This window comes from Haliea alexandrii, from assembly GCF_003719295.1.
Taxonomy (GTDB): Bacteria; Pseudomonadota; Gammaproteobacteria; order Pseudomonadales; family Halieaceae; genus Haliea; species Haliea alexandrii.
Genome location: NZ_RFLW01000001.1, coordinates 1,093,711 through 1,150,749 on the forward strand (window position 1 = coordinate 1,093,711; position 57,039 = coordinate 1,150,749).

The window sequence follows — 57,039 nt, forward strand, 5'->3', positions numbered from 1 at the left end:
GTTGTTTGCGCTGCTGCCCTGGCTCGGCGGGCTGGGCACCGAGTGGCGGCTGGTCGGTCAGTTTTACAATAGCGGCAGCCTGGTGTTTGGCGGCGGCCACGTGGTTTTACCCTTGCTACAGCAACAGCTCGGCGATGTGTTGAGTGAGGACCGGTTTCTGCTCGGCTATGCCGCGGCACAGGCGGTGCCGGGGCCGATGTTTTCCCTGGGGGCGTATCTGGGTGCCGAGCTGCTGCCTGTCAGGCCCGTGCTGGGCGCGCTGCTGGCAACGGTGGCGATTTTTCTGCCGGGATTCCTGCTGGTGCTGGGCATACAAGCGGCGTGGGATGCGCTGGCGACGCGCCCCCACGTGCTGGGCGTGGTCGCCGGCGTCAATGCAGCGGTGGTTGGTCTGCTCGCTGCCGCCTGGGTAAACCCGATTGCCAGCAGTGCGTTCCATAGCTGGCTGGATGTGCTGCTGGTACTGCTGGGTTGGGCGTTGCTGGCACGCTGGCGACCGCCCATTCTGTTGCTGGTGGCGGGTTTTGCCGGCGTCGGCCTGGCTCTCGGTGGCACATGAGTGCGAGCCGCAGGCAATGCTTTGGCGCCGGTAGCATCACGCGCTACACTGATAACGCGCGGTGGTTTGCCGTATTTGTGCTGTTTTCTGAAACTACACAGGAAGTTCGACATGTCCAATGAAGGTTATCATGAACCCATTAGTGAATTGAGCGACGAGACCCGCGACATGCATCGCGCCATCGTGTCGTTGATGGAAGAACTGGAAGCAGTGGACTGGTACAACCAGCGCATGGATGCCTGCAAGGACCCTGAGCTGAAGGCCATCCTGCGCCACAACCGCGACGAGGAAAAAGAGCACGCGGCCATGGTGTTGGAGTGGATTCGCCGGCGCGACCCGGTAATGAATGATGAACTCAAGGATTATCTGTTCACAGACAAAACCATCGCCCACGAGTGAAATTCTCGCGCGCCTCACTGCTGATCCTGCTGCTGGTGTTGGGTGGTTGCACCGGTATGCCACCGGGGGTCGTGCCGGTGCAGAATTTTGAGCTGCAACGCTACCTCGGCACCTGGTATGAAATTGCTCGTCTGGACCACTCATTCGAGCGTGGGCTGGAGGCCGTCACGGCAAGTTATACCCGCAACGGGGACGGCAGTGTGGCGGTGGTGAACCGGGGCTATCGGCCTCAGGCATCAACCTGGGAGCAGGCCGAGGGCATTGCCCGCTTTGTGGACGAAGAAACCACAGCGCATCTGAAGGTCTCTTTTTTCGGCCCCTTCTACTCGTCCTATGTGGTATTTGAACTGGGCGAGGAGTACGAGTACGCCTTTGTCTCCGGCTATAACCGGGACTACCTCTGGTTGCTGTCGCGTACACCCGAAGTGGATGAAGCGGTGAAAGCGCGCTTTCTGGCGCGGGCTGCAGAGTTGGGCTTTGCGGTGGATGAGTTGTTGATGGTGGATCAATCCAGGCACGCCTCGCCGTAGCGACGCGGCCTGCACTCTACTCAGGCGTTGTACTCAGGGCATTGAAATACCCATCAACTGCCATTCGCCTGCCTGGTCGTCGCGCTCAGTGTAGCGGTATTTGACCTTGGCGCCATCGGGGGCGTTTTCAATCATGGCGTTCTTTGGCTCTTTGAACTGGATGCGGCTGCGACGCTCCAGCTGGCACTTGCTGCCGGACTCTGCCCGCTCGGATGAGTGAAACGCCACGTAGACGTCGCGGCCCATCTGCTCGGCTTTTTTCTTGTCCACTGTGCCTTCGAGGATGCAATCCTGAGTGACTTCCGCAAAAGCGGTGGCGGAAAACAGCGGCAGACTGGCGATAATCAGTGCTTTGGTCATGCGTTTCATGGTGTACCTCCTTGTGGCGTTTCCCAACGCCCTTGTTATAGCGGCAGGGCATCCCGGGGCACCTTGCCTGATGATGTGTCCAGCTTAGAGCGAATGTTGCCCCTTTCGCTATCGCTGTCACCTCAATGTCATAATAAATTCATATTGATAGTGTAGCGGGTTTTGCGGCGAGCGCTGCGCGGTCAGGCAAACAGCCCGTGCAGGTACCAGCGGCGCTCGCGACGTTCGTGAAACAGCCAGTAATACTGGCCGCCGTGACCCCGCGCAATGAAGTAGTCACGGCTGACCGGCTGCTGCCACCAGTGGTCTTCAATGCGCTCGGGCCCGCCTACCAGCTGCAAACGTCCACCCCAGTACAGCTCGCCACCATGTCGGTGTGGTAGGGGTAATGGCTCGGGTAGCAGCCAGAAGGGCCGGTGGGTACCGGTTGGCGCATGGGTGGGCGCTTCGCCGGGTTCGGTCCCCACATGCAGGGCGAGCTCTGGCAAGTGTTCATCGCGACAGCCAATGGTGGCTATGGCCTGCAGCCCCAGCCGGCTGCGCAGCCGGTCCAGCAATGCATGCAATGGTTCGCGCTGGTTACGCGGGCTGAACAGATCGATGCCAACGCTGTGACCGGTGAGCAGCTCACGACATTCAAGCACCAGTCCTTCTATACCGGTGTGCAGCTTGAGCTGGTCCAGTTGCAGGCGGGTGAGCTGATACCAGGTCGCCCAGTCACTGTGTCGGCTGCTGCTGCGCACCTGCAGGTTCTGCGTTTGCCGATCCACAGCCAGCAGCTGCCAGTCGATGCGGCTGCTTTGCAACTGTGTCTGGCGCAGAAAACCGCACAGCGATTGCAGCAACTGCTCAATGGCGGGCAGGAGTTCTGCCGTGGTTTTGACTTCATAACCAAACCAGTACTGGTCGCTGAACTGCTGTGGCGGTTGGTAGTCCGGCTCTAGGTCCGCTTCCCGGCCCGTTACCTGCCGCAGGTAGTGCACAAAAGCCTGGCCACAGCGGCGAGTGAGTGCCGCTTCAGGCAACGTGAGTATGTCGGCAAAGCGCCGCAGCCCGGCCCGCTCCAGCGCCGCCACGGCTTTGGGGAAGGTGTGCAGCAGCGCCAGAGGCAGGGTGCCAATGCGCTCCTGCCAGGCCTCCGGATGCTGTGTGTCGCAGCCATCGTCATGAAACGACAGCAGCCAGGCGGCTTTCGGCGTTGGGCCGAGGCCGGCGTCCACCCGGTAACCGCGGACCTGCAGGGTGCGCTGTATTCCACTGAGCAAGGTATTCAGCCCGCGGTGCAGGTTGAGGCAGCTGCCAATTTCCAGCTGCAGGCAATCTTCCTGCCAGGTGTAGAGGCGCGGGGTGATGCCGTAGGCCCAGCAGCACAGCTGCTGCAGACAATGCTGTTCGCTGTTGCGGTTGCGGGCCAGCAGTTGCAGCGGGAGGTCTTGCGCCAGCGCGCGTACGCTGGCAGTGGCCATTCCGGCGCGCACTCCCAGGCTGCTGGCGCAGTCGTTGGCGCACACGACCCGTTGCTGCTCCAGCACTGCGACGGGCTGTGTCTCATCGAGCGTCTGGCACTGCAGCGGCAGCAGGGGAAAACGCAGGCACAGCCAGAGGCTCACGGAGCCCCCGGGCAAAAATGCAGAAACGGGAGGGGCAAATACCCCATCATAATACTGTACATACATACAGTATCGCGCAGGCTGTCCGTCTCTGTCCAGCCTGCGGCGTATTTGGCCTTTACCGCCAATTACGGCATCATTGCGCCATTTCCTGCGCCCGGTGGGCAGCGGGGACCCTTTTTTACTGCTATTGAGGTTGCAATGATTTTACCGAATTACAAACTCGCCGTGTTACCCATGGCGCTTACCACGTTGCTGGTGGCCTGCTCGCGTGATGAAACGCCTGCGCCCACGCCTGCACCGGAAGCTGCCGAGGTTGTCGGCGCTGTTCAGGATGCCGTGCCTGAAGCGGCGGCAACAGCGGCGTTTCGCACCTATCTTGAGGAAAACTATGCGGTGGATATGGCACGCCTGCCTTATACCGCGAGCTATCGTGGCATAAAGACCAACCACGACCAGTGGGATCCGGTAGCCGAAGCCTTCCTCAATGAAACCCTGGCCATCAACAAGGCCCGCTTGCAGCAGCTGGATGAGTTTGACCGCGCAGCGCTGGCGCCGGCGGAGCAACTCTCCTACGACCTGTACAAACTGGACCTGGAGCGGCGCATCGATGCAGACCGCTTCCGTCATCACCAGTTTGTGATTGACCAATACCGAGGCCCCCACACCGAGGCGCCGAGCAGGCTGGTGAATATTCACCGCGTGACTGACCTCGCCGATGCCGAGGCCTATATCGGTCGCCTGAATAATATTGCCGGCTGGTTCGATGAAGTGATCGCGCAGATGGCCATCCGCACCGAGAAGAATCTGCTGCTCGCCGACTGGCAGTATCCACCGATTATTGAGGCGGCAGGCAACGTGATTCAGGGCGCGCCCTTCACGGAAGACGGCGGCGATTCCACGCTGTGGGCAGACTTCAACAGCAAAGTTGAGGCACTGGATATCACACCGGAAGAGCGCGAGCGCCTGCTGGCCGAAGCTCGCGAGGCCCTGCTGGGTTCTGTGCAGCCGGCTTACGAACGCCTGATTGAGGCAGTTGAAGCGCAAGCCGCGCTGGCCACCGGTGACGACGGCGTGTGGAAGTTCGCTGACGGTGAAGCCTTCTACGCCGAACGCTTGCGCTGGTTTACTACCACAGACCTGACTGCCGAGCAGGTACATGCTATTGGGTTGGAGGAAGTGGACCGCATCCACGACGCCATGCGCGAAGTGATGCAAGCGGTGGAGTTTGACGGTGACCTGCGCGAGTTCTTCGAGTTCATGCGCAATGATCCACAGTTCTACTACCCGAACACGGAGGCAGGCCGCGCGCAGTATCTGGCCGAGGCCGAAGCGGCGATCAATGCCATGTCCAAGCGCCTGCCCGAGCAGTTCGGTTTGCTGCCGCAGGCTGAGCTGGTGGTTAAACGGGTGGAGGCGTTCCGCGAGCGTTCGGCGGGCAAGGCTTTCTACAACGGCCCGCCGGCTGATGGTTCGCGCCCCGGCATTTATTACGCCAACCTGTACGATATGAACAGTATGCCGACCTATCAGCTGGAGGCTCTGGCCTATCACGAGGGGGTGCCGGGCCACCACATGCAACGAGCCCTGTCAGTGGAGCTGGAAAGCCTGCCGGAATTCCAGCGCTATGCCAGCTTCACGGCCTTCACGGAAGGCTGGGCGCTGTACACGGAAGAGCTGGCCAGCGACATGGGTATGTACTCGGATGCCTATGCCGAGTTTGGCCGTTTGGCGATGGAACTCTGGCGCGCCTGTCGCCTGGTGGTGGATACCGGCCTGCACAGCAAAGGCTGGACACGTGAAGAGGCGATTGAGTATCTCGTCGAGAATACGCCGAACTCACGTTACGACTCCACCAAGGCGATTGAACGCTACATTGCGATGCCGGGGCAGGCCACGGCCTACCTGATTGGCAAGCTGCGTATTATGGCACTGCGTGAGGAAGCCCGTACGGCACTGGGTGAGCAGTTTGATGTGCGTGCCTTCCATGACGAGGTGCTCAGGCATGGCCCGGTACCCCTGTCTATTCTGGAGCAGAACATAGACCGGCTGGTTGCCAATACCCTGGCGACCAACGGTTGATTTCAGGTCGATAATGCCGGCGTCGTTCAGACGCCGGCGTTTTCCAGCAGCCAGGTGATGATGACCTTGATCAGGAAGCCGAAAATCCCCATCGCCAGGCCCACATAGAGCATGATGGTGCCGAATTTGCCGGCATTACTGCGCTTCGCCAGGTCCCAGACGATAAAAACCATGAACGTGATCAACGCGCCCACGCCCAGGGTGACGCCGTAGTCGCTCAACCATTGGTCCACAGTACGCTACTCGCTATGCGTTACGTAAAAGCGGGCGCGATGTGTGTTCAAGCGGCGGTGTCGACGCTGGCGTGCAAATGCATGTTGCTGTTCAGTGAGTTGCTGACCAGGCAGTTCGCCTCCGCTTTTTCCAGCAATTGTTTCGCTCGCTCGGTATCGGTGCCTGCGGGCACGCTGAGCTTTGCCGTTACGGTAATGTCGGTAAAGCGTGTGACGCGGTCAATACGATCCAGCGTACCCTCGGCGCTGCACTGCAGCTCCACCCAGTCCAGCTTGGAGGCGCGGGCAATGGCGCGAAAGGTGAAGATGAAGCAGTCGGTCACGGCACCTACCAGCAGGGCTTCGGGTGACCAGTTGCCGCCCGGCCCACCAAACTCTTTGGGGGGTGCCGTTTCCAGCGCCGGAATATCTTCGCCGGACAGTGATACGGTGCCTTCAGCCGTCGCTGTGGCGGCAACCTGATAGTGGTGAGGGAATTCCTGCATCTGTGTTCTCCGTGGCAAGGCCGGCACGAATGATACCGGTATAGTGGCTCATGCACAGTGCCCTATGCTAGCCGCCAGCCTGCCGGGAAACAATTGACCTGACTCAACCGGCGCTCATTGCGCTGCTGCTCGCCACGGTGGCAGGCCAGACAGGCAGCTCCCACAACTGCGGCTGGTGGGGCAGCTCATCGCTGGGGGACAGGTTGACATCCACCTGCTGCTGACCACCGCGCTGTTTCAGAATATGAACCTTGCGGTATTCCCGCATTTGCAGGCGCAGGCCGACCGGTGAGCTCTCTGCGGCTGCCTGCTGTGAACGGAACAGTACGCACAGGCTGTCGCTGTCGGCCGCCGCCAGCTGCAGTTTGCGCAGTTCGCTGTAGCGATACTGGCCGTTTCCCAGCCAGCTGAAGACGGCGCTGCAGGTGCTGCTGCGCAAGGCCTGCTCAATGCTCCAGAGCAGGTCTTCGCGGCTGCGGGGGTGCACCAGCAATACCTGCTGTGTATCGATGCCCCGGGCAGCCAGCAGCGGTGCATAAGGCGTCCAGGGCGGTGCAATAAAGGCCTGCCAGCGACCCTGTGCGCTGAGCCGTTCCATGGCGGGAAGAAACAGACCCATGGCGCCCATGCCGGAGCTGTCGCTGAGCACTTCAACGGCAGTGGCGTCTGGCCAGCCACCTTGTTGCAGCGCGTCATCCAGCGCCCGGTAACCGCTTTTCAGGCCACCGCCGTGGGCATCGCTGTTGGCCGACAGCGGCAACCCGCCAAAGTGGCGGCTGCGTCCGCGCCAGGTGTCGCGGCGAAGAATAACCTGTTCCAGAGCTTCGTTCATGATGGCTTGCCTCCGAAGATTTTCAAACTGTATGGATATACAGTAGTTGCCCGCCAGAGGGAATGCAAGCGAATCTGTTGACCTGCTGCAGAGTGCCCAGTAAATCTGCCTGCCTGGGCGACAGGTTGCTGCGAGGTGCTATTGCCGACGCCAGGCGGAGGGCGACAGGCCAAACCAGCGACGGAAAGCGCGGCCGAAATTGGCCTGCTCCCGGTAGCCGAGAATCTCCGCCACATCGGCCACGGTGTAGCGTGCGTCGCGCAACAGTTCTGCGGCGTGGCGTTGGCGCAGCTGGTCCAGCGTACCGCGATAACTGCCACCGTCGTGTTGCAGGCGGCGTATCAGGGTTCGCGGTGTGAGGTGCAGCTGTGCGGCCAGTTGCTCCAGTGTGGGTGGCGGGGCCGGCGTCAGGCGGCTGGCATCGAAATGGCTGCGCAGCAGCATCTGTACCCGCTGCGGGATACTCATCTGGTCGGCCCTGCTGGCGAGAATGTCGCGACAGCGCGCCAGGTTGCTGCGGTACACCGCTTCGTCGTGCAGCGGTGAAGGCAGGGCCAGCCAGCTGGCCGGTATCGAGAGTGCCGCGATGGGCGCTGCAAACGCCACCCGCGCCGTATAGCAGGCCGCGAGCGCCTCTGCAGCCGGCGGGGCGGGGCCACTGAAGGCCAGCGTTATGTTTGCGCCCACTGGGTGGCCGAGAATGACCCCGAGCAGTGATTCCAGTACTTTGAACACTATCGCTTCAATCCAGTGGGCAAACAGTGCGTCACCGGTCGCATCCTGCATGGTGAGCAGAAAGCGATCGGCGCGCGTTTCGGTGGCCACTGTGACGGTGGTCAGGCGCACAGCGGTAAAGCCCGCCATGACCTCCAGTGCCGCCCCCAGGGTGGGAGCGCTCAGTGCGGCGAAGCCCAGCGGCCCGTGTGCCGCCATGTTGAACTGCGCGCCCAGTTCCGCAGGCCAGCTGGATTGGGCCTGCTCGCGGTCAAAGTTGCGAAACAGGCTCGCCAGAACCTGCCAGTCCAGGTAATCCTCGCGCGCCAGCTGAGCGGCGCTGAGGCCGGTACCGGCCAGCAACGCAGATGGCGAGCAGCGGTTGGAGTGCAGCAGCAGGCGGGCGTAAGTGGCTGAAACATTCAGGGCGGGGGTCATCGTGCACCACAAGATGTCATTAGATGACCAATAGTATGTCATTTAATGAAAGTGTGCCCGTCAGGTTCTCACTCTACACTGCGCCAAAATAACATGAGGACTGTGCAATGAGCGTTACCTACCGCCTGGATCACCCCGACCAGGGCCTGATCGAATACACCGACCACAAGCGTTACCTGTGGATGTCGTCCCTGTTTATGCCGCTGTTTCCCCTGCTCGGTATTGGCCTGTACTTCCACTGGGGATCGCAATGGCTGCTGTTGGTGCCGTTGCTGTTTTCCTATCTGGTGATCCCCGTGCTCGACTATGCATTGGGCTCCGACACCAACAATCCGCCGGAAGACATCGTGCCCCAGCTGGAAGCCGACCGTTACTACCGGCTGTTGACCTGGTTCACCGTTCCCATGCACTTTGTGGTGCTCATAGCTATCGCCGGGTTTGTGGGTACCCAGGATCTCAGCGTCTGGTCGATTATCGTCATGGCCATTACGGCGGGCAGCTACAGCGGCCTGGGGATCAACACCGCCCACGAGCTGGGCCACAAGAAGCCGGAGTTCGAACGCCTGCTGGCCAAGATCGTGTTGGCCGTGCCGGCCTACGGGCATTTCTGCATCGAGCACAACCGGGGCCACCATCGCGATGTGGCCACGCCCGAAGATCCCGCCAGCTCACGTATGGGTGAATCCATCTATCGCTTTGTCTGGCGCGAAATTCCTGGTGCCTTCCATCGTGGCTGGGCGGTAGAGAGCGAACGCCTGCAGCGCCTGGGCAAAAGCCCCTGGAGCCTGCACAACGCTATTCTGCAGTCCTTCGCTATCAGCCTCGTAGTGCAGGGTGGCCTGATTCTGGCGTTTGGCTGGGTGATGGTGCCCTTCCTGGCCCTGCACAACTTCTGGGCCTGGTTCCAGCTGACCAGCGCCAACTACATTGAGCATTACGGCCTGTTGCGGCAGCGTGAGGCCAACGGCCGCTATGAGCGCTGCCAGCCACACCACAGCTGGAACGCGAACTACATTTTCAGCAATATTGTGCTGTTTCACCTTGAGCGCCACTCCGATCACCACGCCAACCCCACCCGGCGCTACCAGAGCCTGCGCAATTTCGATGATATTCCGGAGCTGCCCAACGGCTACTACGGCATGTACCTGCTGGCCTATGTGCCGTGGCTCTGGTATCGAGTGATGGACCCGCGCCTGCTGGCTCTGCCACACATCCGCGGCGATCTGGGCAAAGTCAATATCGACCCCCGCAAACGGGCGGCCATCGAGGCGCGTTATGGCAGGGTGTCTGGCGCCACAGGTGACGTGCCCTCTGGCTGAGCTTCTTCCAGCACATTGACGGTGCGGTCGGCGAGGCCGATGCCCGCCTGGAACATGGTCAGGTAGGTATGGGTCGCGCCGGCTTCGGTAATGCGCTCAACGTGATCCTCGTGCAGGGCGTGGGAAATGATGGGGCCGGTGAAACCCTTGGCACGCAAACTGCGTGCCGCTACCACTTTCGAGCCGATGTCATCCATGGCCAGCACCGCCGCCTTGATCCGGCCGAGATCAACACCGCGCCAGAAGTTGCTGTCTTCGGCATCGGCGAACACAACATTGCGGCCGGCCTCGGCATGCGCTCGCGCCTTGTAGGTGTCACCGTCCAGCCCGGCTGGCTGCAGCCCCTGCTTGCGGAGCTGGTCGTAAGCGGCGGTGCCGGTACGGCCCATGCCGAAGATCAACACATTGGCATCCCCCAGGCTGGTGGGCTGCTCATCGGGGTGCATGGTGATGCGTTCGAAACGCTGCAGGCGCGGCTCCAGGCGGGTATACAGGCGGTGCGCCATGCGGTTCAGCGGCGCGGCAATCACGAAGGACACCGACACGGCAATGGCCAGCGGCACGATCCATTCAGGCAGCAGTATGCCGGCGACAATCAGGCCAAATTCACTGTAGGCGGTGAGGCTGATTGCGGCGAGGAACGAGGTGCGCGCACGCAGGCGGAACGCGGTGAGCAGCAGGAAGAACAGAAGCCCCTTGAGCGGCAGCAATACGCCAACCCCCAGTGCAAACAGCAGTGCATCGAGGTCGGGCAGGCCGGACATGCCGATTTGCAGGAAAAAGCCCACCAGAAACACTTCCCGCAAGCCCCAGAGTGATTCGGCGAGTTCCTGCGCGCGGCGATGATTGGAGAGCAGTATGCCCATGACCAGGGCGCCAATCTCGGAACTGAGCCCCATGGCCGTGAAGCCCATGCCGCCGATCACCAGCGCGAGCAGCATGCCCATGAGCACCAGCAGCTCATCGTGCCCGGCAAAATCCAGCAGCCAGTAGAGGAAGGGGCGCATGAATGGCAGCAGGAGGACCGCCAGTGCCCAGATATTCGGGCTCTGGCCACTGAACACCGCCAGCACCATAAGTGCGATGATGTCCTGCACGATGAGAATGCCGATGGCCGTACGGCCGTGGAATACGGCCAGCTCCCTCCGCGATTCCAGCAGTTTTGCCGCCAGAACCGTGGAGGAAAAGGACAGCGCGATGGCCAGTAGCAGTGCGGTCTGCCAGTCAATGTCCAGCAGGTAGCGCAGGCCCGGTGCGAACACCGCCACGCTGATACTGAAATGCAGCAGCGCCCCGCCCAGAACCTGTGGCTGGGCAATCTGGCGCAGTTTGAGCTTCAGGCCCACGGTGAACAGCAGAATCAGCACGCCCAGGTGGGCGACGTGATTGAGAATTTCGCCGCTCTTCATGGGCATGCCCAGGCTGGGCCCGAGCAGGTTGATGGCAAAGCCTGCCGCGAGGAAGCCCACGAGCGGCGGCAACCCTACCTGACGCACTGCCAGGCCAAAAAAGAAGGCAAAGGAGATACAGACAACTTCGAACACGTAACGGCTCCGCCAGCGCTTCTTACGAGGGTTTGGCGTTGATACTACCGCACTTTCAGCAGGCCGTGTTCCTCCAGCTCCAGCATCAGCAGCTGTTGGACGATGAAGTCGCGACTGCTGTCGGGATGCATGAGATGGATGCGCTCCAGCCACGGGCGCGCAGCTTCCTTGTCACCACGGTGCAGCAGGGCGCGCAGGACTTCGCGCAGGAAGCTCGCCGGCTCGTCACTGAGTGCCTTGATGCGGCGCAGGCTGGCGCTCAGGGTGAGTTCCTCGGGCGTCAGGTCGGTGCCAAAGGGGTAAGCGGGCAGGCGGCCATCGGCGATATGTGAGCTGAGCGCCTTGGCAACGCGATAGGGCGTGTTGTTGCGTGCCGCGGCGGGGATTTCGTAGTCGGCGGGCAATTTGCCGTGCTCGATTGCCCAGTTCGCCAGTTCCTGCTGGAAGCGACTGTCGGCAATGGCGATCAGGCGCCGTATCACTTCGGCGTCAGTCTGGCCGCGCAGGTCGGCGATACCGTACTCGGTGACGATGATGTCGCGCAGGTGGCGCGGTATGGTGGTGTGGCCATAGTGTGTCACAACGTTTGAGCGCAATGCCTTGCCCTTGCCGCGGGTGCTGCGAATGCAAAGCACCGAGCGAGCGCCAGGCAGGTCGTGTGCCATGGCCACGAAGTTGTATTGTCCACCCACGCCGCTGATCACGGTGCCGTCTTCCAGGGCGTCAGACGTTACCGCCCCACTCAGGCTGACCATCATCCCGGTGTTGATAAAGCGCGCGTGCTGCCGCTGGGCACAGTACAGCGGGTAGTCGAGTAGCAGCTGGTTGGTGCGCAGCACGCTGGTCATGCAGATGCGCTCCTGCCCATCGTCGTCCAGGTCGCGCAGTTTCTGGTAGAAATCGCGCGGCCCAAGGAAGAAGCCGCCGTGCAGCACGCGGCCGTGGCGCAATTGCCGGCCTTCGCTGGCCTGCAGCAGTGCAGTCCGCGTGTCGGGATCATCCGTGTTGTTCGCCAGGGCGACGCCGTCCAGCGACAACGCGCCGTCGATCAGGCACAGGGTGTCCGGCAGAATGCCCCAGTACTGCAGGGCTGCCAGGCTGTCGGCATCGAGTTGAGCCGGCAGCAGCGCAGACTGGCGCGCGTAACCCAGCAGGCGCTCGTCCACTGCCTCGGTGATCAGCCCGTCATTCAGTCCCCGCTGCAGGGTCAGCAGGTCGTAGACCCGGCGCTTCACCACGCCGGCTTCCATCAGGTGCAGCATGCCGTTGACGAACATCTCGGTGGAAACATACAGCCCCTGCTCGAAGGGGCCTTCGTCGGTCTCGCAGCCGCTGTCGATGCGGGTCAGCCTGTCGACCGCGTCGCGCCACGCTGCGGGTTGCTGGTGGCGCAGGATCAAAGCGTGAGCCACAGCGTCACCCAGAGAACCGATACCGATTTGCAGCGTACCGCCGTCTACCACCAGGCTGCTGGCGTGCAGTGCCGTGGCGTAGTCTGCGGTGGGCACTGACGCGTTGGGTACCGCAAACAGAGTGCGCTGGTAGGCCGGGTTGTCAATCAGGCCATCGAACAACGTGGCCGGGACTTCCGCGTCATTGCGCATGAAAGGCAGATCGTCATGAACTTGCGCGAAGCAGAGGAAATCTTCCCCCTGTTCGGCGCGTTTGGTGTGAATGACATCCAGGGCAACGTCCGGGTTGCAGGACAGGCTCAGCGCAAGCCCGTCGGCGGTTTCCCGGGCAGCCACCAGCTGCAACAGCACGTTCACCCCCGCGGCCATCATGTCGCGCGCAATATGTGTGTAGTTGCTGGAAATGTACTGTTGCTGTGCGGCGGGAATACCCTTCATCGAGCCCGCTTTGAAGTACAGCTCGCTCACCTGGATGTTGTTGGGCAGATTGCCGCTGCGCTGGGCCTCCATATAGGCCAGGGGTTCGTAATCGCCAAAAATGCGCTCCACGATCGGTCCGGCCAGCTCGGCCTCGATGTGGCTCGCTGGCTTGGGTACCTCCAGCGACAGCGCCGTGTAGATGTGCAGGTCGATCTCCGGGTCCTGCTCGGCGCGGCGAAAGAAGGCATTCATCAACTGCACCGGTTTGCCCAGGCCCAGCGGAGCACCGAGTCGAAGTGTTTTCCCGAGCCTGGCGATGGTGTAATCGACACAGGCCTCAGCCGTCGCAAACCGTTCTGTCATGGCAATCTCGCTGCACGCAATTATTGTGTTGGGTGAACAAGGTTATCAAAGCACAGGTGGTGGCTGTGCATATTGATCTGGCGCAAGGCCGATGGCGGTGCGCGTTAGCCGGCCGTGCGCGGCAAATTCAGCGGGCGAGCGCCAGCAGGAGGCGATCAAGCCGATCCCAGGGGTCGCCATCGGCAAAGCCCTTGATACTGCCATCAATCGTCAGTGCGTCCTGCAACATCGCGCCCAGTGCGCGGCTGGGGTGGCGTTGCAGGGCCGCTGTCACGGCGGCTTCGCGGCTCTTCCACACCCGGTGGCTGTTGAATACGGCGGAGCGCGGCTGGCCCATCTCAAGCTCCAGCTGCAGGGCGTACAGGCCGCGTATTTCACGCGTTACGGCCCATAGCAAGGGCACCGCATCCGTGCCTTCACCGCGCAGGCCGTGCACCATGCGCAGGGTTGCTTCCGCGTTGCCCGCCAAGGCAGTGTCCACCATGGTGAACAGGTTGTAGCGCGCGTTGTCCAGCACGGCAGTGGTGACGGTGGCTAGCGTGACCTGTTTGCCGTCGGCCAGCAATTTCAGCTTCTCGACTTCCTGCACCGCGGCATACAGGTTGCCTTCCAGGCGCTCGGCAAGCAGCTCCAGGGCGTCGTCATCGATATCCAGCCCTGCCTGTCCCAGGCGTTGGCGCAGCCAGCGGGGCATTTCACGGGCCCCGACGGGCCAGACCTGCACAACGGCCCCGGATTTCTCCAGTGCCTTGTACCACTTGCTGTTCTGGGACTGCCGATCGATTTTGCCGCTGATCACCAGCAGGACATCATCGCCGCTGGCCTGCTCCAGGTAGGCACAGAGCGCCTTGCTGCCCTCGGCGCCGGGCTTGCCGTCCGGTAACCGCAGTTCGATGACCTTGCGCTCACCGAACAGCGACATTTCGGCGGCGCTGTGTAACAGGGATTCCCAGCTGAAGTCCTTGGGGCCGGTATCCAGCACTTCACGTTCGCTGCACCCGGCGGCACGCGCGGCGCTGCGTACCAGGTCGGCACACTCCTGCACCAGCAGTGGTTCGTCACCGCTCAACAGGTAAACGGACAGGCACTGGCCCTGCAGGTGCTTGGCGAGTTGCTCGGCCTTGAGCTGCATTACTGGGCTGCGGCGTGGAATCCGATCCGGCGCAGAATCTGTTGCGCGAGTTCGCCGCGCATCTCTCCCTGCAGGATGCGAATTTCTTCCGCTTTGCCCACCACGTTACTGGGGTCGTTCTCCATCTGTTTGGTGACCATGGCTTGCGATGTCTCCATGGCGATGCTGCCGTCCGGCGCACGCACCGTGAACCGGGTTTGCATGGTCAACTCGAATTCCGCCGCCCGCGCCTCGCTGGTGAGAGAGAGGTTCCGCTGGCTGAAGCGCTCGGGCTCCAGCTGCAGGATATAGGCAGCCTGCGGACGGTCAACCCACTCGATGCCGTTGGCCGAGAAGCGTGAACGCAATTCGCGGGTAAACTCACTGTTTGGGTTGCCGGTTTCCAGGTGCAGCTGGCGCCACTCCGCGGGCAGGCCGGTGGAACTGGCTGCGCCGCGCAGCTGAAAGCCGCAGGCGCTTACCGACAGGGCCAGTAACAGGGTCAGGGTTGTGCGCAACATGGGTGACGTCCAGGCCATCAGTTGGCCACTATGTTAACGAGTTTCCCCGGCACCACAATCACCTTGCGCACTGTCACCCCATCCAGGAAGCGCTGTACGTTGTCCTGTGCCATGGCGGCGGCTTCCACCGCGGCTTTGTCCGCATCGGCGGCCACGGCGATCTGGGCCCGCACTTTACCGTTTACCTGCACCGCCATGTCGATGCTGTCGCGCACCAGGGCGCTGGCATCCACGTGCGGCCACGGCGCATCCAGCAGCGGGCCCTTGCCCCCCAGCAGCGGCCACAGGTGGTGGCAGATGTGTGGCACGATGGGGCTCAGCATCAGCACCACGGCCTGCAGTGCTTCGCGCACAACCGCCCGTGCGGCGGGTTCTGACTGGTCGAGCCGGGCGATGTCGTTGCACAGCTCCATGATGGCGGCGACCGCCGTGTTGAAGGTTTGCCGGCGACCGTAGTCGTCGCTGACCTTGGCGATGGTCTCGTGGGCCTTGCGGCGCAGCTGGCGCTCGGCATCGCCGAGTGTGGCTGGCGCCAGGTCTGCGCTTTCACCCGCCTCAAGGTGTGCATGCACTTGTTTCCACAGCTTGCGCAGAAAGCGGCTGGCGCCCTCCACACCGGCATCGTGCCACTCCAGGGTTTGCTCAGGCGGTGCGGCGAACATGGTGAACAGGCGCACGGTGTCGGCGCCGAAGGTCTCCACGGCGGAATGCGGGTCGATACCGTTGTTCTTGGACTTGGACATCTTGGTCACACCACCGGAGATGACCTCATCACCGCTTTGGCGCTCCACGGCGCGCAGCACCCGGCCCCGCTCATCGCGTTCGACATCCACGTCGGTCGGCGCCACCCAGATGCGGCTGCCGCCCGGACCTTCACGGTAGAAGGATTCCGCCAGCACCATGCCCTGGCAGAGCAGGCGCTCGAAGGGCTCGCTGGAGTTGACCAGGCCTTCATCACGCATCAGCTTGTGGAAGAAGCGCGCGTAGAGCAGGTGCAGGATGGCGTGTTCGATGCCACCCACATACTGGTCGACTGGCAGCCAGTAGTTGGCCAGCTCGGGGTCCAGCATGCCCTCCTCGAAGTCGGGGCAGGTATAGCGCGCGTAGTACCAGCTGGATTCCATGAACGTGTCGAAAGTGTCGGTTTCGCGCTCGACGGGCTGCCCGTCAAGCTCGTCCTGGCGCCATTGCGGGTCGGCCTTGATTGGCGAGATAACGCCATCCATGACCACGTCTTCGGGCAACAACACGGGCAGTTTATGTGCCGGCACCGGGATTTCACCGCCTTGCGGCAGGTTGAGCATCGGGATGGGGGCGCCCCAGTAGCGCTGGCGCGAAACCCCCCAGTCGCGCAGCCGGTAATTGGTGGTGACCTGACCGCGCCCGGCTTGTTCAAGGTGCGCGGCGATGGCCGCAAACGCCGCTTCCGAGGTCAATCCATCAAATTCCGCTGAATTGATCAGTGTGCCCTTTACCGTCGCCGCAGCCTGGGACAGGTCGATGTCCGCGCCATCCTCGGCGGCAATCACCGGCCGTATGGGCAGTCCATATTTGCGGGCAAACTCCCAGTCGCGCTGGTCGTGCGCCGGTACCGCCATGATGGCACCGGAACCGTAGTCCATGAGTACGTAGTTGGCTACCCACACCGGGACTTCTTCGCCGCTGAGCGGGTTGATGGCGCGCAGGCCGGTGTCCAGGCCGCGCTTTTCCATGGTGGCCATATCGGCCTCTGCCGATGACTGGGTCTTGCAGGCTTCAATAAACGCCTGCAGTTCAGGATTGTCTGCCGCCAGTGCGCGGGAGACCGGGTGCTCTGCTGCCAGGCACATGTAGGTGACCCCAAACAGCGTGTCTGGTCGTGTGGTGTAGACCTCAAGGCGGTCCGCGTCCGCCACCGGGGTGGCGAGGTCGAAACTCAGGTCTACCCCGCGGCTTTTGCCGATCCAGTTGCGCTGCATGGTGCGCACCTGCTCCGGCCAGTGCGGCAGCTGGTCCAGATCTGCCAGCAATTCCTCGGCGTAGGCGGTGATGCGGATAAACCACTGGGGAATTTCACGGCGCTCCACGAGCGCCCCGGAACGCCAGCCGCGCCCGTCAATAACCTGCTCGTTGGCCAGTACCGTCTGGTCCACCGGGTCCCAGTTGACCGTCGCCATTTTCTTGTACACCAGCCCCTTTTCATACAGGCGGGTGAAGAACCATTGCTCCCAGCGGTAGTAGTCGGGCTGGCAGGTGGCCAGCTCGCGAGACCAGTCGAACCCGAAGCCCAGGCTTTGCAGCTGGCCTTTCATGTAGGCAATGTTCTTGTAGGTCCAGGCAGCCGGGGCGGTATTGTTCTGCACCGCGGCGTTCTCTGCCGGCAGGCCGAAGGCGTCCCACCCCATCGGGTGCAGCACATTCTTGCCCAGCATGCGCTGGTAGCGGGAGATGACATCGGTGATGGTGTAGTTGCGCACATGGCCCATGTGCAGCTTGCCGCTGGGGTAGGGGAACATTGCCAGGCAGTAGAATTTCTCTCGTCCTGCCTCCTTCTTTACGGCAAAGCTCTGCTCTTGCTGCCAGTGGTCCTGGGCGGCCTGTTCAAGAATCTTCGGCTGGTAATGCGGGTCCATGTGCGGGTTTACTCGACTGGTTTGGGCACGGAACGGGTGGCGGCTTGCAGGGGGGCGACCGTTCTTGCTGTGCAAAAAAAAGAGGGTGATTCTATCAGTATTCAGGGCCTGCGGCGAAGCGAGGGCTCAGGCCAGCTGCAAGAGTGGCAGCCTGGCGCGCAGCATTGCGCCGTCGCCCACGATATCCGCGAGGCTGGTGTCATCCAGCTCCCGGTAGAAGGCCTCCACACCACGCCGGAAGAGCCCGGTCAGGTTGCAGGCGCCGGCCAGCGGGCAGCTGTTGGTGGCGGGATTGAAACACTCCACGAAATCGCCACTGTCCTCCAGCTCCCGTACCACCTTGCCCACCGATATACGCGTCGGGTCCATGCCCAGCTGCACGCCGCCGTGCCTGCCACGCATGGTCGACAGGTAACCCAGCTGCCCGAGGTGTCGCGCGGATTTCAGCAGATGGGCGCGGGAAATAGCAAACGCCGTGGCAATATCGGCAATACGTACCTGCTGGCCTGGACGGGCAGCGCAGTACATGAGAATGCGCAGCGAGTAGTTTGTGTAGGCAGTGAGGCGAATGGGCGTTGCTCCTGAAATTCAATATTAGGTGTTGCTTATGCAATGGAAATTATAAATACTATATTAGATATCACTTAATGCCGAGGCAAGGGGTCTGCCGTGTTTGAGTTTTTCGACGCATCGATGCTGGCGCGTATCCAGTTCGCCTTCACCGTATCCTTCCACATCATTTTCCCTGCCTTCTCCATTGGCCTGGCGAGCTACCTGTTCGTGCTTGAGGGACTGTGGCTGAAGACGGAGAACCCGGTTTACCTCAACCTGTACAAATACTGGTTGAAGATATTTGCCGTCGCGTTCGGCATGGGCGTGGTGTCCGGCCTGGTGATGTCCTATCAGTTTGGCACCAACTGGAGTGTGTTCTCCGACCGGGCAGGGCCGGTGATCGGGCCGCTGCTGGCCTATGAGGTGCTGACCGCGTTTTTCCTCGAGGCGGGTTTCCTCGGTATCATGCTTTTTGGCATGGAGCGGGTTGGCAAGCGCCTGCACTTTTTCGCCACCACCATGGTGGCCTTCGGCACGCTGCTCTCTGCCACCTGGATCCTGTCGGTAAACAGCTGGATGCAAACCCCGACGGGCCACGCTGTGAACGAGCTCGGCCAGTTTGTCCCCGTTGACTGGCTGGCCATCATCTTCAACCCCAGCTTTCCGTATCGTCTGGTGCACATGACTCTGGCGTCCTACCTCACTGTTTCCTTTGTCGTGGGCGGTGTCGGGGCGTGGCACCTGCTGCGAAACAGGGCGAACCCCGAGGCGCGCAAGATGTTCTCCATGGCCATGTGGATGGCGACTTTCGTGGCACCGTTGCAGATTTTCGCCGGCGACCTGCACGGGCTCAACACACTCGAGCATCAGCCGATGAAGGTGGCCGCGATGGAAGGGCATTGGGAGCGACAAACCGGCGCGCCGTTCCTGCTCTTTGCCTGGCCCGATTCAGCGGCGGAGAAAAACGTCTTTGAAGTGGGTATTCCCTACGCCTCGGCGCTTGTACTTACCCACGATATCGGTGGCGAGACCCCGGGTCTGACCGATGTGCCTGCGAGCGACCGGCCCCCGGTGGGCATGGTGTTCTGGTCTTTCCGGATCATGCTCTTGATAGGGACCCTGATGGCGCTGATCGGACTCTACTCCGTCTGGTTGCGCTGGCGCGGCAGGCTCTACGATACGCCGTGGCTGCAGCGTGCGGCAGTCTGGATGGGGCCTTCCGGGTTTGTCGCTGTGCTCGCGGGCTGGATTGTGACTGAAGTCGGCCGCCAGCCCTTCACCGTCTATGGTCTGCTGCGCACCAGTGACTCACTGGCACCTGTTGACGCACCGGCAGTGGCGGCTTCGCTGATCGCCTTCATCGTGGTCTATTTCGCCCTGTTTGGCGCCGGTACTTATTACATCATCCGCATGATGGGGGCGACGCCCGATGGGCAGGGGCCACAAACCGGAGCGCCCCAGCGTGCTGCGGGTACCACCCCGCTGGCCTCAATGCGGCCCGCCATAAACAAGCCCACCACAAACAACGGAGGTGCCTGAAATGCTGGATTTACCGCTGATCTGGGCCGGTTTGCTGGCGCTGGGTATTTTCATCTACGTTGCGCTGGACGGTTTCGACCTGGGCATCGGCCTGCTTTTCCCGTTTCTGGCCACGGATGAGGAGCGCGATACGGCGATGAACACGGTTGCACCGGTGTGGGACGGTAACGAAACCTGGCTCATACTCGGTGGCGGCGGTCTGTTCGCCGCTTTTCCGCTCGCTTATGCGGTGGTCATGCCCGCGCTTTACGCGCCGTTCATCATCATGTTGCTGGCACTGGTGTTTCGCGGTGTTGCTTTTGAGTACCGCTGGCGTGACCCGGCACACAAGCGCATCTGGGATGTGAGTTTCGTGTTCGGCTCGGCACTGGCAACTTTCATGCAGGGCATCGTGCTCGGCACCTTCGTGCAGGGGATCGAAGTGGAAGGGCGCGCTTACGCGGGTGGCTGGTGGGACTGGCTGACACCCTTTACCGTCACGGTTGGCTTCGCCCTGTGCGCTGGCTATGCCCTGCTGGGCGCTGGCTGGCTGGTGTTGAAAACCGACGACGCCCTGCGCCAGCAGGCCTATCGGTTCGCCAAACACGCAGCTATCAGCACCTTCCTCTTCGTGGTTGTCGTCAGTGTGTGGACGCCTTTCCTGTCGCCGGAAATTTTCACCCGCTGGTTCAGCCTGCCCAACCTCTACTGGGTGGCGCCCGTGCCGTTGCTCACCGCCGCTACCGCTACGCTGGTGGCCTGGGGTATTCGCGGGCAACGCGATGCAGTGATCTACCCCGCGACGCTGGTGCTGCTGGGGTTGTGTTTTGTAGGCCTGGGCGTAGGGCTTACGCCGTATATCGTACCCCGGGCGATTACCATACAAGACGCCGCCGCACCGGATTCAAGCCTGCTGTTCATGCTGGTTGGGGCGTTGCTGATGTTGCCCTTGATACTGGGCTACACGGCGTATTCCTACTGGATATTCCGGGGCAAGGTCCGGCCCGGTGACGGCGGGTATCACTGATGAGTGAGCGTGAGGCACCGCAGCGCAGGGAACATGGTCTGGGGAAAAAGTGGGCCTGGTTTATAGGACTTTGGGTGAGCGGAGTGCTGGTGGTAGGTGCCGTCTCTGCCCTGTTACGCTGGATACTGCTGCCCTGAGTCAGCCGAGGAGAGGAAGGATCAAGATGAATATCAGAATCGTTACTGCCGTTTGTCTGGCGGCTCTTATTGCGCCGCTGGCGGTCGTTGAACGGGCGGTGAGCGCCGATGCACCACAGGTGGAAGGAGCGGCGCTTGACCAGGTGAGGCTGACAGCCGGGTTTCAGGCACTGGAATCAGCCTGTTTCAGCTGTCACAGCCCCGATGCGGCCGCAGGTAACCGTGTTGCGCCGCCCATGGCGGCGATCAAGCAGCACTACGTGCAGGCCGATACAGCCTACACCGAGTTCAGTCGCGACCTGGCGGCCTTCGTGCAGGATCCCTCCGCGGAGAATACGCGCATGCCCGGTGCGATCAATCGCTTCGGGCTTATGCCCAAGCTGTCTTTTGATCCCGCCATGCTGGAGGACATTGCCTATTACATCTATCACAGCCCCCTGGAAGCGCCTTCGTGGTATGCACAGCATTTCCAGGTCGAGCAGCAAAAGCGCCGGCGGGTGGGCCGGCCCGCGCTGGTGACCGATGCGGATTATCTACGCCACGGCAGAGAGATTGCGCTGCGCGCCAAGGCAACTCTGGGCAGCAACCTGAAGCAGGCCATCAGTGCGGGCGGCACGGTAGCGGCCATCGATTTTTGCCACACCAACGCCATTCCCCTCACCGAGGGGGCGTCAGCTGGGCAGGACGCTTTGGTACGTCGCGTCAGCGACCGGCCACGCAACCCCGCCAATGTCGCCAACAGCAGCGAACTGGCCTACATCACCGAGGCCAAATCCGCGCTGGCTGCGGGCACTGAGCCACAGCCCGCCGTGCACCGGGTTGACGGAGAGGTGGTGGCGTATTATCCCATCGTCACCAACGGCATGTGTTTGCAGTGTCACGGCACGCCGGGCCAGGCGTTGGACGCTGCAACCCACAGCGCGCTGCAGGACCGCTATCCCGAAGATCAGGCGACAGGCTATGGCGCAGACGAGCTGCGGGGAATTTTCGTGGTGTCGATGGATGCGCCCTAGCGTCTACATCACTGCACCTGCAGCTGGCCGGGTTGGCCACCTGCAGGCTTACGGGCTCTAGCGTATGTAGGCCCTCGGCAGTGTGGCGTCAACCGGCAGGTAGCGATCACGCAGTTCGGTCTGGCGGCTGCGCATGGGCTGCAGGCGGCCCCCGAGGATAACGTGGTCGGCGGATTCCACCAGTTCCAGCGGGTCCCCGCTCCAGATCACCAGATCCGCGGGTACGCCGCGCTCCAGCCGGCCGCCGGGCAGCCCGAAGATCTCCGCGGGATTGCGTGTGAGGGCGGCCAGCGCGGCGTCTCTGGCGAGGCCATTGGCGGCGGCAACCCCGGCCAGCTGACGCTGTTTGCGCGCGTGGTGGGTACCTGCTCCCGAAAAGCTGATGCGGACGCCAGCGGCGTGCAGCAGTGCGGCGTTATCCAGACGCGCGCCGAGCATGTCGAAGCTGTCTGGCAGGTTCTGCAAAGGGTCCAACAGTACGGGCACCTCGGCGTCAGCCAATTGCGCCGCGACCATCCAGGCTTCGGCGCCACCTTCGATGACCGCCCTGAAACCGTGACGCTCGGCGAAGGCCAGTACCTGCAGGATATCGCTGGCGCGGTGCACGCTGAATACCACGGTGCCGCTGCGCGTATAGCCCTTCAGTGCCGCCCGCCCTTCCCGCGTGAGCAGGGTGTGTTCGCCGTGGCGCGGTGTCGACTCACTTTCGGCGACGGCTTGTTCGAGTACCATCCACTGCGCGGCGCGCGAGCCACCGGCCAGGGTCGAAGCACTCTCGCCCAGCGCAATGAACAGCACCGGGTCACCCTGGAAGCTGTCGTAACCGCCGTCCAGCAGCACCGTGCGCCCCTGGCCGCCGATGATGGAGCCGCCCGCCATGGCGCCCAGCAGACTGAAGCCGAAGCCCTCGATGCGGGTAACGGGAATGGGGCTGGAGTGTGGGTTGTACGCGCTGACCACGTTGAATTCCGGGCGCATGGGCGGCGAGCCAATCTGCGTTACCGCCGAGTCCACGGAGGGCCAGACCATGTCGATTTCATTCAGCCCCAGCGCCGTGATGCCCGCGAACAGCGCAGGTGTCACGGGCCGTCCGGCAGCATCCAGTTCCGTGCTGTCTTCCGGCGCTCGCAGATCGCTGCCAATCTCCGCGATACGCCCGTTGCGCACCAGAATATCCGCGGACGCCAGTGTGCCCGCGGCAGTCATGGTGTGCAGTTGGGCGTTGCGAATGAGCAGGGTGTCTGCGCTGGCCACGGCGTGGCAGCAGAGCAGGACCGCGGCGAGTGTCCATTGCAGTGTCTTCATTGTTTCACCCCCTGCAGTTGCCCCAGCTCGAAATCGGACACCGGCTGTCGCGCGGGGTCGTCCCGATCAAACAGCAGCGCGCCGTCGACGAAAACCAGGTCAGCCTTGCTATAAACGCTGAACGGATTGCCGTTCCACACCACCACATCGGCCATTTTCCCGGGGGTCAGGCTGCCGGTCATGGACTCGATGCCCAGAGAGCGTGCGGCGTTGGCGGTGATCCAGCTAATAGCGTGTTCCGGTTCAATGGCCATGCCAGCCCGGCGGCCCTTGCCCATGGCCTTGGCGGCTTCCTGATTGAGCCGCTGGATACCTTCCGCAGAGTCCGAATGCACTACAGCACAGCCCCCCGGCGGGCGGTCCACGAGAGCGATGTTCTCCTGTATGCCGTCATAAGCTTCCATTTTGAAGCCCCACCAGTCGGCCCAGAGTGCGCCGCATACCTGTTTTTCCGCCAGTTCATCGGCAATCTTGTAGGCTTCCACGGCGTGGTGGAAGGTGCCGATACGATAGTCGAACTCCTCCGCCAGCGACAGGATGGTCATCATTTCGTCGGCGCGGTAGCAGTGCATGTGGATAATGATCTCACCCTGCAGCACGCCGGCCAGGGTTTCCAGCTTGAGGTCGCGCAGTGGCGCGGTGGCTTCTTCGTCGCCGGCTTCAACCTGGGCGTCATAGCGGGCCCACCGGTCGAGATAGTCGCGGGCCGCAATCCATTCGGCACGGTAGTGCGCCACGTTGCCCATGCGGGTGGAAGGCAGTTTGTTGCGCTGTCCGTACACCCGCTTGGGGTTCTCCCCGCAGGCCATTTTCAGGCCGTAGGGTGCCCCCGGGAACTTCATGCCCTGATAGCTGGTACTGTACACGTTCTTCAGGGTGACACCGCGTCCACCGAACAGGTTGGCAGAACCCGGCAGTATCTGCAGGGACGTCACGCCCCCGGCGAGCGCCTTGCCGAAACCCGGGTCCTGTGGCCAGACGCTGTGTTCCGCCCAGATATTGGCAGTAACCGGGTCGCTCATTTCATTGCCGTCCTGATGGGCGTCGACGGACGGACTGGGATAAACCCCGAGATGCGAATGCACGTCAATCAGCCCCGGAGTCACCCAGCGGCCGGTGGCGTCGATTTCCTGGGTGCCGGGCGGCACATCGCCCTGGCCCACCCATTCGATTCTGCCTCCCGCCATCAACAGGTCCGCCTGTTCCAGGCGCTGCCCGTCCCCGGTAAGCACGGTAGCGTTGCGCAGCAGGGTGGGCTGTGAGGCGACAGGGGTATACGTGGAAGGAAAAGCGTTTGCTGCCTGCAGGGCGCCACTGGCCCCGAGTAATACAAGCGCTGCACAGGCCTGTTTCAGCATGCGGTTGGCTCCAGTGTGAGGAAAGGGGCGCTTTTTACCAGAGTGCAGGTGAAGTTTCCAGTGCATTGGCAGGTCACTGGGAGGGTGTTCAGTCCCGCTCACGCCAGAGAGTGTGGTACACAACCAGCATCATCAGCAGGAGTAGCACGCAGGCGGCCAGCACCGGTCGCGGTCCGTAAGTCGCCGCCGGCGTGCTGCCGAGCATGACGTGGGCCTCACCGCTGAGCAGTGCTTCTTCGAACTGGGGGCTGCGCTGCTGTATGCGGCCCTGATGGTCGATGATTGCAGACACACCATTATTGGTGCCCCGCAACAGGTAGCGCCCTGTTTCCAGCGCGCGCATGCGTGCCATCTGCAGGTGCTGCAGGGGGCCGATGGAGGCGCCAAACCAGCTGTCGTTGCTGATGGTGACCAGTAGATCGGCGTTGCGCGCGCTGCGTGCCACGAGGCCGGGATAGACAATTTCATAGCAGATGAAAGGCGCCACCCGAACCCCGGCGGCCAACAGCAGGCTCTGGCCCGGCGGGCCTGCGGAAAAACTCGACATGGGCATATCGAAGAAGGCGATGAGCCCGCGCAACCAGCTTTCCAGTGGGACGTATTCCCCGAAGGGCACCAGACGTTGTTTGTGGTAGACGCCGCTGCCGGCGCCGAGCGCCACAATACTGTTGAAGTACGCGCTGTCGCCGGCCTCACGCCAGGGGATGCCGCTGATCAGCGTGCCTTCCTGCCGGGCAAAGTCCTCGGCAACCGGATCGAGGTAATCGCGTGCCTGCTGGTAGAAGCGGGGCAGGGCGGATTCCGGCCACACGACAATGTCATGCCCGCTTTGCGCCGCGACAGCGCGACTGTATTGCTCCAGAATTCGCGGGTAGTACGCCGGCTGCCATTTCAGGGCCTGTGGGATATTGGGTTGATAGAGCGCCACGCGCAGTGGTTGCTCGGTTGCGGGGACCACCCACTCCACTGCACCGAGTGTGCGTCCGCCCAACCACAGGATGCCGAGCACGGTGAGATAGGTCAGCAGGCCGGCGGGTTTCGGGTTGCGCCAGGCCAGGAACAGGCAGGCACCGCTGACGGCCACCGCAAATGACAGCCCGTACACCCCGACCGCAGGCGCCCAGCCGGCCAGCCAGGTATCCAGGTGAGCGTAGCCCAGGTAGAGCCACGGAAAGCCCGTGAGCAGCCAGCTGCGCAGGCCCTCAAAAAGCACCCAGAGCGCGCCGAAGCCGACCAGCATGCCGCCCGGCAGGGGCCTGATCCAGCGCGTGTAGCACCAGGCAAACAGGCTGTGCAGCAGCGCCAGGCCGGCACAGAACAGCGCCGTGAGCAGTGCGGCCAGGGGCACGCTGGCATAGCCGTACACATGGATGCTGACGTAAACCCAGGAGACGCCGCTGCCGAACATGCCGAGTCCGAACAGCCAGCCACGCCACAGGGCCTGGCGCGGCGAGCAGGTGCTCAGGAGATAGCAGTACAGCGCACAGCTGGCGATGCCCGCCGGCCACAGGTCGAAAGGTGCGAACGACAGTGTGACCAGACCACCGGCCAGCAGTGTCAGCAGTGTGATCCACGCCGGGCGCAGCCCGTTTTCACGCATGAATCAGCCGCCCAGGGGCCGCATGCGCAGGCTGTGGATCTTGCGCTGATCGGCGTTGATGACCTTGAACTCGAAGTTCTCGATGCAGGTGACTTCGTTGCGCGCGGGCATGTGCCCGAAGGCCTGGATAACCAGGCCGCCGATGGTATCGAACTCTTCGTCGCTGAAGGTCGTGCGGAAGTGTTCGTTGAAATCCTCGATGGGCGTCAGCGCCTTGATAAAGTAGTCGCCCTCGCCGATGGTGCGGATGAAGTGGTCCTCGTCCACGTCGGTCTCGTCTTCGATATCGCCGACGATTTCCTCCAGCACGTCCTCAATGGTCACCAGGCCGGCAACGCCGCCATATTCATCAATAACGATCGCCATATGGTTGCGGTTCTCGCGGAACTCGCGCAGCAACACGTTCAGCCGCTTGCTCTCCGGTACCACCACCGTGGGGCGCAGCAGTGTTTCCATGCGGAACTCGCTGTGATCCTTGTTGAGCAGCTCAGGTAACAGGTCCTTGGCCAGCAGGATGCCCTGAATATCGTCGGGGCTATCACCGATCACCGGGTAGCGAGAGTGGGCAGAGTGAATGATCTGCGGCAGGATTTCCTCCAGCGTTGAATCCGCCTTGATCACCACCATTTGCGCGCGTGGAATCATGATGTCGCGCGCCTGCATGTCGCTGACCTTCATGGCACCTTCCATGATGCTGCGCGCATCCTGGTCGATAACCTCGTTTTCGGCGGCGATGGCGAGAACCCCTTCCAGGTCGCGGCGATTGTGCGGTTCCGAGGAGAACAGCAAGGCTATTTTCTCGAGCCAGGAGCGGTCTCCGGGCTCGCTGCCAAATCGATCTTCGCTCATGGGGTGACGGGCTCCTCGGAGACAGTGTCTGGGTAGGGGCAGGGGAATCCCAGTATGGCCAGGATGGCCGTTTCCAGGTTTTCCATCTCCTTGGCTTGAGCCTCGCAGATGTGGTCGTAGCCCAGCAGGTGCAGCGCGCCGTGCACGGCCATGTGGGCCCAGTGTGCGGCTGCGGGTTTGCCCTGTTCAGCGGCTTCCCGGGCGACCACAGGGGCGCAGATGACGATATCGCCCAGCAGCGGCAGCTGCAGGCTCTCCGGCAGGTCGGCGGGAAACGACAGCACGTTGGTGGGCCCCGGCTTGCCGCGGTAGTTTTGGTTGAGTTGTGCCATTTCCTCTGCACCCACCAGGCGCAGGCAAAGTTCCGGAGTGGCACTGCTGGCGCGACCCTGCAGGGTGGTTTGCAGCCAGTGCCTTAAGTCGTCCTCCTCGGGAACCGGCTCGGTACAGGCAGTCTGGATGTCGATGTGGCTGTTCATGGCCGGGTCTTGTCGAGCGGTGTCGCCCTGTCCTCGTAGGCATCGTAGGCTTCAACGATACGCTGCACCATGGGATGGCGCACCACATCCTTGTTGCCGAACCAGGTGAAGCCTATGCCCTCGACATCGGCGAGGATATTGCCGGCATGGGTCAGGCCGGACTGAATGCCCTTGGGCAGGTCGATCTGGGTGGCGTCCCCCGTGATCACCGCCGTGGAGCCGAAGCCGATGCGGGTGAGGAACATTTTCATCTGCTCACGCGTCGTGTTCTGGGCTTCGTCGAGAATGATGAAGGCATTATTCAGCGTGCGGCCGCGCATGAAGGCGAGCGGCGCTACTTCGATAATATTGCGCTCGATGAACTTGTTGACCGTTTCAAAGCCGAGCATTTCGTACAGGGCGTCGTACAGGGGGCGCAGGTAGGGGTCGATTTTCTGGCTCAGGTCGCCAGGCAGGAAGCCCAGCTTCTCTCCGGCCTCTACCGCCGGGCGCACCAGCAGGATGCGTCGCACGCGTTCCTCCAGCAGTGCTTCCACGGCGCAGGCGACCGCGAGATAGGTTTTGCCCGTGCCGGCCGGTCCGATGCCGAAATTGATATCGTGCTGCTTGATGGTGCGCACGTAGCCCTGCTGGTTCTTGCCGCGGGGTTTTACCGATGCACGCTTGGTGCGAATAACCTGAATAGCCTCAATGGCAGCGCCTGCAGGGTCTTCGGCCAGCATCTCGATTCCCGCCTGCTGCAGTTGCAGGTGCAGTGACTCCGGGCTCAAGCCAACGCCCTGGCAAACCTCGCCATACAGGTTTTCCAACAGGCTGCGGCCGGCATTGACCGCGCCGGGCGGCCCGCTGAGCAGGAACTGGTTACCGCGGGCTGCAATACTGATGCCCAGACGGGACTCGATCTGGCGCAAATGGCCGTCGAACTGGCCGCAGAGCATGGCCAGATGGCGGGTGTCATTCGGTTCCAGGGTGAGGCTTGACTGTGTCGACTCGGGGGTCGGAGATTCGCTGTTCAAATCGCTCGCAGCCCGCTTGGGCATGTGGTCGTGGGTTTAAGGATATACGGCTGTGCCGACTAGTCAACCGCGCGCAACAGCGGCGCCTGTGCCAGCTGGCCACGCAGTGAGTTCGGCAGCGCGTCGACAATCTCAAGGTCGGCAAATGCGCCGATCAAGCTGCGGTCGGTGCAGTGAAAATTCACCACCCGGTTGTTCTCGGTCCGGCCCTGCAGTTCGCCCGGGTCTTTCTTGGAGACACCCGTGACCAGCACGCGCTGCACCGTGCCCACCATACGGCGGCTGATGGCCTGCGCTTCCTGCAGAATACGCGCCTGCAGAATCTGCAGGCGCTGCTTCTTGGTGCCTTCATCGGTGGTGTCCGGCAGCTCTGACGCGGGTGTACCGGGGCGCGCGCTGTAGACGAAGCTGAAGGACGTATCGAACCCGATGTCTTCAACCAGCTTCATGGTAGCGGCGAAATCCGTTTCGGTTTCGCCCGGGAAGCCGATAATGAAATCTGAAGAAATACTGATGTTCGGGCGTATACGGCGCAACCGGCGGATTTTCGACTTGTATTCAAGTGCCGTGTGGCCGCGCTTCATGGCCATGAGAATCCGGTCAGAGCCACTCTGCACGGGCAGGTGGAGATGGTCGACCAGCTGCGGAATTTCCGCGTAGGCGTCAATCAGCGCATCGCTGAACTCGACCGGGTGCGACGTGGTGTAGCGGATGCGCTCGATGCCCGGAATGCGCGCCACCAGGTGCAGCAGCTCGGCAAAATCGACGACCTCACCGAGGTGGTTGGCACCGCGGTAGGCGTTGACGTTCTGCCCGAGCAGGTTGACTTCGCGCACGCCCTCGCCGGCGAGGTGCGCCACTTCCGCAATGACATCATCCACGGGCCGCGACACTTCTTCCCCACGGGTGTAAGGCACCACGCAGAACGTGCAGTACTTGCTGCAGCCCTCCATCACCGATACGAAGGCGGTGGGCCCGTCAACGCTGGGCTCTGGCAGGCGATCGAATTTCTCGATTTCCGGGAAGCTGACATCGACCACCAGGGTGCCAGCGGGGCCGCGCTGCTCCATCATCGCGGGCAGCCGGTGCAGGGTTTGCGGCCCGAAGACGAGGTCGACATACGGCGCGCGCTTGCCGATCTCGGCGCCCTCCTGGCTGGCGACACAGCCGCCCACGCCGATGATCAGGTCGGGATTCTTCTGCTTCAAGTGCTTCCAGCGGCCCAGCTGGTGGAACACCTTTTCCTGGGCTTTCTCACGAATCGAGCAGGTATTGAGCAGCAGGACATCCGCTTCTTCAGGGTTGTCTGTGGGCGTGAGACCGTGACTGGCCTGCAGCAGATCGCGCATGCGCGCCGAGTCATACTCGTTCATCTGGCAGCCGTGGGTCTTGATGTACAGCTTTTTGCTCACTGAGCCTCGTCGGCGCACCGCGGTCGGTTTCTGGCCGGTTGTTGTAAAAAGGGGGTGAATTATACAGATTCATACCCCGGAAACCTAGCCGGCCCGGGTGGCAGATAGTGGTAATTTGTGCCGGGAGTGGTAACATCGCCTCCCCCCGGTTTTAGCGCACTTGCCGCGGAACCGCCCGGCGCAACGCCTCACGAGGACAGCATGGCCAACCAACCTGTGTACAAGGTGATTTTCCACAACGCGAACCAGGTGTTCGAGGTGTTCGCGCGCCAGATCTACCAGAGCGACATGTGGGGCTTCATCGAAATCGAGGAGTTCGTCTTCGGCGAGCGTTCACAGATTCTTGTCGACCCCAGTGAGGAAAAGCTGAAGCATGAGTTCAGCGGGGTAAAACGCAGTTACATTCCGCTGCAGGCGATTATTCGTATCGACGAGGTGGACAAGGAAGGCACGGGCAAGATATCCGAGGCCGCCCCCGGTTCACGCAGCAACGTGACGGCCTTCCCCGTGCCCGGCATGCAGCCCCACCACAGCGGCGACGACTGACCGCAGGCAATGCGCCCGCCACTGCGTGGCAGGCGTCCTCACACTGCCTTCTAGCGGCCCAGCCGCTGCTTGATCGACGCGATTTTCACGCACAACACGAACACGTCCACGCTCGCCTGTACATCGTCCTGCGCCGGGAAGCTGGGTGAGAGCCTGATATTGCGGTTGTCCGGGTCCTTGCCGTAGGGAAAGGTGGCACCGGCTGGCGTGAGCTTCACACCGACGTTGCCCGCGAGCGCCACAATCTCTGACGCCAGCCCCGGCAGCGCGTCGAAAGAGACAAAGTAGCCGCCCTGCGGGGTCGTCCAGCTGCCCATGCCACTGCCGGCCAGTTCCCGCTCGAGCGTACCCAGTGCCACATCGAAACGCGGCTTGAGCAGTGCCGCATGTCGGCGCATGTGGGCACGGAGGGTCTCGCTGTCCTTGAGGAACCGCACGTGACGCAACTGATTGACCTTGTCGGGGCCGATAGTCTGGAACGCGAGGTGGGCCCGGAAGGCGGCAAGGTTGCGTTCGCTGCTGCCGACGAACGCAACACCCGCGCCGGCGAAGGTGATCTTGGAGGTGGACCCGAACTGGAAAATGCCGTCCATAGTCCCGAGCTCGCGCGCGTGGGCGGTGATACTGTCCAGAGTGGGGGCGTCCTCCTGCAGGGTGTGCACCGCGTAGGCGTTGTCCCACATGACGATAAAATTGGCAGACGCGACCTGCGGCAGGCGCGCAAGGCGTTCTACGGTATCTGCACTGTAGACGCAGCCGGTGGGGTTGGAGAAGCGGGGTACACACCAGATGCCCTTGATATCAGCGTCGGCGGCAACCAGCGCCTCTACCTGCTCCATATCCGGGCCTGAGTCGAGCAGACGCACGGGTATCATCTCGATACCGAGGTATTCACACACGGAAAAGTGGCGGTCGTAACCGGGTACCGGGCACAGGAACTTCACCTGTGCCCGATTGCCCCAGGCGGATTCCGCGCCGCGCAAGCCCTCGCGCAGGGCGAAGTCCATAACCTGGTACATGAGGGTCAGGCTGCTGTTGCCGCCGACCAGCGTTTCCTCCGGCGCCGCACCCAGCACCGCGGCAAACAGGGCGCGCGCCTCCGGCAGGCCCTCGAGACCACCGTAGTTGCGAGCATCACTGCCGTCCGCCGCGCGGTAGTCGCCGTCCAGAATGCCGTCCAGCGCGTCGGAGAGGGCAACCTGTGCCGCGCTGGGTTTGCCGCGGGTGAGGTCCAGGTTCAGGTTTTTCGCTGCCAGGGCATCGTACTGTTCGTGGAGATCGGCAAGCGCAGCGCGCAGTTCGGCTTCAGTGGCCTTGTCAATATGCACTGTGGACTCCTGTATCAGTCGTGCGGTTTGAAGTGCGATTCAACTGTCGCCAGTATACTCCCAGCGCCGGCTGCTGAAAAATGGCTCTGTGGTTACTCTCTTGAAATACCGCGCGTCGAGCCCATATCTGGCGGATAACCCCGCAGTTGAAACAGGCAGGCAAGCATGAGCAAGGCCCCTAAATTTGCACCAGACGAGTCGGACACACACGCCACAGGGTCCCAGGCCCCGGCAGTGGCGAGCGATATGCTTCCCGATACGCTGTATGTGATTCCGGTGCCGCAGCGCCCGTTTTTCCCCGGTCAGGTGCAGCCCGTTGCGATCAACCCGCAGGAATGGGCTCCCACGCTGGAGGCTATCGCCGCGGAAGGACACGGACTGGTGGGCCTGAGTTATGTGGAACAGCAGGGCGCCGACAACATCGGTCCCCGCCAGTTTCCGGAAATAGGCTGCGTTGCGCGCCTGCACCGGCCACCCGGCGCCAATGGCCCCGGCCAGTTCCTGGTGCAGGGGGTGAAGCGTTTCCGTATCGTGCGCTGGCTCACGGATTCTGCGCCCTACCGGGTGCAGGTTGAGTACCCGCGCAGCTCGGGAGATCGCGACAGCGACGAGGTCAAGGCCTATGCCATGGCGCTCATTCAGCAGATCAAGGAACTGTTGCCACTGAACCCGCTGTACAGCGAAGAGCTGAAGCACTACATGGCCAACTTCAGCCCCAACCAGCCCAGTCTGCTGGCGGATTTCTCCGCCGCCCTGACCACGGCCAAGGGGGACCAGCTGCAGGAGATTCTCGATACGCTGCCCCTGCTGGCGCGCATGGAAAAAGTGCTGGTGCTGCTGCGCAAAGAGCGTGAAGTGGCGGAGATGCAAACCCACATCACCAGCCAGGTGAATGAAAAGGTTTCGGAGCAGCAGCGCCAGTTTTTTCTGCGCGAACAGCTGAAAGTCATCCAGAAAGAACTCGGCCTGTCCAAGGATGATCGCAGTACCGACCTGGAGCTTTTCGAAGAGCGGCTCGCCGCCCTGAAGCCAACAGAGCCCGTGCGCGAGCGTATCGCCGAAGAGTTGCACAAGCTTTCGGTGCTGGAGAGCGGTTCCCCCGAGTACGGTGTCACCCGCAACTACCTCGACTGGGCCACGCAAGTGCCCTGGGGTATTCACTCGGAGGATCAGCTCGAACTCGGCCATGCGCGGGAGACACTCAACGCGCATCACGATGGCCTGGACGACGTCAAGCAGCGCATCCTCGAGTTCCTTGCTGTGGGCGCCTTCAAGGGCGAGATCAGCGGCTCCATTCTCTTGCTGGTTGGCCCGCCTGGCGTAGGCAAAACCAGCATCGGGCGCTCCGTGGCTGATGCCCTGGGACGGGAGTTCTACCGCTTCAGCCTCGGTGGCATGCGCGACGAAGCGGAAATCAAGGGTCACCGCCGTACCTACATCGGGGCGATGCCGGGCAAGTTCGTGCAGGCACTCAAGGATGTGAAAGTGGCCAATCCGGTGATCATGCTGGATGAGATCGACAAGATCGGTGCATCCTTCCAGGGCGACCCCGCGTCGGCCCTGCTGGAAGTGCTGGACCCGGAACAGAACGCTGAATTTCTCGATCACTATCTGGATATGCGTGTGGATCTTTCCAAGGTGCTGTTTATCTGCACCGCCAACCAGATCGACAGCATTCCCGGACCGCTGCTGGACCGCATGGAAGTGCTGCGCCTGGCCGGCTACATCGCCGAGGAAAAGCTGGCCATTGCGCGCAACCATCTGTGGCCCCGGCTACTGCAGCGGCATGGCCTCAAGGCTGAGCAGCTGAAGATAAACGACGCCGCGTTGAAATCGGTGATCGAGAGCTACTGCCGCGAAGCCGGTGTGCGCAACCTGGAAAAGCAGCTGGCACGCATCATCCGCAAATCCATTGTCAGCCTGCTGGAGGGCGGCGAGCAGCGCGTGCGCATCGGCAAGAAGGATATTGAAACCTTGCTGGGTCAACCGGTGTTTCACACCGAGAAGCTGTTGCGCGGCCCGGGAGTTGCCACCGGACTGGCCTGGACGGCCATGGGCGGGGCCACGCTGGCGATCGAGTCCTCCAAGGTGCACACCCTGAACAGTGGTTTCAAACTCACGGGGCGCTTGGGTGAGACCATGCGCGAGTCAGCGGAGATTGCCTACAGTTATGTGGTGGCACACCTGCGGGACTTCGACTGTGACTACGATTTCTTCGACACCAGCCTGGTGCACCTGCACGTGCCGGAGGGTGCCACGCCGAAGGACGGCCCCAGTGCCGGCATTACCATGGCAACCGCCCTCATTTCCCTGGCGCGCAATGAGCGGATCAAACGGCCGCTGGCGATGACGGGGGAGTTGACCCTGACTGGGCAGGTGCTGCCGGTGGGTGGTATTCGCGAGAAGGTGATCGCGGCGCGACGCATGAAGATACCCGAGCTGATTCTGCCTGCGGCCAACCGGCGTGATTTCGATGAGTTGCCGGCGTATTTGCGGGAGGGGCTGGAGGTGCGCTTTGCGCGCAACTACCGGGAGGTATTTGAGTATGTGTTTCATGAGCATCGGCGGGAGAAGGCGTTGCATTGAGGGCCGCCCACACCGGCACATGCGGCTTGGGTGGTGAAGTCTGGCATTCAAGGCGCGGGGTGCAGCGTCGCTCGGAAGTAAATTCTGGCACCACAAGCCCAATGCGCAGGGTGGCGCGGCGGCTGGGGGCGAGCAGGACTGTAGGAAACAGGGATGTTTCCTTCAAGCCCCCAGGGATGGGTTCACGGCGTGTCCTGCTCGCCCCCAGCCGTCGAGCCGCCCGCCTCCAAGCCTGCGCCGCCCATCGAGCCGCCCGCCACCACGTCCGTGCTACCCGCCGAGCCCACCCGCAAGCATTACGGCGCCCGGGCCGTCACCACAGCCCGCATCGGCGCCGGATACCCCTCTATCGTGCGCGTGGCATCCTCGGGGTCGAGAAAGTCAGCCAATGACTGAAAGCGCATCCACTCGGTCTGCCGCTGCTCCTCGACGCGGGTAGTCGAGACATCCACCAGTGCCACATCACGGAATTTCAGCTTGCGCAGCCAGGACACCAGCGTGTCGGGGCTGGGCAGGAACCAGACATTTCCCATGCGCGCATAGCGCCCCTCGGGTACCAGGGTGGCGCCCAGAGGCCCGTCGATGACCAGTGTTTCCAGGATGAGCTGCCCGCCGGGACGCAGACAGTCGCGCAGCTCCTGCAGGTGATCCATCGGCGAGCGGCGGTGATACAACACTCCCATGGAAAACACACTGTCAAACGCCTGCAGCTTGGCGGGCACGTGTTGAATGCCCAGCGGTAACACCCACACGCCGGAGTGCTGCAGGTATTTCTGCAACGCCCAGTACTGCACGACAAACAGCGGCGTAGGGTCGATGCCGATGACCTCCCGGGCCCCGGCGCCGGCCATGCGCCAGCAGTGATAGCCGCTGCCACAACCCACATCGAGTACGCGGCGGCCAGTGAGGTCGTCAAGGCCGTGCTGCAGTCGTTCCCACTTCCAGTCGGAGCGCCACTCGGTGTCGATGTGCACGCCGAACAGGTCGAAGGGCCCTTTGCGCCAGGGATGCAGACGCTGCAGGGTATCGCGCAGGGCGGATATCTGTGCCTCATCCAGCGCGGGCTGCCGGTCGGCGCCCACGCGGGCGCTGGTGAGCCGGCGAGTTGTTGGTGTGATATCGGGCAGGGCCGCGAGGGCTTCGAGCCAGCGCGGCAGGTCGCCGTAGCGTTCGACGGCAAGGCCACTGGCGATCTGTGCGTGCAGGCGCTCGGCCCAGGGTGCCAGTTGGGCATCTTGTTGCCAGCGGTCTATCAGCGGGCCGTAGTCGATCATTTAAGGGCTATCAGTGAGGCGAAGTTGAAGCACTGGAACCACACGTCACAGCTGCCAAAACCGGCGTCGTGGCAGCGCTTGCGGTGCTGCTGCAGTGTTTCGCGCCGCAGGAAACCGTCCAGCGCATCGCGTTTTTGCGCAATTTCCAGGTCGCTGTAACCGTTGGCGCGTTTGAAGTCGTGGTGCAGGTCAATGTTGAGGGCGTCGAGGTGCGGGTCCTCGAAGGTGACTTTTTCCGAGAGCACCATGATGCCCCCCGGTCGCAGGCCGTCGTAAATGTGCTGAATGACGGCGTCGCGTTCTTCGCGGGCGATGAACTGCAGGGTGAAGTTGAGCACCACCACCGAGGCATCGGTGACATGCACGTCCTGCAGATTGCTGCACACGAGATCCACGGGGACTTCGTGGCTGTCGGTATCCATAACGCCGCGGCAGCGCTCAAGCATTGCGGCGGAGTTGTCGACGCCGACAATCCGGCAGTCACCGTGTTGCACGTTCTGGCGCATGGCGAGGGTGGACGCGCCGAGGGAGCAGCCGAGGTCGTAGAGGCGGCTGCCCGGTGTGGCGAAGCGCCCCGCGAGCAGGCCGGTCATGGCGATGATGGTGCTGTAGCCTGGCACGGAGCGGCGGATCATGTCCGGGAACACCTGGGCCACCCGGTCATCGAAGCGGAATGCGGTCGGCTCGGGTACGGGTTGCGCGTAGATGTTGTCGCGTTGTTCGGCCACGGGTAGTGCCTGCCTGGGTGTTTTGGAGGTGGCGCGATTTTACCACGGATGTACTTGCGGCCCGAATAGCGCACAATAGCGCGCGCAGAAAACCGTTCCGGGAGCACAGGCATGAAAGGCACGCATGAGTACGCGGGCGATCCGCGCAATGAATCTATCCTCATCGAGATCAATGGCACGATTGTGCCGCGTGCCGAGGCGCGTATTTCCGTGTTCGACTCGGGGTTTATCCTGGGCGATGGCGTGTGGGAAGGCCTGCGTGTCGAGGGCGATACGGTGCTGTTTCTGGAACGGCACCTGGAGCGCCTGTTCGAGGGGATGAAAACGCTGGATTTCCAGCCCGATTTCACCCGCGAGGAACTGGCCGCCCGCTTGTACGCATTGCTGGCGGCAAACGGCATGCACGATGGCGTGCACATTCGGCTGATGGTGTCGCGGGGTGTGAAGGCAACGCCCTACCAGGATCCACGCATGACGATCACGCCGCCGACGGTGGTGATCATTCCCGAATACAAAGAGGCGCTGCCCGAAGTGGTGGAGAAGGGCGTGCGGCTGTATACAGTGTATGTGCGCCGCGGCTACTCGGACGTGCAGGACCCCGCGCTGAACACACACTCGAAGCTCAACTGCATCGGCGCCTGCATCCAGGCGACCAAGGCCGGTGCCGACGAGGCACTGATGCTGGACCCACACGGGTTTGTCGCAACCTGCAACTCGACGCACTTCTTTATTGTACGCCGCGGTGAAATATGGACCTCGACCGGGGACTACTGCCTCGACGGCATCACGCGCGGCAAGGTGCTGGAAATGGGTCGGGAGCTCGGCCTCACCGTGCGCGAGACCAATTTCACGCTCACTGATGTGTATAACGCTGAAGAAGCATTTGTTACCGGCACCTTTGCCGGCCTGGTGCCAGTAACCGAGGTGGATGGCCGCACGATTGGCGAGCCCGATGCAGAGCGTCCGGTTATCAAGCGCCTGCAGGGGCAGTACCGGGAAACGGTCGCGCGCTACATCGCCGGCCCCGGCCAGCTACATCCGCGGGGTTAGTCACATGCAGACGCTTCGATTGGCCATGTGGTCTGGCCCGCGCAATATCAGTACGGCGTTGATGCGCGCGTTCGAGAACCGGGCGGATTGCGCGGTGGTGGATGAGCCGTTTTACGGCTATTACCTGCAAGCCACCGGGTTGGACCACCCGGCCGGCGAAGCAGTGAAGGCGAGCATGAGTTGCGATTGGCGTGAAGTGGCGCGTCAGTTGTGTGAGGAATTGCCGGCCACCGCAGACCGGGACCGCTGTACCCTGTTCTACCAGAAGCACATGACGCAACATATCCTTCCGGCGATGGACATGGCCTGGACAGACGGCCTGGTGAACTGCTTTCTGATTCGACAGCCGCGCCGGATCATCGCGTCCTACGCTCGCGTGCGTCCCGAGTTTGCGCTCGAGGAGCTGGGTTTTGTGCAGCAGTGGGAGCTGTTCCAGCGCGTTGCGGACCGGCTGGGTGCAGCGCCCCCGGTGATCGATTCCGCCGCGACACTGGCCGACCCTGAAGGCGTGTTGCGGGCGCTGTGCGAAGGCGTGGGCATTCCATTCAGCGCGGCGATGCTCAGCTGGCCCGCTGGCAGCCGGGACAGCGACGGCGTGTGGGCACCGCACTGGTATGCCGCGGTAGAGGCGTCAACCGGGTTCCAGGCGGTGAACGAGCAGCCCCTGGCTGAAGTGGCGCTGCCGCCGCAGTGCGAAGCCATGTGTGAGCAGGCGGAAGCGATTTACGCCCGACTGTCCGCACACGCTTTGGGCAGCGCTGCCCGGGGTTAGTTGGCGGCAGGTATCTGCCGAGCGTGCTGCTCCCAGTCGGCCAGCAGTGTATCGATGACCTTCCTGCCCACCTGGTAGGCGTTTTCCAGCGCCGCATCCAGCCCCGCGTAGCTGTCATGCTGTTCTTCCAGCAGGTACGCCGCAGCGGTTTTGCCCGGCGGAGGCAGGGTGAAGTTGGAGGCGGTGCGCAGTACCATCACCCGGTCTTTATCCACCTTGCCGGCCGCGTCGAGGTAAGTGAGTGATTGAAAGGTACCGGTGTCTTCCATCGCGGAGCTGACGAATTCGCCCTGGCCGTCAGTCCAGTATTTGACCCACTCGTTGGCCCAGTCATTGAGCAGTTCACCATGCCAGAAGGTCATGGCGGCCAGCTGGTCTCCCTTGATCACCCGTGGCGGCTGTTGCCCGACCGGGTAATCGACATAGGGCTTGCGCGCCGCCTCCAGCGTGGGGTGGTCGGGGAGGGGCATGTCTCTGGTCAGGCCGTAGGCCCAGTTGACCAGCCCGGTGTTGAGCCGGAAGACTTCGCCCAGGTTGTAACTCTTGCGTGAGGCGTCTTCTGGCCCCTGGCTGAACAACGGGAAATAGCCGTGATTCCAGCCCTCGGGGATTTCGCGGCTGTCGATTTCGTGCGCCAGATCGCCGTCCACCAGCCATTCGGCCCAGGCCACCGAACCCAGCGAGGCGTCCGCTGGGTCGAAGCCGGAAATGCCGGCAACCAGCCAGTAGGCCTTGCTCAGGTCAAAGCGCGGGTCCAGGCCCAGTGCCATGACGCTGGCGGCGGCGTTGGCGGTGCCCATGCCAGTGACGATACCGAGCACGCCGGATTCAAGATTCATGTGTATGTCGTGGTGCATGTGCGGTGCGGGGAAGCGCGTGTCCAGCGGCACACGTTCGTACCAGCGCTGGAATTCTCCCGCCTTGTCGCCGGTGTCGGCGCCGGTTTCAAACATGGTGACCACCACGACCTTGACCGGAATAGGCGCGATGCTGTCTGCGTCAGCGGCGCCGGCACCAACACTGGCAAAAAGTGCGGCAAGTAGTGTAAGCAAAGCGGCTTTCATCATGGCCTGCTGTCCTCTGGGTTTGGCTTGTAGGCGGGTCGACGTTTCTGCGCCGGCCCGCCGATTGCGGTCAGGCCTTTAAAAAGCGCTGGAGAGCGACAGACCCCACACGCGCGGCTCGTTGGTGAAGCCCGTCAGGTTGTTGAAGTCGATGGCACCCTGCACGTTTTCTTCATCCGTGATGTTGCGGCCAAACAGCGCCACCTCATAGCTGCCATCGCGCAGCCGCCAACCGAGGCGCACGCCGCCCTCGAACTGGCCGTCGGTCGCAAACTCCACCGCGTCATAGAGGAACAGCTGCGTGTCGCCCTGGTAGGACCAGTCAGTAAAAGCGAACACTTCAGACTCGCGGCCTACCGGCATGCTCCAGGCAGCGCTGAAGTTGAAGGTGGTTTCGGGTGCCTGTGGGAACGGGTTGCCATCGACAAGCACCAGTCCGTCGGCGTCGATCGGGTTGCGGATGGTGCAGGCGCCGCTGCCACAGGGGCCAACCCGCAGCGTGTCATCGTTTATTTCGGTGTCGACATAGCCGGCGCCGAAGGTCAATGACAAGTTGTCGGTCACCGCCCATTCCAGGTCGAGCTCACCGCCCATGCCTGTGCCCTGCTCCGCGTTTACCAGCTGAATGGTGTTGTTGGTGCCACCCACGGCGGTGAACTGAATGTCGTCGACCTCGTAGTAGAACAGCGCCGCATTCAGGCGCATACGCCCCTCGAGATACTCTGCCTTGTAGCCCAGTTCATAGGAGATGACCGTTTCTGAATCGGCAATCGAGGGCGCAGCACCGAATGCCACATCGCGGCCCTGAATGGTGGGCGCGCGAAACCCGGTCCCCACCTTGGCCCAGTACAGCGAGGCGTCATCCGCTGCGAACGACAGCGCCAGGTCGCCGGTGACCTGATCGTCCGACACGCTTTCCTCGAAGCCCGGTGCAAAAAAGTCCTTTTCATCGTCAGTCCAGCGCAGGCCCGCGGTGAGGGTCCAGGCATCGCTGAGGGCATAATCGGCCTGGCCGAAAACGGCGATGGAGGTGTTTTCGTGGGTTACCGTGGTTGCCGGCACGAAGAACGGGCTGGTTTCCACATCCAGGTCTGAGTCGAAGTAAAACAGGCCGGTCTGCCAGTTAAGCCGCTCACCGCTGTTGCTGGCGAGGCGCAGTTCCTGGGTGAACTGCTGCACATCTGCTGCATCCTGTGTTTGCGAAGGGAAGGGGATGAAGCCGGGGCCCATGAAGGGCAGGAACGAGGCACCGAAACCACCATCGATATCCCCCAGGCTGCGCCCCTTGGCATCTTCACCCGCGGTGATGGAGGTCAGTGTTACGGCGTCAAAGGCGTATTCCAGTTTCAGGTTGAGGCCGGTATTCCGATACTCCTGCGGGTTGTTGTCACCCTCGTCAAAGAACACGGTGTCGCGAATGTAGTTTTCGTTCAGGCTGTTGCTGCCGGTATCGAAAATATTGGCGCGGAATACGGCGGCGGTGCCGTCCAGGTCGCGGTGGTGGGCGCCGAGCAGGGCGCTCAGCCGGTCGTTGGGTTCAAACAGCAGGAAACCCTTTACGGCTTTCTCGGTGAAGCCGCCCAGTGCGTCGTTTTCTCCGGTAAACCCGTTGTCGATCCAGTCGCCGCGGCTCTGGTACAACACGGCTATGCGGCCGGCAACGGTGTCGGTCAGGCCACCGCCCACGGCGCCTTCGAAGTTCAGGGTGTCCAGCTCGCCGATATCGACCTTGGCGCGGCCCTCAAGCTCACGGGTTGGTTTGCGGGAGTCGAACTTGACGATGCCCGCCGTCGTGTTTCTGCCGAACAGGGACCCCTGTGGTCCGCGCAGCACTTCCACCTGCTCCACGTCGAACAGCGGAAAGCTCTTCAGCACCACGTTTTCCTTGACCACATCGTCCATAATGATGGAGACCGGCTGCGATGCCGCCAGGTCGAAATCGATATTGCCCAGTCCGCGCATGTAGAAACGGGGCGCCGCACGGCCATTGGAAGACTCGACATACAGCCCGGGAACACGGGCCGACAGCCCGCGAATGTCGGCGCCGCCTTCAAAGATGGCGCTGAAACGCTCGCCAGACAGGGTGGCGACGGAAAGCGGCACGTCGAGCAGGCTTTGCTCGCGCTTCTGTGCCGTGACGATGATTTCTTCCAGCTGCGCCATGGCCGGGGCGGTTGCGGTAGTGGCTGCGGCGATGGCGGCAGTGAGGGCCAACCGGGGTACGGTTATGCGCTTCATGAGTAAGTCTCCTGAATGATCGGGATGGATGCTGAGAGTTGCAGTCTTGCAGAGCGCAAAATGGGGTCTGGTGCCCGCGGATGGCCTTGACGGCTCATAGCGTGAAATTTACGCTGTTGAGCCAAGGTGCGCAGCCCCGCATGGGAAAAATACCACTATTTGACCATGTTGAAATCAATGCCAAGCTGGGCATTAGCGCTGGAAACCCGGAATCTGTCCGTTGCCCCATACCCCCATACCCCGGGGAGGAGGAGAAGTGTGTTGAAGGCTTTTTTACCGTGTTTCCTGACTGCTGTGCTGGCCAGCCCCTTGGCCGTGTGGGCAACGTCCGCCCAGCAAGCCGACCTCATTGTCTATGGCGACTACGTGCTCACCATGGACGAGGCGCAGCCGCAACTGCAGGACGGCGCCGTGGTGGTGCAAGGCGATAGGATTGTCGATGTGGGCCCTCGTGCGCGCATCGACGCCGGTTGGCGCGCAGTGTCGACGATTTCGGGAGCGGGGCGTGTGTTGATGCCGGGGTTGATAAACGGCCACACGCATTCGGCCATGACCCTGTTTCGTGGCATGGTTGACGACCTCGATCTCATGACCTGGCTCAACCAGTACGTTTTCCCTATGGAAGGCCGTTTCGTGACACCGGAGTTCGTGCGCGTGGGCGCACAGCTGGCCTGCTGGGAAATGATCCGCGGCGGCACCACGACATTTGTCGACATGTATTTTTATCCCGACGAGATCGCCGCGGTCGTCGAGCGCTGTGGCCTGCGCGCCGTGGTCGGTGCACCGCATATTGACTACCCCAGCCCGGGGTTCAGTGGCTGGGACGATTCCTTTGCTGCCGCTGACGATTTCGTGCAGCGCTGGCAGGGGAAACACCCGCGGATCACGCCTGCATTTGCGCCGCATGCTCCCTACACGGTCTCCCCGGAACACCTGCAGGCAACGGTGGAAAAAGCTGCGGCGCGCGGGGCGCCCATCAGCATGCACCTGGCGGAGGCCCCAGCCGAGCGTGACTACGTGCTGGAACAGTTCGACACCACCCCGGTGCAGCATGTCGCCGGGCTCGGCATGTTCAGCTCGCCACTGATTGCGGCGCACATGGTGCAACTGGATCCCGCCGATATCGCACGCACCGCGTCTGCCGGCGTGGGGGCTATTCACAACCCCACCTCCAACATGAAGCTGGGAGCGGGTGTTGCGCCGGTCAGTGCCATGCTCGCTGCCGGGGTCAACGTTGGCCTGGGAACTGATGGCGCCGCCTCCAACAATGATCTGGATCTGTGGGAGGAGGTGCGTATGGCGGCTCTGCTGCATAAAGTCATCAGCGGCGATCCCACGGCACTACCGGCGAGCCAGGCGCTGGCCATGGCCACTCGGCTGGGCGCTGCCGCGATCCACAAAAGCGGCGACATCGGCCAATTGAAGGCGGGGATGCAGGCCGACATGATTCAGTTGGACGTCAGCCAGACCCACCAGATGCCGCTCTATGATGTGCAATCGCATCTCGTTTATGTATTGGGCAGCGACGATGTGCAAACCACGATAGTCGCCGGCGAGGTACTGATGCAGGACCGTAAAGTACTCACCATCGACGAGCAGGGTCTGCGCGCCAACGTCACCCGGATCAGCGGTCGTATCCGCGAGGCGTTGCAAGCCGGGCAGGAGGACACATTGTGAAATGGACTCGGGTGTTAATGGCCTGTGTGGCCGCGGTGGCCACCGGCGGGGCGTGTGCAGACGATGCCGCCGAGGGTAGTGGCAAGGCGGCAATCATCGCTGCTCTGGGACTGCAGCCACATGTTGAGGGTGGCTATTTTGCCCGCACTTTCCAGCCCGATCATCGGCCCAGAGTGGCCACGCCGGCGGGTCCACGCTACACCATGACGGCGATCCACTACCTGCTCACCGATGATTCACCTATCGGGCACCTGCACCGGAATGAGTCCGATATCGTGCACTTCTATCATCTGGGGTCGCCTGTGAAGTATTACTTGCTGCATCCGGATGGCCGTCTGGAAACGGCCGTGCTGGGGCCGGATCTGGCTGCGGGCCAGCGCCTGCAGCTCACAGTGCGGGGCGGTGTGTGGAAAGCTTCCCATCTGCCCTCGGGTGAATACGGGTTGATCAGTGAAGCGGTGGCCCCGGGGTTCGATTACGCCGATATGGCACTGGGCAAGCGCGCAGCGCTGCTCGAGGCATTTCCGCAGCACGCCGACATCGTGCGCGCCTTCACCCGCGACTAGCGGTTACCGGCGGTCTGCAGGTGTTGCTGCAGCTGCCCCATGATGCTGGCGAGTTCGGGTTTGTTGGCGCGAATCTCCTCCAGGGTCAAACCGTGCAATTCATGCGGGAACACCAGCCAGTCAGCGGTCTCATGAATGTAGTACTCCGGCACCCGCTCGGTCCGGTTGTTGCCGGGTTTGTAGTAGGGGGTGGCGATGCGAATCTCGGGCGTATTTTTCTTGCAGGCACGGTGCAGGTCCAGTATCACCTGATCGATGGACAGCCCCGTGTCGTGTACGTCATCGACGATCAGCAGTGAATCCTCTGACTCAAGCTGGCGGATGATATAACTCAAACCGTGTACCTTCACATGGCGGTCACGCTGACCGATGCCGGTGTAGGACGACGTGCGGATAGCGATGTGGTCTGCGTTGACCCCCAGCACATCCAGCAGTTCCTGCACGGCGATACCGACCGGTGCGCCACCACGCCACACGCCGACGATGTAATTGGGACGATAGCCACTCTCGTAGACCTGCCAGGCCAACTTGAAGGAATCTTCCAGCAACTGCTGGGCGCTGATGTAGTACTTGTGCATCGGTTCTTTGTCCCTGTTGATCGTCGTGGCTACCGGCTGTGAGGCTACCATAGCTCGGGTTCGGCGACTGCACTATGGTGCCACTCGCGGCGATTGCGTACACTTTGGCTTCTAGCGCCGAGCGCCCATCCGCAGAGGAACCAGGCCATCCGATGAACCAGGTTAACGTGGCCAACGGCCTTCTTGAACGCCTTTTCAAGCTCTCTGAGCACGGTACCTCGGTGCGTACCGAGGTCATTGCCGGGGCGACCACATTCGTCACCATGGCCTATATCATTTTCGTCAATCCGCAGTTGATGGCTGCGGCGGGCATGGATGCCTCCGCAGCTTTCGTCGCCACCTGCCTTGCCTCGGCGCTCGCCTGCTACTTCATGGGTCTGTACGCCAACTGGCCGGTCGGCCTGGCGCCGGGCATGGGTCTCAATGCGTTCTTCACCTACACGGTCGTCGCCGATATGGGCTATAGCTGGCAGGTAGCGCTGGGTGCGGTATTTCTCGCCGGTGTGCTGTTTGTGATCATGAGTATTACCCGTTTGCGCCGCTGGATGCTGGATAGTATTCCGATGAATCTGCGTGTGGCGATGGGGGCCGGCGTGGGCTTGTTCGTGGGATTCATCGGCCTCAAGAGTGGCGGTGTGATTGTGGCCAGCGAAGCTACATTGCTCACCCTGGGTGACTTTACTCGCCCTGAGCCGTTCCTCGCCGCTCTGGGTTTTCTGCTGATTGCGGTGCTCTCTGTGCGTCAGGTTCGCGGCGCCATCATCGTCGGTATTCTTGTCACCACGGGGCTCGCGTTGCTGTTTGGGCTGGTGGAATACCGTGGCCTGGTGGCGGCGCCACCGAGTATGGCGCCAGTCTTCATGCAGCTGGACATCATCGGGGCGCTCGACCTCGCGATGGTCAGCGTGGTCATTGCCTTCCTGTTCGTGAACCTGTTCGACACCGCAGGAACCCTGCTGGGGGTGGCGAGTCGCGCCGGTCTTGTCGATGCGCAGGGCAACATCAAGCACCTGGATCGCGCCCTGAAGGCTGATAGCACCTCCAGTGTGGTCGGCGCCTTCCTCGGCTGCGCTCCAGTGACCAGTTATGTGGAAAGTGCGACGGGCGTGGCGGCGGGTGGGCGCACCGGGCTGACCGCCGTTGTGGTTGGCACACTGTTCCTGGCGGCGATCTTTTTCGCGCCACTCGCCAGTATGGTGCCCGCTTTCGCAACGGCCGGGGCGCTGGTGTATGTGGCCATGCTCATGCTGAGCAGCTTGCAGGGCCTGCTCTGGGATGACCTGACCGAGCTTCTGCCGGCACTGGTCACCGTCGTGATGATCCCGCTGTCCTTTTCCATCGCCAACGGCATTGCCGTGGGCTTTATCAGCTACGCGGTGATCAAGTTGTTCGCGGGCCGCTATCGCGACATTTCCCCGGGCGCGTGGTTTCTCGCCGGTATATTCATCGCCAAATTCGCGCTGATGTAAGCGCAGCATACGTTGCGGGAGGAGCACGTCATGAAACCGCGGGATTTTCCGGTTGATCCGGAACATATCTGGGAGCATTTCTACCAGCTGACCCGTATTCCCAGGCCCTCCAAAGCGGAGGCGGCGGTGCGCGACTACGTGATCGGGCAGGCCGAGGCCCACGACTGCCGCTGGCAGCTGGATGCTACCGGCAACCTGGTGGTGTATGTGTTGGCATCCGCCGGGCGCGAGGGACACGCTACCGTGATCATCCAGAATCACCTGGATATGGTGACGGTAAAAACGCTCGACAAGCAGCACGACTTCTATCGCGATCCCCTGCAGCTGAAAGTGGAGGATGGCTGGCTGCTGGCGGACCGGACCACACTGGGTGCGGACAACGGGCTGGGCTGCGCGGCGGCGCTGGCCCTGCTCACGGACCCGGACGTGCAGCACCCGCCCCTGGAGCTTCTGTTTACCGTGGATGAGGAGACCGGCCTCGGCGGTGCGCTGGGCCTGGATGCCTCCCTGCTCAGCGGGCGTGTCATGCTGAACCTGGATACCGAGGACTGGCACGAGCTGTACGTGGGCTGTGCCGGTGGTGCCGGCTGGGTGTTTTCGCGGGATTATGCCGTGCAGTCCCCCGCGGCTGAGTTCGGCTGCTGGACGCTGGAGTTGAAGGGGCTGGCCGGTGGCCATTCAGGCATCGAGATTCACCTGCAATTGGGCAATGCGCTGAAGCTGCTGGTGGAGGCGCTCGATCCTGTTGGCTCGCTGCAGCTGGCTGCGGCCAGTGTGGGTGTGGCGCACAATGTCATTCCGCGCGAGGGCAACATCAGCTTTGCCTGCAGCAGCGCCGATGCGGAGGCCCTGCAGCGGCGTCTGGATGAATTGCAACAGCGTTGGCGGGGTTACTTGCCCGCGGCGGATCACAGCCTCGAATTGCTGCTTTACCCGGCAGAACCTGCCCAGGTGATGAGCAGCGCCGACAGCCGGGACCTGTTGCGGGTGCTCGCTGCGTTACCGCACGGGGCACAGGCCTACAGCCTTGAGCAGCCGGCAGACCTGGTCGACGTGAGTGTCAACCTGGCGCGCCTGCAGCTGGCCGCGGGCAAGCTGGAGCTGGAAAGCAGCTTGCGTTTCTTCAATCCGGAACAGGCTATCAGCCTGCGCATGGCGGTCGAGGGACTGGCGCAGCTGGCGGGGCTGCACATACAGCGTATTGCCGGGTACCCCGGGTGGCAGCCGGACTTTGCCAGCCCGCTGTTGGCACGGGGCAAAGCACTGCACGAGCGCCTGTTTGATAGCGTGCCTGCGGTCAAGGCGATTCACGCCGGCCTCGAGTGCGGTATATTGAAAAGCAAACTTCCCGGCGCCGACATCCTGTCCTTCGGCCCCACAATTCGCGGCGCACACTCGCCCACGGAGCGCTTGTGCATCGCGACTGTGGCGCCGTTCTGGCATTACCTGACCGCTTTGCTGGCGGAACTTTGACCCAGGAGAATTTCCTCATGCTCGAATGCTTGCCCCAGGTTCCCGAGGATTCCATCCTCGGGCTAGCCGCCGCCTGTCGTGCTGACCCCAACCCGCGCAAGGTCGATCTGACGCTCGGCGTGTACATGAACGAGGAAGGCCTGTGCCCGGTGTTTGATGCCATTCGCCTGGCGCAGGACGCCCTGGTACAGGCCGAGCGCACCAAAGTCTATATGCCGCCTGCCGGGGACCCTGATTTCAACAGCGGCATGCAGCAGCTGGTACTCGGGCTGGGTAGCCCGGCTTTGCTGGACGGGCGTGTCAGCAGCATCCAGACGCCGGGTGGTTGCGGTGCCTTGCGCATTGGCGCCGAGATTATCAACGCGGCTGCGCCCGGTGCCAGAGTGTGGGTGTCCGACCCCACGTGGCCGGTGCACATACCGCTACTGGGCAGCGTAGGCCTGCAGTTTGCAACCTACCGCTACTATGATCCCGCGAGCCACGGCGTCAATTTCGATGCCCTGGTCGAGGACCTCAGGGCTGCGCGGCACGGTGATGTGGTGTTGTTGCACGGTTGCTGCCATAACCCTTGCGGCGCCGACCTCAGCCTGGAGCAATGGGCAGAGATCGCCGACATGGCGGAAAGCCAGGGGTTTCTGCCGTTTGTCGATATCGCCTACCAGGGTCTGGGTGATGGCCTGGATGCGGATGCAGCCGGGTTGCGCCTGCTGGTTGAGCGTCTCCCGGAAGTTCTGATTGCCGCGTCGTGCTCCAAGAATATGGGGCTGTATCGGGAGCGCACCGGCGCGACGTTATTCGTAAGTGCCAACCCCGCCAGTGCCGCGGCACTGCGCACGCAAGCCCAGGTGGCCGCGCGGCGTATTTACTCCATGCCGCCAGCCCACGGCGCATTGCTCGCTGCGCGCGTGCTGCAGGATGACGAGTTGAATGCAAACTGGCGGAACGAGCTGGAGGCCATGTGCTGGCGCATCAACGGTTTGCGCACCAGCCTGGTGAGCAAGCTGGAGCAGTGTACCGGGCGTGACTTCGGTTTCATCGAGCGAGAGAAGGGCATGTTTTCTTTTCTCGGGCTGAGTGCCGCTCAGGCGCTCGCGCTGCGCGAACAGTACAGCGTGTACATGCTGGATTCGTCGCGTATCAATGTTGCGGGTATCAATGGGGCCAACATCGACTACCTGGCGGAGTCGGTGGGCAAGGTCCTGCAGGCGGGCTGAGGGGGCTGCGGTTGCGCAGCCGCAGCACTCAGGCTTCCAGCTCGGCCCACCGTTCGATGGCCGTATCCAGTGCCGCCTGCAACTCACTGAGCTCGGCGAGCACGGCATCCACGGATTCGCGGCTCTGTTGGTAGAACGCCGGGTCGGCAGTGCGTGCTTCCAGCGCAGCCTGCTTCTGCTCCAGTTCCTCGATCCGCGCGGGCAGGGTGTCCAGTTCGCGCTGTTCCTTGTAGGACAGTTTCCGGCGCGCGGTTGATGCGGGGCTGGCCGCCACAGGGGCGGGCGTTTCGGGCTTGCTTGCCGGCATTTGCTGGCCCCGGGTTTCCGGCTCCACCAGCCGGCCACCGCGCGCTTCCCAGTCGCTGTAGCCACCCGCCTGCTCCTCCACCGTGCCGTCTCCACGCAGGATCAACAGCTGGGTCACCACATGGTCCATGAAGTCGCGGTCGTGGCTGACCAGGATGACCGTGCCGTCGAAGGACAGCAGGATGTCCTCCAGCAGTTCCAGGGTTTCAATGTCGAGGTCGTTGGTGGGTTCGTCCAGTACCAGCAGGTTGGCGGGCTTGCTGAACAGGCGTGCCAGAATGGCGCGGTTCTGCTCGCCCCCGGACAGTGCTTTTACCGGTGTGCGCACCCGCTCCGGGCTGAACAGAAAGTCACCGAGGTAGGAAATGGCATGGCGCCGCTTGCCGTTCAGCTCGATGAACTCCTGGCCGCCGCAGACATTGTCGATAAGATTCTGCTCCGGCTCCAGTTTGCCGCGCAGCTGGTCGGAGTAGGCAATTTCCAGTTTCGTGCCCAGCTTCACACTGCCTTCATCCGGCTGCAGCTGGCCCAGGATCAGCTTGACCAGGGTCGACTTGCCGGCACCGTTGGCGCCCACAATACCCACCCGGTCACCGCGCTGGATGATGCTGGAAAAGTTGCGAATGACGGTCTTGTCGTCGAAGTGCTTGCTGACGTTTTCCAGCTCTGCCACCACCTTGCCGGAGCGACTCGCCTCCTCCACGACGAAGTTGGCACTTCCCACTTTCTCGCGGCGTTGCTGGCGTTCGCTGCGCATCTTTTCCAGTGCCCGCACGCGGCCCTCGTTGCGGGTGCGCCGCGCCTTGATGCCCTGGCGAATCCACACCTCTTCCTGCGCCAGTTTCTTGTCGAACAGCGCATTGGCGCGCTCTTCCGCTTCCAGCGCCTGGTCGCGGTGGGCGAGGAAGCCCTGGTAGCTACCCTCCCAACTGGTGAGATGGCCGCGGTCCAGTTCCGCAATGCGCGTGGCAACGCTCTGCAGAAAGCGCCGGTCGTGGGTAATCAGCACAATCGCGCCGCGGTATTGCTGCAGCTGTGTTTCCAGCCACTGGATGGCGGGGATGTCGAGGTGGTTGGTGGGTTCGTCCAGCAGCAGGATGTCGGGGTCCGCCACCAGCGCGCGCGCCAGGGCGACACGCCTGCGCCAGCCGCCGGACAGTTCGCCCATCCTGGCGTCTTGTGGCAGCTGTAGCTGGGTGATAGTGGTTTCCACACGCTGCTGCAGGGTCCAGCCATCGGCGGCTTCCAGCGCCTGTTGTACCGCACTGAGACGGTCAAAATCGATGTCATCGCCGTCGTGCAACAGGCGGTGGTATTCCGCCAGCAGCTTGCCAGCCTCCGCCAGTCCTTCGGCGACCACGTCGTAGACGGTGCTGCTGTCGGCGTCGGGCAGTGTCTGTTGCAAGCGCGCGATGCGCACCCCGGGTCGCAGCCAGCGATCACCGGAATCGGTCTGCAGTTCACCTGCCAGTACTCGCAGCAGTGTGGTCTTGCCTGCGCCATTGCGCCCCAGCAAGCCCCAGCGTTCACCGCGGCGGATGGTCAGGTCGACATCATCAAGGAGTACCTGAGTGCCGTAGTGAAGTTGCAGGGATTCGAGTTTGAGAAGTGGCATGAAACGTTTGTCAGTGAGCAGGGGCCTGCATTCTACGGGCTGCGTGCAGCGGGGGCCAGCCACGAGAGCAGGGCATACTCACATAAGGCGAAACGCGGGGCTCCGGCCCTGTGCCAGAGCCCCCACAGCCTCGCGACGGCTATAAATGCCTGTCAGGCGTTAGGAGGCCTTTTTGGCGGCGCCGCGCTCGGTCGTTACACCTTTGGTGGGGAGCTCGCCACTGCCGGATTCCAGGTGCGCTCGAATGAACCACTGGAACAGCTCGAGGTCCTTGGCATGGCCGGTCAGCAGGTCTTCTGACACCGGGTCCAGCTCTGCGAGTTCGGCAATTGCCTTACGCTGGTCAGCAACAATACCGTTGTAGACAATATCCAGCGCTGCCAGATGTTCGTTGGCGAGGGCCCGTTGCAGCGAGTAGTCATCCCAGTCGCGGCGCTTCACCAGCGCGGCGGGCGTGCCGACCGGGACGCCACCCAGGGTGGCAATGCGCTCGGCGATGGCATCTACCATTTCGCGCGTGGCCGCAACCTGTGGGTCAAGCATTTCATGCACCGCGATGAAGTTGGGTCCTACAACGTTCCAGTGCACGTGCTTCAGGGTCAGGCCCAAGTCAATCAGCGCCACCATACGCTCATCCAGCAGCGTGATCACTTTCGCAGCTTCCTTTTGTTGCATGCCTGGTACGGTAAAATTGGTGCCTGTCATTCTGTTCTCCTTTCTCACGTTGGCGTTGCCATCAGCCTCGCTGTGGCACGTGTGCTTGAGGCGCTGTCACGACTTACTCCGGGTTACTGAGTGGACCGCTCGACCGCGCACTCCTCGCGGCGCCGTGCCGCGTTGGTGGACGTGTTGCAAATACCGTTCCAGAATGCCTGATGACCCTGTTTGCGCGCGCCAAAATCGTTAACGTCGTGCGGCGTGTGGAGAGGCGATTCTCACCGCATGGCCAGCGCTGACGCGGCCTTGCGGCTGTCAGGCGAGTGCGGGCTGCGATGGATTCGGGCTGTAAATCAATGGCTTGGGGAGGTCGGGCGGGGCGCTGGACACATGCCGCCACAGGCCTCTTTTGTCCGTAACGGTTTGTGGTTTTTACAAGCGACATTGTAAAACCTGCAGCCAGCAAGCCAACGGTGCCGATTGCAGGATGCCTATGATGGAATCCGCCACGGAGACCTCTGTCAGCGGCAGCGCCGCCTCCTTTGGGCGGTCCCGTGCGTGTCGCAATGATTGAATTCCGCGACACCCCCCGGCATGCTGTCCGGCGGCCTTGCGAGAGAATACCGGTATGTCTGAAGAGCCGCTTTGGAACCCTTCCCCCGAACGTTGCGCGAGCGCGCAATTCACCCGTTTCGCCGCGGGGCTTGCCGCGCGCGGGTATCTGCCTGAGGGTGCAGATTATTTTGCCGTGCACGATTGGGCCGTGGCGGAGCCGGTCTTGTTCTGGCGTGAAGTGTGGGACTTTACCGGTGTGGTCGGAGAGCCCGGGGCGCAGGTGCTCGAAGTCCCCGATCAGTTCCCCGGTGCCCGCTGGTTTCCCGAGGCCCGGCTCAACTTCGCGGAAAATCTGCTGCAGCGCAGGGATGATCACCCCGCTTTGGTGGGGTTGCTGGAAACAGGGGCGCGGCGTGAGTTGACCTACGCCGACCTCTACCGGCAGGTGGCCGGGCTGGCCGCCGGGTTGCGCGCGCTCGGCGTCGGCCCTGGAGACCGGGTGGCGGGTCTGCTGCCCAATGTGCCCGAAGCGGTGATCGCCATGCTGGCCACGGCGAGTCTGGGCGCCACGTGGACCTCATGCTCCCCGGATTTTGGCGTCAATGGCATTATCGATCGCTTTGGGCAGGTTGCGCCCAAGGTGCTGTTCTGTGCCGATGGCTACTACTACAACGGCAAGCCCTGTGCTGTTCTGGACCGGCTGGACGCCATCCTGCCAGCCGTTGACAGCGTAGAGCAGGTGGTCGTTGTGCCGCTGCTTGCGGCACAGCCCGCGCTGCCGCAAGGCGTGCCCGCGGCCTTGTTTGCGGGGTTTGTCGACCCCGCCGCGACTGTTGTCGCGTTTGCCCGTTTGCCCTTCAACCACCCGCTGTACGTGATGTACTCGTCCGGCACGACGGGTGCGCCCAAGTGTATTCTGCACGGCGCCGGTGGCACCTTGCTCCAGCACCGCAAAGAGCACAGCCTGATGTGCGACATCGGTCCGCAGGATGTGTTTTTCTACTACACCACCTGTGGCTGGATGATGTGGAACTGGCTGGCAAGTGGGCTCGCCAGTGGCGCTACGCTGGTACTCTATGATGGTTCTCCCTTTGCGGGCGAAGGCAGGTTGTTACTGGATGCCATAGATGCGGAAGGCATCACGGTATTCGGTACCAGTGCCAAGTACATTGGGGCGCTGGAGAAGGCCGGTGAGCGGCCCGCACACAGCCACGATCTGCGCAGCCTGAAAACGATACTGTCCACCGGTTCGCCCCTGCTGCATGAAAATTACGAGTTTGTGTATCGCGACTTCAAACGGGACGTCTGCCTGTCCAGCATCTCCGGCGGCACCGACATTCTCTCCTGTTTTGTGGGCGGCTCGCCGACCCTGCCGGTACACGCGGGTGAAATACAGGCGCCCGGGCTGGGCATGGCGGTCGCGATATGGAATGACCAGGGCTGCCCCGTGCAGGAGCAGAAGGGCGAGCTGGTGTGCACGGCGCCATTCCCCTCGTGCCCCTTGGGTTTCTGGAATGACCCCGATGGCAGCCGCTTCCACGCGGCCTACTTCGCGCGTTTCGATGGGGTCTGGGCGCAGGGTGATTATGGCGAGGTGACCGCCAATCGGGGGTTCATCATCCACGGGCGATCCGATGCGGTATTGAATCCGGGGGGCGTGCGTATCGGTACCGCGGAGATCTACCGGCAGGTCGAACGGTGCGATGCCGTGCTGGAAAGCGTGGTGATTGGTCAGCAGTGGCAGGGCGACGTGCGTGTGGTGCTCTTCGTGGTGCTGCGTGCAGGTCGCACGCTGGACGCAGCGCTGGAGGCGGAGATCCGCGGTTTGATACGTGGCAACACAACGCCGCGTCACGTGCCTGCGCGCATCGTTCAGGTGGCGGATATTCCGCGCACCCTGAGCGGCAAGACCGTCGAGTTGGCAGTGCGCAATGTGGTGCATGGCGAGCCGGTGAAGAACACCGACGCCCTCGCCAATCCCGACGCGCTGCGGCTGTTCCGCGATTTGCCCAGCTTACAAAGCTGACATAGGCCAAAGACTGCGGCGCTTATCGCCGTAGTCGGCCGAAATTCGGTTATCATTGCGCTCCCTGATTAAGGCAGGCAGGCCGAGGTAGCGCGATGGTACTTTCCCGACAGACACACTACGACCGACAGATCGCCGCCTGGCTCATTCTCTGCGCCGCGGTGATCTTTGGCATGATATTGCTGGGTGGCGTGACACGGCTGACCAACTCCGGCCTCTCCATGGTCGAGTGGCGCCCGATCATGGGTATCGTCCCGCCCCTTACGGAAGTGGCCTGGCAAGAGGTGTTCGACAAGTACCGGCAGTCGCCCGAGTACCTGAAGATCAACCGCGGCATGTCGCTGGATGCCTTCAAGACCATCTTCATGTTCGAGTACCTGCACCGGGTGCTGGGGCGTTTGATTGGTGTGCTGTTTTTCTTCCCCATGCTGTTCTTTGCCTTCACTGGACGCGTGCGCGCCGGCTTGATGCCGCGGCTGTGGTTGCTGTTCGTGCTCGGCGGCTGCCAGGGGCTGCTCGGCTGGTACATGGTGAAAAGTGGGTTGGTCGACAATCCGCACGTTAGCCAATACCGGCTCACCGCGCACCTGGGCCTGGCGTTTGTCATCTACGCCGCGATGCTGTGGGTGATACTCGATGTGCTTGCGGGCCGCAGGCCCGGCAATCGGCAACCGCACGCACTCGCGCCCTGGGGCGTGGGCCTGGTGGGGCTGGTTTTTCTGATGATTCTGTCAGGCGGTCTGGTAGCCGGCACCAAAGCGGGCTTCGCCTACAGTACGTGGCCCCTCATGGGAACCTCCTTTGTGCCGCCGGGCCTGTATGCGGGTGATCCGGCCTGGCTGGACGCGTTCGAGGATATCACCACAATCCAGTTCAACCACCGCATATTTGCGTATCTGCTGTTTGTGCTGATCCACCTGTTTGCATGGCGTCTGTGGCGCACAGGCCTTGGGGGGCGCGAGCGGCTGGCTAGCGTGTTCTTGCTTGCTGCCTTGTGGTTGCAGGTGATTCTGGGTATCAGCACTTTGCTGTTGCATGTGCCGATCAGCCTGGCGGCGGCGCACCAGGGGGGCGCCGTGGTGCTGCTCTCGGCGACCATCTATGCCGCGCATCTGTTACGTCGGGGCCGTCTGGCCTAGGGCGCTGCGGCCTACCAGAAACGCAGGGCGGCGTCGTCAGCTCGGCGCCCCGGCAGGAGTCGACGATCCTCGCTGTGCGCATCAAAGCGCACCGTCGTGCGGCGGTCGGCGTTACTGCGGCGGTCCAGACGGCGCCGATCGGGGCCGGCGTATTTTCGCTTGCCCTGGCGGTCGGCACAGAACGCGGGTGAAAGATCTCGCGCTTCGAACAATGGGGGTTTGTCGGGCATGTAAAAGCCTCCTCGCTTAAGGGCGGACGCTTTGTTCTACACGATCGCCGCCTGCATTGTGGACCCACGCAGTATAGTCTGCACGTTTGTGAATGGTTTTTTCTGCCGTCTTGTGACCTGCGTCACATAGCAATTCGGCGGTAACTGGCTTATTCTCCGTGTTCCTTAATTACTAAAATTTTCAGTGGGTTAGAGAGTGTTGGTGAAAATACTCTGAAGACCGCGCAGAAAAGGGCACCCCATACCGATGACCGCGAGCGCTGACGACCCCTTGCTGCAGAGCCTGCTGGCGCTGTGTCGCTATCACGGCAGTGCGTCCACCGCCGAAGCACTGGTGGGTGGGTTGCCGCTTGAAGAAGGGCGCTTGACGCCTTCGCTGGTGCAGCGTGCTGCCAGTCGGGCCGGGCTCGCCAGCCGCATTGTCGAGCGCAGTGCCCGTGCCGTGGAGCCCGCCTTGCTGCCGGCGATCGTACTGCTGCGGGATGAACGTGCCTGCGTGCTGGTGGGCTGGAGTGCCGACGGCAGTGAAGCCACGGTGATCTACCCGGAGCTGAACGAGGCGGCGGTTGCCGTGCCGGCGGCAGAGCTGCTGGCGGATGAGACCGGCAGCGTCATTGTGTGCCGGCCGCGGTTTCGCTTTGACCAGCGCACGCCGCGCACCGGCACCTCCGAGCGCGGTCACTGGTTCTGGGATGCGATTCGCGCCAACATGCCCGTCTACCGCGACGTGCTGCTTGCAGCCTTTTTCATCAATGTATTCGCTCTGGCGCTGCCTATTTTCACCATGAACGTCTACGACCGCGTAGTACCGAACCACGCGGTAGAGACCCTCTGGATGCTGGCCATCGGCGTGGTGGCCATCATGCTCGCGGATATTGTGCTGCGCACCATGCGCGGCTATTTCCTCGATCTTGCCAGTCGCCGTGTGGATGTCGAGCTGTCCGGCAAGATCATGGAACGGGTACTGGGCTCGCGGCTGGAAAACCGGGCACTGTCGGTGGGCTCCTATGCCGTGAACCTGCGCTCCTTCGAAACCGTGCGCGATTTCATCACCTCCGCTTCGGTAACGACGCTGATTGATGTGCCCTTCGCGTTGATTTTTGTTGCGGTCATCGGCTGGATCGCCTGGCCGGTGCTGATTCCGTTGGCGCTGGGTTTGCTGGTGGTGCTCGGCTATGCCCTGGCTACCCAGGGCAAACTGCGGGCGCTCTCGGAAACCACCTATCGCGCGGGCGCGCAGCGCAATGCCACGTTAATCGAAAGCCTGGTGGGGCTGGATACCATCAAGGCCATGGGCGCCGAGTCGCGCATGCAGCGCAAGTGGGAGGAAAGCACTGCCTTCCTGGCACACGTGGGCTTGCAGTTGCGGCTGGTGTCCAATTCCACCATCAACGTGACGCTCTGGGGCAATCAGATGGTCACGCTGTTCGTGATTATCACCGGGGTCTATCTGATCACCGCGGGGCAGTTGAGCATGGGTGGCCTGATTGCCTGCAGCATGCTGAGCGGACGGGTCATGGCGCCGTTTGGCCAAGTGGCCGGCCTGATCACCTCGTGGCACAACGCCGAGATCTCGCTGAAGTCGCTGGACGAGGTCATGGCGAAGCCCATGGAGCGCGCCGAGGGTGCCCAGTTCCTGTCGCGGGAAATGTTCCAGGGTGATATCGAGTTTCGCAATGTGTCCTTTGCCTACCCGGGCGCGGAAATGGAGTCGCTGAGCAATGTCTCCTTCCGTATCCGGCCCGGAGAGCATGTCGCCATTCTCGGGCGCGTGGGTTCGGGCAAGTCCACACTGCAGAAACTCGCCATGGGCCTGTATCAGCCGACGGAAGGCGCGGTGATGGTCGATGGTATTGATCTTCGTCAGCTGGACCCCAGCGAGCTGCGCTCGCGTGTCGGGTATGTGCCGCAGGACGTCACACTGTTCTTTGGCAGCCTGCGCGACAATATCGCCCTGTCGCACGCCAATGTCAGCGATGCCGCTTTGGTGCGTGCTGCCGAAATTGCCAATCTGTCCGACTATATCAACCGCCATCCCAAGGGCTTTGACATGCAGGTCAGCGAGCGTGGTGACTCCCTGTCAGGTGGTCAGCGCAAGTGCGTGGCATTGGCGCGCGCCATGGTGCACG

49 protein-coding genes and 1 pseudogene (2 of these 50 cut by a window edge) are annotated in these 57,039 nt (G+C 62.4%); 21 read left to right on the plus strand and 29 right to left on the minus strand.

All coding sequences use genetic code 11. The features are described from left to right. The 3 genes from chrA to EGJ68_RS05025 form a co-directional block, all read left to right on the plus strand. Positions 1-559, plus strand: partial view of a chromate efflux transporter gene (chrA, locus tag EGJ68_RS05015; RefSeq protein ID WP_123033400.1) — the final stretch only. Its footprint begins 605 nt before the window's first position; 559 of the gene's 1,164 nt are visible here — the last part of the coding sequence; its start codon lies off the left edge, out of view; it ends in the stop codon at positions 557-559. 111 nt (positions 560-670) lie between these two features. Next, complete coding sequence (locus tag EGJ68_RS05020) at positions 671-958, plus strand: encapsulin-associated ferritin-like protein (RefSeq protein ID WP_123033401.1); 288 nt, start codon at positions 671-673, stop codon at positions 956-958. Next, positions 955-1,488, plus strand: coding sequence for a lipocalin family protein (locus EGJ68_RS05025; RefSeq protein WP_233248674.1), 534 nt, complete (start codon positions 955-957; stop codon positions 1,486-1,488). The genes EGJ68_RS05020 and EGJ68_RS05025 overlap by 4 nt, the downstream gene beginning before the upstream one ends. Before the next feature lie 33 nt (positions 1,489-1,521). Here the strand turns inward: EGJ68_RS05025 and EGJ68_RS05030 are convergent, their stop codons facing one another. Next, positions 1,522-1,857 carry a hypothetical protein gene (locus tag EGJ68_RS05030; protein ID WP_051230731.1) on the minus strand — a complete coding sequence of 112 codons (336 nt, stop codon included), beginning with the start codon at positions 1,855-1,857 and terminating at the stop codon, positions 1,522-1,524. Between the two features lie 182 nt (positions 1,858-2,039). After that, positions 2,040-3,467 (minus strand): Y-family DNA polymerase, encoded by a 1,428-nt coding sequence (locus EGJ68_RS05035; RefSeq protein ID WP_158283501.1) that lies wholly within the window; start codon positions 3,465-3,467, stop codon positions 2,040-2,042. Between the two features lie 201 nt (positions 3,468-3,668). Here EGJ68_RS05035 and EGJ68_RS05040 point away from each other — a divergent pair, with 201 nt between their 5' ends. After that, positions 3,669-5,549, plus strand: a complete 1,881-nt coding sequence (locus tag EGJ68_RS05040) for a DUF885 domain-containing protein (RefSeq protein ID WP_123034052.1) — start codon at positions 3,669-3,671, stop codon at positions 5,547-5,549. Between the two features lie 26 nt (positions 5,550-5,575). Here the strand turns inward: EGJ68_RS05040 and EGJ68_RS05045 are convergent, their stop codons facing one another. From EGJ68_RS05045 to EGJ68_RS05060, 4 genes are all read right to left on the minus strand, one after another. Continuing rightward, positions 5,576-5,782 (minus strand): DUF2788 domain-containing protein, encoded by a 207-nt coding sequence (locus tag EGJ68_RS05045; protein WP_123033403.1) that lies wholly within the window; start codon positions 5,780-5,782, stop codon positions 5,576-5,578. A gap of 47 nt (positions 5,783-5,829) precedes the next feature. Then, positions 5,830-6,267, minus strand: a complete 438-nt coding sequence (locus tag EGJ68_RS05050) for an OsmC family protein (protein ID WP_123033404.1) — start codon at positions 6,265-6,267, stop codon at positions 5,830-5,832. 103 nt (positions 6,268-6,370) lie between these two features. Next, a complete protein-coding gene (gene imuA / locus EGJ68_RS05055) occupies positions 6,371-7,099 on the minus strand; it encodes a translesion DNA synthesis-associated protein ImuA (protein ID WP_123033405.1) in 729 nt (242 codons plus the stop codon). Positions 7,100-7,237: 138 nt separating this feature from the next. Next, on the minus strand, positions 7,238-8,251 hold the full coding sequence (locus EGJ68_RS05060; RefSeq protein ID WP_158283502.1) for an AraC family transcriptional regulator: 1,014 nt from the start codon (positions 8,249-8,251) through the stop codon (positions 7,238-7,240). Positions 8,252-8,358: 107 nt separating this feature from the next. Here EGJ68_RS05060 and EGJ68_RS05065 point away from each other — a divergent pair, with 107 nt between their 5' ends. Next, positions 8,359-9,570 (plus strand): alkane 1-monooxygenase, encoded by a 1,212-nt coding sequence (locus EGJ68_RS05065; RefSeq protein ID WP_123033407.1) that lies wholly within the window; start codon positions 8,359-8,361, stop codon positions 9,568-9,570. Here EGJ68_RS05065 and EGJ68_RS05070 read toward each other — a convergent pair. The 6 genes from EGJ68_RS05070 to EGJ68_RS05095 form a co-directional block, all read right to left on the minus strand. Beyond that, entirely contained in the window at positions 9,525-11,114 is a 1,590-nt protein-coding gene (locus EGJ68_RS05070) for a cation:proton antiporter domain-containing protein (RefSeq protein ID WP_123033408.1), read from the minus strand. The genes EGJ68_RS05065 and EGJ68_RS05070 overlap by 46 nt on opposite strands. A 44-nt stretch (positions 11,115-11,158) precedes the next feature. Then, positions 11,159-13,309: an acetyl-CoA hydrolase/transferase C-terminal domain-containing protein gene (locus tag EGJ68_RS05075; RefSeq protein ID WP_123033409.1), complete on the minus strand. Its 2,151-nt coding sequence runs from the start codon at positions 13,307-13,309 to the stop codon at positions 11,159-11,161. Between the two features lie 127 nt (positions 13,310-13,436). Further along, positions 13,437-14,441 (minus strand): DNA polymerase III subunit delta, encoded by a 1,005-nt coding sequence (gene holA, locus EGJ68_RS05080; protein ID WP_123033410.1) that lies wholly within the window; start codon positions 14,439-14,441, stop codon positions 13,437-13,439. Further along, positions 14,441-14,941, minus strand: a complete 501-nt coding sequence (locus tag EGJ68_RS05085) for an LPS-assembly lipoprotein LptE (RefSeq protein ID WP_123034053.1) — start codon at positions 14,939-14,941, stop codon at positions 14,441-14,443. Before EGJ68_RS05085 ends, holA begins: the two co-directional genes overlap by 1 nt. A 17-nt stretch (positions 14,942-14,958) precedes the next feature. Then, complete coding sequence (gene leuS, locus EGJ68_RS05090; RefSeq protein ID WP_123033411.1) at positions 14,959-17,553, minus strand: leucine--tRNA ligase; 2,595 nt, start codon at positions 17,551-17,553, stop codon at positions 14,959-14,961. 126 nt (positions 17,554-17,679) lie between these two features. Then, complete coding sequence (locus EGJ68_RS05095) at positions 17,680-18,141, minus strand: RrF2 family transcriptional regulator (RefSeq protein ID WP_332888878.1); 462 nt, start codon at positions 18,139-18,141, stop codon at positions 17,680-17,682. A gap of 81 nt (positions 18,142-18,222) precedes the next feature. Between EGJ68_RS05095 and EGJ68_RS05100 the strand changes: the two genes are divergently transcribed. The 4 genes from EGJ68_RS05100 to EGJ68_RS05110 are packed head-to-tail and all read left to right on the plus strand — an operon-like array spanning position 18,223 to position 21,800. Continuing rightward, complete coding sequence (locus EGJ68_RS05100; protein WP_123033413.1) at positions 18,223-19,644, plus strand: cytochrome ubiquinol oxidase subunit I; 1,422 nt, start codon at positions 18,223-18,225, stop codon at positions 19,642-19,644. Between the two features lies 1 nt (position 19,645). Further along, positions 19,646-20,650: a cytochrome d ubiquinol oxidase subunit II gene (gene cydB / locus EGJ68_RS05105; RefSeq protein ID WP_123033414.1), complete on the plus strand. Its 1,005-nt coding sequence runs from the start codon at positions 19,646-19,648 to the stop codon at positions 20,648-20,650. After that, a complete protein-coding gene (locus tag EGJ68_RS18215; protein WP_199227922.1) occupies positions 20,650-20,787 on the plus strand; it encodes a hypothetical protein in 138 nt (45 codons plus the stop codon). The genes cydB and EGJ68_RS18215 overlap by 1 nt, the downstream gene beginning before the upstream one ends. A 26-nt stretch (positions 20,788-20,813) precedes the next feature. Then, positions 20,814-21,800, plus strand: a complete 987-nt coding sequence (locus EGJ68_RS05110) for a Tll0287-like domain-containing protein (protein WP_123033415.1) — start codon at positions 20,814-20,816, stop codon at positions 21,798-21,800. A 57-nt stretch (positions 21,801-21,857) separates the two neighbouring features. On the opposite strand, the gene EGJ68_RS05115 is transcribed toward EGJ68_RS05110, so the two are convergent. The 7 genes from EGJ68_RS05115 to miaB form a co-directional block, all read right to left on the minus strand. Next, positions 21,858-23,105, minus strand: coding sequence for an amidohydrolase family protein (locus EGJ68_RS05115; RefSeq protein WP_123033416.1), 1,248 nt, complete (start codon positions 23,103-23,105; stop codon positions 21,858-21,860). Continuing rightward, the gene (locus EGJ68_RS05120; protein ID WP_123033417.1) at positions 23,102-24,463 is read right to left on the minus strand and encodes an amidohydrolase; all 1,362 of its coding nucleotides are present in this window, start codon (positions 24,461-24,463) and stop codon (positions 23,102-23,104) included. Before EGJ68_RS05120 ends, EGJ68_RS05115 begins: the two co-directional genes overlap by 4 nt. Positions 24,464-24,551: 88 nt before the next feature. Continuing rightward, positions 24,552-26,063, minus strand: a complete 1,512-nt coding sequence (gene lnt / locus EGJ68_RS05125) for an apolipoprotein N-acyltransferase (RefSeq protein WP_123033418.1) — start codon at positions 26,061-26,063, stop codon at positions 24,552-24,554. Positions 26,064-26,066: 3 nt separating this feature from the next. Continuing rightward, positions 26,067-26,912, minus strand: a complete 846-nt coding sequence (locus EGJ68_RS05130) for an HlyC/CorC family transporter (protein WP_123033419.1) — start codon at positions 26,910-26,912, stop codon at positions 26,067-26,069. Beyond that, positions 26,909-27,391 carry an rRNA maturation RNase YbeY gene (gene ybeY / locus EGJ68_RS05135; RefSeq protein WP_123033420.1) on the minus strand — a complete coding sequence of 161 codons (483 nt, stop codon included), beginning with the start codon at positions 27,389-27,391 and terminating at the stop codon, positions 26,909-26,911. The genes EGJ68_RS05130 and ybeY overlap by 4 nt, the downstream gene beginning before the upstream one ends. Next, entirely contained in the window at positions 27,388-28,431 is a 1,044-nt protein-coding gene (locus EGJ68_RS05140; protein ID WP_123033421.1) for a PhoH family protein, read from the minus strand. The genes ybeY and EGJ68_RS05140 overlap by 4 nt, the downstream gene beginning before the upstream one ends. Positions 28,432-28,466: 35 nt before the next feature. Further along, positions 28,467-29,819, minus strand: coding sequence for a tRNA (N6-isopentenyl adenosine(37)-C2)-methylthiotransferase MiaB (gene miaB, locus EGJ68_RS05145; protein ID WP_123033422.1), 1,353 nt, complete (start codon positions 29,817-29,819; stop codon positions 28,467-28,469). 201 nt (positions 29,820-30,020) lie between these two features. Here miaB and EGJ68_RS05150 point away from each other — a divergent pair, with 201 nt between their 5' ends. Next, positions 30,021-30,365, plus strand: a complete 345-nt coding sequence (locus EGJ68_RS05150; protein ID WP_035529419.1) for a DUF1820 family protein — start codon at positions 30,021-30,023, stop codon at positions 30,363-30,365. A gap of 50 nt (positions 30,366-30,415) precedes the next feature. Here EGJ68_RS05150 and EGJ68_RS05155 read toward each other — a convergent pair whose 3' ends face one another. Further along, on the minus strand, positions 30,416-31,693 hold the full coding sequence (locus tag EGJ68_RS05155; RefSeq protein WP_123033423.1) for an aminotransferase class I/II-fold pyridoxal phosphate-dependent enzyme: 1,278 nt from the start codon (positions 31,691-31,693) through the stop codon (positions 30,416-30,418). A gap of 165 nt (positions 31,694-31,858) precedes the next feature. Here EGJ68_RS05155 and lon point away from each other — a divergent pair, with 165 nt between their 5' ends. Then, positions 31,859-34,279, plus strand: coding sequence for an endopeptidase La (gene lon / locus EGJ68_RS05160; RefSeq protein WP_123033424.1), 2,421 nt, complete (start codon positions 31,859-31,861; stop codon positions 34,277-34,279). Positions 34,280-34,575: 296 nt separating this feature from the next. Here lon and cmoB read toward each other — a convergent pair whose 3' ends face one another. Both cmoB and cmoA read right to left on the minus strand, forming a co-directional pair. After that, positions 34,576-35,553: a tRNA 5-methoxyuridine(34)/uridine 5-oxyacetic acid(34) synthase CmoB gene (gene cmoB / locus EGJ68_RS05165; RefSeq protein WP_123033425.1), complete on the minus strand. Its 978-nt coding sequence runs from the start codon at positions 35,551-35,553 to the stop codon at positions 34,576-34,578. After that, the gene (gene cmoA, locus EGJ68_RS05170; protein ID WP_123033426.1) at positions 35,550-36,281 is read right to left on the minus strand and encodes a carboxy-S-adenosyl-L-methionine synthase CmoA; all 732 of its coding nucleotides are present in this window, start codon (positions 36,279-36,281) and stop codon (positions 35,550-35,552) included. Before cmoA ends, cmoB begins: the two co-directional genes overlap by 4 nt. A gap of 111 nt (positions 36,282-36,392) precedes the next feature. On the opposite strand from cmoA, the gene EGJ68_RS05175 reads away from it, so the two are divergent. Continuing rightward, positions 36,393-37,331 (plus strand): aminotransferase class IV, encoded by a 939-nt coding sequence (locus tag EGJ68_RS05175; RefSeq protein ID WP_123033427.1) that lies wholly within the window; start codon positions 36,393-36,395, stop codon positions 37,329-37,331. 4 nt (positions 37,332-37,335) lie between these two features. Further along, on the plus strand, positions 37,336-38,103 hold the full coding sequence (locus tag EGJ68_RS05180) for a sulfotransferase-like domain-containing protein (RefSeq protein WP_123033428.1): 768 nt from the start codon (positions 37,336-37,338) through the stop codon (positions 38,101-38,103). Here EGJ68_RS05180 and EGJ68_RS05185 read toward each other — a convergent pair. Both EGJ68_RS05185 and EGJ68_RS05190 read right to left on the minus strand, forming a co-directional pair. Next, positions 38,100-39,170, minus strand: a complete 1,071-nt coding sequence (locus EGJ68_RS05185) for a purine nucleoside permease (protein ID WP_123033429.1) — start codon at positions 39,168-39,170, stop codon at positions 38,100-38,102. The two genes, EGJ68_RS05180 and EGJ68_RS05185, sit on opposite strands and share 4 nt — an antisense overlap. 75 nt (positions 39,171-39,245) lie before the next feature. Further along, positions 39,246-41,405, minus strand: a complete 2,160-nt coding sequence (locus EGJ68_RS05190) for a TonB-dependent receptor (RefSeq protein ID WP_123033430.1) — start codon at positions 41,403-41,405, stop codon at positions 39,246-39,248. 258 nt (positions 41,406-41,663) lie between these two features. On the opposite strand from EGJ68_RS05190, the gene EGJ68_RS05195 reads away from it, so the two are divergent. Together EGJ68_RS05195 and EGJ68_RS05200 are read left to right on the plus strand one after the other, a co-directional pair. After that, on the plus strand, positions 41,664-43,082 hold the full coding sequence (locus EGJ68_RS05195; RefSeq protein ID WP_158283503.1) for an amidohydrolase family protein: 1,419 nt from the start codon (positions 41,664-41,666) through the stop codon (positions 43,080-43,082). Then, positions 43,079-43,648 (plus strand): cupin domain-containing protein, encoded by a 570-nt coding sequence (locus EGJ68_RS05200; protein ID WP_233248676.1) that lies wholly within the window; start codon positions 43,079-43,081, stop codon positions 43,646-43,648. Before EGJ68_RS05195 ends, EGJ68_RS05200 begins: the two co-directional genes overlap by 4 nt. Here the strand turns inward: EGJ68_RS05200 and EGJ68_RS05205 are convergent. Next, positions 43,645-44,226, minus strand: coding sequence for a phosphoribosyltransferase (locus EGJ68_RS05205; RefSeq protein WP_123034054.1), 582 nt, complete (start codon positions 44,224-44,226; stop codon positions 43,645-43,647). The two genes, EGJ68_RS05200 and EGJ68_RS05205, sit on opposite strands and share 4 nt — an antisense overlap. Positions 44,227-44,378: 152 nt before the next feature. Between EGJ68_RS05205 and EGJ68_RS05210 the strand changes: the two genes are divergently transcribed. The 3 genes from EGJ68_RS05210 to EGJ68_RS05220 are packed head-to-tail and all read left to right on the plus strand — an operon-like array spanning position 44,379 to position 48,382. Further along, positions 44,379-45,695 carry an NCS2 family permease gene (locus EGJ68_RS05210; protein ID WP_123033433.1) on the plus strand — a complete coding sequence of 439 codons (1,317 nt, stop codon included), beginning with the start codon at positions 44,379-44,381 and terminating at the stop codon, positions 45,693-45,695. Between the two features lie 30 nt (positions 45,696-45,725). Further along, positions 45,726-47,168: a beta-Ala-His dipeptidase gene (pepD, locus tag EGJ68_RS05215; protein WP_123033434.1), complete on the plus strand. Its 1,443-nt coding sequence runs from the start codon at positions 45,726-45,728 to the stop codon at positions 47,166-47,168. Positions 47,169-47,185: 17 nt separating this feature from the next. Further along, the gene (locus EGJ68_RS05220; protein ID WP_123033435.1) at positions 47,186-48,382 is read left to right on the plus strand and encodes an amino acid aminotransferase; all 1,197 of its coding nucleotides are present in this window, start codon (positions 47,186-47,188) and stop codon (positions 48,380-48,382) included. A gap of 28 nt (positions 48,383-48,410) precedes the next feature. On the opposite strand, the gene EGJ68_RS18480 is transcribed toward EGJ68_RS05220, so the two are convergent. The 3 genes and pseudogenes from EGJ68_RS18480 to dps all read right to left on the minus strand — a co-directional run bounded on the left by EGJ68_RS18480 (position 48,411) and on the right by dps (position 51,008). After that, entirely contained in the window at positions 48,411-48,818 is a 408-nt protein-coding gene (locus EGJ68_RS18480; protein WP_408609903.1) for an ATP-binding cassette domain-containing protein, read from the minus strand. A gap of 30 nt (positions 48,819-48,848) precedes the next feature. Further along, a pseudogene (locus EGJ68_RS05225) lies at positions 48,849-50,303 on the minus strand (ATP-binding cassette domain-containing protein); the annotation flags it as partial. Positions 50,304-50,462: 159 nt separating this feature from the next. Continuing rightward, positions 50,463-51,008 carry a DNA starvation/stationary phase protection protein Dps gene (gene dps, locus EGJ68_RS05230; protein ID WP_123033437.1) on the minus strand — a complete coding sequence of 182 codons (546 nt, stop codon included), beginning with the start codon at positions 51,006-51,008 and terminating at the stop codon, positions 50,463-50,465. Between the two features lie 580 nt (positions 51,009-51,588). Between dps and EGJ68_RS05235 the strand changes: the two genes are divergently transcribed. Together EGJ68_RS05235 and EGJ68_RS05240 are read left to right on the plus strand one after the other, a co-directional pair. Next, on the plus strand, positions 51,589-53,541 hold the full coding sequence (locus tag EGJ68_RS05235) for an acetoacetate--CoA ligase (protein ID WP_123033438.1): 1,953 nt from the start codon (positions 51,589-51,591) through the stop codon (positions 53,539-53,541). Positions 53,542-53,636: 95 nt separating this feature from the next. Beyond that, a complete protein-coding gene (locus EGJ68_RS05240; protein WP_123033439.1) occupies positions 53,637-54,680 on the plus strand; it encodes a COX15/CtaA family protein in 1,044 nt (347 codons plus the stop codon). An 11-nt stretch (positions 54,681-54,691) separates the two neighbouring features. Here the strand turns inward: EGJ68_RS05240 and EGJ68_RS05245 are convergent, their stop codons facing one another. Continuing rightward, the gene (locus EGJ68_RS05245) at positions 54,692-54,910 is read right to left on the minus strand and encodes a hypothetical protein (RefSeq protein WP_123033440.1); all 219 of its coding nucleotides are present in this window, start codon (positions 54,908-54,910) and stop codon (positions 54,692-54,694) included. A 247-nt stretch (positions 54,911-55,157) separates the two neighbouring features. Between EGJ68_RS05245 and EGJ68_RS05250 the strand changes: the two genes are divergently transcribed. Beyond that, positions 55,158-57,039: the 5' portion of a type I secretion system permease/ATPase gene (locus EGJ68_RS05250; RefSeq protein WP_123033441.1), read on the plus strand. Its footprint extends 245 nt past the window's final position; 1,882 of the gene's 2,127 nt are visible here — the first part of the coding sequence; it begins with the start codon at positions 55,158-55,160; its stop codon lies off the right edge, out of view.

What these genes read in the sequence shown, in the direction of transcription:
- EGJ68_RS05115 (WP_123033416.1), bottom strand. Translation starts at nt 23,105, where the DNA reads ATGAAGACACTGCAATGGACACTCGCCGCGGTCCTGCTCTGCTGCCAC.
- EGJ68_RS05240 (WP_123033439.1), top strand. Translation starts at nt 53,637, where the DNA reads ATGGTACTTTCCCGACAGACACACTACGACCGACAGATCGCCGCCTGG.
- EGJ68_RS05235 (WP_123033438.1), top strand. Translation starts at nt 51,589, where the DNA reads ATGTCTGAAGAGCCGCTTTGGAACCCTTCCCCCGAACGTTGCGCGAGC.
- EGJ68_RS18215 (WP_199227922.1), top strand. Translation starts at nt 20,650, where the DNA reads ATGAGTGAGCGTGAGGCACCGCAGCGCAGGGAACATGGTCTGGGGAAA.
- cmoB (WP_123033425.1), bottom strand. Translation starts at nt 35,553, where the DNA reads ATGATCGACTACGGCCCGCTGATAGACCGCTGGCAACAAGATGCCCAA.
- EGJ68_RS05190 (WP_123033430.1), bottom strand. Translation starts at nt 41,405, where the DNA reads ATGAAGCGCATAACCGTACCCCGGTTGGCCCTCACTGCCGCCATCGCC.
- ybeY (WP_123033420.1), bottom strand. Translation starts at nt 27,391, where the DNA reads ATGAACAGCCACATCGACATCCAGACTGCCTGTACCGAGCCGGTTCCC.
- EGJ68_RS05085 (WP_123034053.1), bottom strand. Translation starts at nt 14,941, where the DNA reads ATGTTGCGCACAACCCTGACCCTGTTACTGGCCCTGTCGGTAAGCGCC.
- EGJ68_RS05175 (WP_123033427.1), top strand. Translation starts at nt 36,393, where the DNA reads ATGAAAGGCACGCATGAGTACGCGGGCGATCCGCGCAATGAATCTATC.
- EGJ68_RS18480 (WP_408609903.1), bottom strand. Translation starts at nt 48,818, where the DNA reads ATGGACCATGTGGTGACCCAGCTGTTGATCCTGCGTGGAGACGGCACG.
- EGJ68_RS05220 (WP_123033435.1), top strand. Translation starts at nt 47,186, where the DNA reads ATGCTCGAATGCTTGCCCCAGGTTCCCGAGGATTCCATCCTCGGGCTA.
- EGJ68_RS05060 (WP_158283502.1), bottom strand. Translation starts at nt 8,251, where the DNA reads ATGACCCCCGCCCTGAATGTTTCAGCCACTTACGCCCGCCTGCTGCTG.
- EGJ68_RS05185 (WP_123033429.1), bottom strand. Translation starts at nt 39,170, where the DNA reads ATGATGAAAGCCGCTTTGCTTACACTACTTGCCGCACTTTTTGCCAGT.
- lon (WP_123033424.1), top strand. Translation starts at nt 31,859, where the DNA reads ATGAGCAAGGCCCCTAAATTTGCACCAGACGAGTCGGACACACACGCC.
- EGJ68_RS05050 (WP_123033404.1), bottom strand. Translation starts at nt 6,267, where the DNA reads ATGCAGGAATTCCCTCACCACTATCAGGTTGCCGCCACAGCGACGGCT.
- EGJ68_RS05150 (WP_035529419.1), top strand. Translation starts at nt 30,021, where the DNA reads ATGGCCAACCAACCTGTGTACAAGGTGATTTTCCACAACGCGAACCAG.
- lnt (WP_123033418.1), bottom strand. Translation starts at nt 26,063, where the DNA reads ATGCGTGAAAACGGGCTGCGCCCGGCGTGGATCACACTGCTGACACTG.
- EGJ68_RS05140 (WP_123033421.1), bottom strand. Translation starts at nt 28,431, where the DNA reads ATGCCCAAGCGGGCTGCGAGCGATTTGAACAGCGAATCTCCGACCCCC.
- EGJ68_RS05040 (WP_123034052.1), top strand. Translation starts at nt 3,669, where the DNA reads ATGATTTTACCGAATTACAAACTCGCCGTGTTACCCATGGCGCTTACC.
- pepD (WP_123033434.1), top strand. Translation starts at nt 45,726, where the DNA reads ATGAAACCGCGGGATTTTCCGGTTGATCCGGAACATATCTGGGAGCAT.
- EGJ68_RS05065 (WP_123033407.1), top strand. Translation starts at nt 8,359, where the DNA reads ATGAGCGTTACCTACCGCCTGGATCACCCCGACCAGGGCCTGATCGAA.
- EGJ68_RS05210 (WP_123033433.1), top strand. Translation starts at nt 44,379, where the DNA reads ATGAACCAGGTTAACGTGGCCAACGGCCTTCTTGAACGCCTTTTCAAG.
- holA (WP_123033410.1), bottom strand. Translation starts at nt 14,441, where the DNA reads ATGCAGCTCAAGGCCGAGCAACTCGCCAAGCACCTGCAGGGCCAGTGC.
- EGJ68_RS05180 (WP_123033428.1), top strand. Translation starts at nt 37,336, where the DNA reads ATGCAGACGCTTCGATTGGCCATGTGGTCTGGCCCGCGCAATATCAGT.
- dps (WP_123033437.1), bottom strand. Translation starts at nt 51,008, where the DNA reads ATGACAGGCACCAATTTTACCGTACCAGGCATGCAACAAAAGGAAGCT.
- cydB (WP_123033414.1), top strand. Translation starts at nt 19,646, where the DNA reads ATGCTGGATTTACCGCTGATCTGGGCCGGTTTGCTGGCGCTGGGTATT.
- EGJ68_RS05020 (WP_123033401.1), top strand. Translation starts at nt 671, where the DNA reads ATGTCCAATGAAGGTTATCATGAACCCATTAGTGAATTGAGCGACGAG.
- EGJ68_RS05075 (WP_123033409.1), bottom strand. Translation starts at nt 13,309, where the DNA reads ATGACAGAACGGTTTGCGACGGCTGAGGCCTGTGTCGATTACACCATC.
- EGJ68_RS05130 (WP_123033419.1), bottom strand. Translation starts at nt 26,912, where the DNA reads ATGAGCGAAGATCGATTTGGCAGCGAGCCCGGAGACCGCTCCTGGCTC.
- EGJ68_RS05030 (WP_051230731.1), bottom strand. Translation starts at nt 1,857, where the DNA reads ATGAAACGCATGACCAAAGCACTGATTATCGCCAGTCTGCCGCTGTTT.
- EGJ68_RS05110 (WP_123033415.1), top strand. Translation starts at nt 20,814, where the DNA reads ATGAATATCAGAATCGTTACTGCCGTTTGTCTGGCGGCTCTTATTGCG.
- EGJ68_RS05245 (WP_123033440.1), bottom strand. Translation starts at nt 54,910, where the DNA reads ATGCCCGACAAACCCCCATTGTTCGAAGCGCGAGATCTTTCACCCGCG.
- imuA (WP_123033405.1), bottom strand. Translation starts at nt 7,099, where the DNA reads ATGAACGAAGCTCTGGAACAGGTTATTCTTCGCCGCGACACCTGGCGC.
- EGJ68_RS05205 (WP_123034054.1), bottom strand. Translation starts at nt 44,226, where the DNA reads ATGCACAAGTACTACATCAGCGCCCAGCAGTTGCTGGAAGATTCCTTC.
- EGJ68_RS05120 (WP_123033417.1), bottom strand. Translation starts at nt 24,463, where the DNA reads ATGCTGAAACAGGCCTGTGCAGCGCTTGTATTACTCGGGGCCAGTGGC.
- leuS (WP_123033411.1), bottom strand. Translation starts at nt 17,553, where the DNA reads ATGGACCCGCATTACCAGCCGAAGATTCTTGAACAGGCCGCCCAGGAC.